General features: G+C 57.2%; 53 protein-coding genes, 1 tRNA gene, 1 pseudogene and 1 riboswitch (2 of these 56 running past the window's edge). Of the genes and pseudogenes, 29 read left to right on the top strand and 26 right to left on the bottom strand.

What is annotated here, in order from left to right; genetic code table 11:
- Window positions 1-85 carry the beginning of an ArsC/Spx/MgsR family protein gene (locus tag DHN12_RS11180; RefSeq protein WP_108860273.1) on the bottom strand. Its footprint begins 233 nt before the window's first position, so only the first 85 of its 318 coding nucleotides appear in the window; the start codon lies at window positions 83-85; its stop codon lies off the left edge, out of view.
- A gap of 215 nt (window positions 86-300) precedes the next feature.
- Between DHN12_RS11180 and DHN12_RS11175 the strand changes: the two genes are divergently transcribed.
- The gene (locus DHN12_RS11175) at window positions 301-507 is read left to right on the top strand and encodes a cold-shock protein (protein ID WP_010439113.1); all 207 of its coding nucleotides are present in this window, start codon (window positions 301-303) and stop codon (window positions 505-507) included.
- Window positions 508-735: 228 nt separating this feature from the next.
- On the opposite strand, the gene thyX is transcribed toward DHN12_RS11175, so the two are convergent.
- Window positions 736-1647 carry an FAD-dependent thymidylate synthase gene (thyX, locus tag DHN12_RS11170; RefSeq protein ID WP_108860272.1) on the bottom strand — a complete coding sequence of 304 codons (912 nt, stop codon included), beginning with the start codon at window positions 1645-1647 and terminating at the stop codon, window positions 736-738.
- 175 nt (window positions 1648-1822) lie between these two features.
- On the opposite strand from thyX, the gene DHN12_RS11165 reads away from it, so the two are divergent.
- Genes DHN12_RS11165 through DHN12_RS11155 form a run of 3 tightly spaced genes read left to right on the top strand, consistent with a single transcriptional unit; the run spans window position 1823 to window position 3671 of the window.
- Complete coding sequence (locus DHN12_RS11165; protein ID WP_108860271.1) at window positions 1823-2251, top strand: VOC family protein; 429 nt, start codon at window positions 1823-1825, stop codon at window positions 2249-2251.
- Window positions 2248-2952 (top strand): DUF1194 domain-containing protein, encoded by a 705-nt coding sequence (locus tag DHN12_RS11160; RefSeq protein WP_108860270.1) that lies wholly within the window; start codon window positions 2248-2250, stop codon window positions 2950-2952. The genes DHN12_RS11165 and DHN12_RS11160 overlap by 4 nt, the downstream gene beginning before the upstream one ends.
- Entirely contained in the window at window positions 2949-3671 is a 723-nt protein-coding gene (locus tag DHN12_RS11155; protein WP_108860269.1) for a DUF1194 domain-containing protein, read from the top strand. The genes DHN12_RS11160 and DHN12_RS11155 overlap by 4 nt, the downstream gene beginning before the upstream one ends.
- Here DHN12_RS11155 and DHN12_RS11150 read toward each other — a convergent pair whose 3' ends face one another.
- From DHN12_RS11150 to DHN12_RS11140, 3 genes are all read right to left on the bottom strand, one after another.
- Window positions 3672-4169 carry a MarR family winged helix-turn-helix transcriptional regulator gene (locus DHN12_RS11150; RefSeq protein WP_199913498.1) on the bottom strand — a complete coding sequence of 166 codons (498 nt, stop codon included), beginning with the start codon at window positions 4167-4169 and terminating at the stop codon, window positions 3672-3674. It abuts the gene before it with no gap.
- Window positions 4170-4246: 77 nt separating this feature from the next.
- Window positions 4247-4465: a succinate dehydrogenase assembly factor 2 gene (locus DHN12_RS11145; RefSeq protein ID WP_108860430.1), complete on the bottom strand. Its 219-nt coding sequence runs from the start codon at window positions 4463-4465 to the stop codon at window positions 4247-4249.
- A 35-nt stretch (window positions 4466-4500) separates the two neighbouring features.
- On the bottom strand, window positions 4501-4893 hold the full coding sequence (locus tag DHN12_RS11140) for a helix-turn-helix domain-containing protein (protein ID WP_058274142.1): 393 nt from the start codon (window positions 4891-4893) through the stop codon (window positions 4501-4503).
- A gap of 91 nt (window positions 4894-4984) precedes the next feature.
- On the opposite strand from DHN12_RS11140, the gene DHN12_RS11135 reads away from it, so the two are divergent.
- Window positions 4985-6187, top strand: coding sequence for a pyridoxal phosphate-dependent aminotransferase (locus tag DHN12_RS11135; protein ID WP_108860267.1), 1203 nt, complete (start codon window positions 4985-4987; stop codon window positions 6185-6187).
- Between the two features lie 10 nt (window positions 6188-6197).
- Entirely contained in the window at window positions 6198-6599 is a 402-nt protein-coding gene (locus DHN12_RS11130; RefSeq protein WP_108860266.1) for a hypothetical protein, read from the top strand.
- 11 nt (window positions 6600-6610) lie between these two features.
- Here the strand turns inward: DHN12_RS11130 and DHN12_RS11125 are convergent, their stop codons facing one another.
- Window positions 6611-7975 (bottom strand): MATE family efflux transporter, encoded by a 1365-nt coding sequence (locus DHN12_RS11125; RefSeq protein ID WP_108860265.1) that lies wholly within the window; start codon window positions 7973-7975, stop codon window positions 6611-6613.
- Between the two features lie 105 nt (window positions 7976-8080).
- Complete coding sequence (ppk2, locus tag DHN12_RS11120) at window positions 8081-9004, bottom strand: polyphosphate kinase 2 (RefSeq protein WP_108860264.1); 924 nt, start codon at window positions 9002-9004, stop codon at window positions 8081-8083.
- 126 nt (window positions 9005-9130) lie between these two features.
- Between ppk2 and DHN12_RS11115 the strand changes: the two genes are divergently transcribed.
- Window positions 9131-10006 (top strand): alpha/beta fold hydrolase, encoded by an 876-nt coding sequence (locus DHN12_RS11115; RefSeq protein WP_108860263.1) that lies wholly within the window; start codon window positions 9131-9133, stop codon window positions 10004-10006.
- A 6-nt stretch (window positions 10007-10012) separates the two neighbouring features.
- Here the strand turns inward: DHN12_RS11115 and DHN12_RS11110 are convergent, their stop codons facing one another.
- On the bottom strand, window positions 10013-10621 hold the full coding sequence (locus DHN12_RS11110) for a carboxymuconolactone decarboxylase family protein (protein ID WP_108860429.1): 609 nt from the start codon (window positions 10619-10621) through the stop codon (window positions 10013-10015).
- Window positions 10622-10811: 190 nt separating this feature from the next.
- Here DHN12_RS11110 and DHN12_RS11105 point away from each other — a divergent pair, with 190 nt between their 5' ends.
- From DHN12_RS11105 to DHN12_RS11090, 4 genes are all read left to right on the top strand, one after another.
- Entirely contained in the window at window positions 10812-11366 is a 555-nt protein-coding gene (locus DHN12_RS11105) for a hypothetical protein (RefSeq protein ID WP_108860262.1), read from the top strand.
- 159 nt (window positions 11367-11525) lie between these two features.
- Window positions 11526-13484 (top strand): DNA topoisomerase IV subunit B, encoded by a 1959-nt coding sequence (gene parE / locus DHN12_RS11100; RefSeq protein ID WP_108860261.1) that lies wholly within the window; start codon window positions 11526-11528, stop codon window positions 13482-13484.
- Entirely contained in the window at window positions 13481-14269 is a 789-nt protein-coding gene (locus DHN12_RS11095) for an NYN domain-containing protein (protein ID WP_108860260.1), read from the top strand. The genes parE and DHN12_RS11095 overlap by 4 nt, the downstream gene beginning before the upstream one ends.
- Window positions 14270-14513: 244 nt before the next feature.
- Window positions 14514-14795: a hypothetical protein gene (locus DHN12_RS11090; protein WP_108860259.1), complete on the top strand. Its 282-nt coding sequence runs from the start codon at window positions 14514-14516 to the stop codon at window positions 14793-14795.
- A gap of 18 nt (window positions 14796-14813) precedes the next feature.
- Here the strand turns inward: DHN12_RS11090 and DHN12_RS11085 are convergent, their stop codons facing one another.
- From DHN12_RS11085 to DHN12_RS11040, 10 genes are all read right to left on the bottom strand, one after another.
- Window positions 14814-15584 (bottom strand): alpha/beta hydrolase, encoded by a 771-nt coding sequence (locus tag DHN12_RS11085; protein ID WP_108860258.1) that lies wholly within the window; start codon window positions 15582-15584, stop codon window positions 14814-14816.
- Between the two features lie 68 nt (window positions 15585-15652).
- Window positions 15653-16492 (bottom strand): DMT family transporter, encoded by an 840-nt coding sequence (locus DHN12_RS11080; protein ID WP_108860257.1) that lies wholly within the window; start codon window positions 16490-16492, stop codon window positions 15653-15655.
- A gap of 74 nt (window positions 16493-16566) precedes the next feature.
- On the bottom strand, window positions 16567-17712 hold the full coding sequence (locus DHN12_RS11075; RefSeq protein WP_108860256.1) for an iron-containing alcohol dehydrogenase: 1146 nt from the start codon (window positions 17710-17712) through the stop codon (window positions 16567-16569).
- Between the two features lie 67 nt (window positions 17713-17779).
- Entirely contained in the window at window positions 17780-19162 is a 1383-nt protein-coding gene (locus DHN12_RS11070; RefSeq protein ID WP_108860255.1) for an aldehyde dehydrogenase family protein, read from the bottom strand.
- 131 nt (window positions 19163-19293) lie between these two features.
- Complete coding sequence (locus DHN12_RS11065) at window positions 19294-20655, bottom strand: glutamine synthetase family protein (protein WP_199913497.1); 1362 nt, start codon at window positions 20653-20655, stop codon at window positions 19294-19296.
- Between the two features lie 50 nt (window positions 20656-20705).
- Window positions 20706-22391: a Na/Pi cotransporter family protein gene (locus tag DHN12_RS11060; protein ID WP_108860254.1), complete on the bottom strand. Its 1686-nt coding sequence runs from the start codon at window positions 22389-22391 to the stop codon at window positions 20706-20708.
- Window positions 22392-22539: 148 nt separating this feature from the next.
- On the bottom strand, window positions 22540-23574 hold the full coding sequence (locus DHN12_RS11055; RefSeq protein WP_058274157.1) for a TRAP transporter substrate-binding protein: 1035 nt from the start codon (window positions 23572-23574) through the stop codon (window positions 22540-22542).
- Between the two features lie 50 nt (window positions 23575-23624).
- Entirely contained in the window at window positions 23625-24944 is a 1320-nt protein-coding gene (locus tag DHN12_RS11050) for a TRAP transporter large permease subunit (RefSeq protein WP_108860253.1), read from the bottom strand.
- On the bottom strand, window positions 24941-25525 hold the full coding sequence (locus DHN12_RS11045) for a TRAP transporter small permease subunit (protein ID WP_108860252.1): 585 nt from the start codon (window positions 25523-25525) through the stop codon (window positions 24941-24943). The genes DHN12_RS11050 and DHN12_RS11045 overlap by 4 nt, the downstream gene beginning before the upstream one ends.
- Complete coding sequence (locus DHN12_RS11040; protein WP_234416625.1) at window positions 25522-26244, bottom strand: N-formylglutamate amidohydrolase; 723 nt, start codon at window positions 26242-26244, stop codon at window positions 25522-25524. Before DHN12_RS11040 ends, DHN12_RS11045 begins: the two co-directional genes overlap by 4 nt.
- Before the next feature lie 169 nt (window positions 26245-26413).
- Here DHN12_RS11040 and DHN12_RS11035 point away from each other — a divergent pair, with 169 nt between their 5' ends.
- Both DHN12_RS11035 and DHN12_RS11030 read left to right on the top strand, forming a co-directional pair.
- Complete coding sequence (locus tag DHN12_RS11035; RefSeq protein WP_108860251.1) at window positions 26414-27301, top strand: MurR/RpiR family transcriptional regulator; 888 nt, start codon at window positions 26414-26416, stop codon at window positions 27299-27301.
- A gap of 78 nt (window positions 27302-27379) precedes the next feature.
- Window positions 27380-28135, top strand: a pseudogene (locus DHN12_RS11030) (hypothetical protein); the annotation flags it as partial.
- A 7-nt stretch (window positions 28136-28142) separates the two neighbouring features.
- Here the strand turns inward: DHN12_RS11030 and DHN12_RS11025 are convergent.
- Window positions 28143-28817, bottom strand: coding sequence for a TIGR04283 family arsenosugar biosynthesis glycosyltransferase (locus tag DHN12_RS11025; RefSeq protein WP_108860250.1), 675 nt, complete (start codon window positions 28815-28817; stop codon window positions 28143-28145).
- A gap of 74 nt (window positions 28818-28891) precedes the next feature.
- Here DHN12_RS11025 and DHN12_RS11020 point away from each other — a divergent pair, with 74 nt between their 5' ends.
- Together DHN12_RS11020 and DHN12_RS11015 are read left to right on the top strand one after the other, a co-directional pair.
- On the top strand, window positions 28892-29629 hold the full coding sequence (locus tag DHN12_RS11020; protein ID WP_108860249.1) for a folate-binding protein YgfZ: 738 nt from the start codon (window positions 28892-28894) through the stop codon (window positions 29627-29629).
- A 106-nt stretch (window positions 29630-29735) separates the two neighbouring features.
- Window positions 29736-30680 carry an ABC transporter transmembrane domain-containing protein gene (locus DHN12_RS11015; protein ID WP_108860248.1) on the top strand — a complete coding sequence of 315 codons (945 nt, stop codon included), beginning with the start codon at window positions 29736-29738 and terminating at the stop codon, window positions 30678-30680.
- Window positions 30681-30738: 58 nt separating this feature from the next.
- Here DHN12_RS11015 and efp read toward each other — a convergent pair whose 3' ends face one another.
- On the bottom strand, window positions 30739-31302 hold the full coding sequence (gene efp / locus DHN12_RS11010) for an elongation factor P (protein ID WP_108860247.1): 564 nt from the start codon (window positions 31300-31302) through the stop codon (window positions 30739-30741).
- A gap of 218 nt (window positions 31303-31520) precedes the next feature.
- Between efp and DHN12_RS11005 the strand changes: the two genes are divergently transcribed.
- Complete coding sequence (locus tag DHN12_RS11005) at window positions 31521-31841, top strand: DUF6280 family protein (RefSeq protein ID WP_008757056.1); 321 nt, start codon at window positions 31521-31523, stop codon at window positions 31839-31841.
- 67 nt (window positions 31842-31908) lie between these two features.
- Here DHN12_RS11005 and DHN12_RS25155 read toward each other — a convergent pair whose 3' ends face one another.
- Window positions 31909-32217: a hypothetical protein gene (locus tag DHN12_RS25155; RefSeq protein WP_306418403.1), complete on the bottom strand. Its 309-nt coding sequence runs from the start codon at window positions 32215-32217 to the stop codon at window positions 31909-31911.
- A gap of 320 nt (window positions 32218-32537) precedes the next feature.
- On the opposite strand from DHN12_RS25155, the gene DHN12_RS10995 reads away from it, so the two are divergent.
- Window positions 32538-33995, top strand: a complete 1458-nt coding sequence (locus tag DHN12_RS10995; RefSeq protein WP_108860246.1) for a cobyric acid synthase — start codon at window positions 32538-32540, stop codon at window positions 33993-33995.
- A gap of 3 nt (window positions 33996-33998) precedes the next feature.
- On the opposite strand, the gene DHN12_RS10990 is transcribed toward DHN12_RS10995, so the two are convergent.
- From DHN12_RS10990 to DHN12_RS10980, 3 genes are all read right to left on the bottom strand, one after another.
- Window positions 33999-34763, bottom strand: coding sequence for a hypothetical protein (locus DHN12_RS10990; protein WP_108860245.1), 765 nt, complete (start codon window positions 34761-34763; stop codon window positions 33999-34001).
- A 74-nt stretch (window positions 34764-34837) separates the two neighbouring features.
- Window positions 34838-36256 carry a TolC family outer membrane protein gene (locus DHN12_RS10985; protein WP_108860244.1) on the bottom strand — a complete coding sequence of 473 codons (1419 nt, stop codon included), beginning with the start codon at window positions 36254-36256 and terminating at the stop codon, window positions 34838-34840.
- A gap of 95 nt (window positions 36257-36351) precedes the next feature.
- Window positions 36352-37005, bottom strand: a complete 654-nt coding sequence (locus DHN12_RS10980; protein ID WP_108860426.1) for a protein-L-isoaspartate O-methyltransferase — start codon at window positions 37003-37005, stop codon at window positions 36352-36354.
- Window positions 37006-37232: 227 nt separating this feature from the next.
- On the opposite strand from DHN12_RS10980, the gene DHN12_RS10975 reads away from it, so the two are divergent.
- A tRNA-Cys gene (locus tag DHN12_RS10975) sits at window positions 37233-37306 on the top strand.
- Window positions 37307-37373: 67 nt separating this feature from the next.
- Window positions 37374-38960, top strand: a complete 1587-nt coding sequence (locus DHN12_RS10970) for a site-specific integrase (protein WP_108860243.1) — start codon at window positions 37374-37376, stop codon at window positions 38958-38960.
- A gap of 170 nt (window positions 38961-39130) precedes the next feature.
- Here DHN12_RS10970 and DHN12_RS10965 read toward each other — a convergent pair whose 3' ends face one another.
- The gene (locus tag DHN12_RS10965) at window positions 39131-40297 is read right to left on the bottom strand and encodes a hypothetical protein (protein WP_108860242.1); all 1167 of its coding nucleotides are present in this window, start codon (window positions 40295-40297) and stop codon (window positions 39131-39133) included.
- A 434-nt stretch (window positions 40298-40731) separates the two neighbouring features.
- Between DHN12_RS10965 and DHN12_RS10960 the strand changes: the two genes are divergently transcribed.
- From DHN12_RS10960 to cobJ, 9 genes are all read left to right on the top strand, one after another.
- Complete coding sequence (locus tag DHN12_RS10960; protein ID WP_108860241.1) at window positions 40732-46059, top strand: type ISP restriction/modification enzyme; 5328 nt, start codon at window positions 40732-40734, stop codon at window positions 46057-46059.
- Window positions 46056-46685, top strand: a complete 630-nt coding sequence (locus tag DHN12_RS10955; protein ID WP_108860240.1) for a hypothetical protein — start codon at window positions 46056-46058, stop codon at window positions 46683-46685. Before DHN12_RS10960 ends, DHN12_RS10955 begins: the two co-directional genes overlap by 4 nt.
- Window positions 46686-47613: 928 nt before the next feature.
- Window positions 47614-47824: riboswitch (cobalamin riboswitch) on the top strand.
- A 94-nt stretch (window positions 47825-47918) separates the two neighbouring features.
- Window positions 47919-48299 (top strand): DUF1636 domain-containing protein, encoded by a 381-nt coding sequence (locus DHN12_RS10945; RefSeq protein WP_108860238.1) that lies wholly within the window; start codon window positions 47919-47921, stop codon window positions 48297-48299.
- The gene (gene cobW / locus DHN12_RS10940; protein WP_108860237.1) at window positions 48296-49351 is read left to right on the top strand and encodes a cobalamin biosynthesis protein CobW; all 1056 of its coding nucleotides are present in this window, start codon (window positions 48296-48298) and stop codon (window positions 49349-49351) included. The genes DHN12_RS10945 and cobW overlap by 4 nt, the downstream gene beginning before the upstream one ends.
- Before the next feature lie 3 nt (window positions 49352-49354).
- Window positions 49355-52648: a cobaltochelatase subunit CobN gene (gene cobN / locus DHN12_RS10935; RefSeq protein WP_108860236.1), complete on the top strand. Its 3294-nt coding sequence runs from the start codon at window positions 49355-49357 to the stop codon at window positions 52646-52648.
- Window positions 52645-53772 carry a precorrin-3B synthase gene (gene cobG / locus DHN12_RS10930; RefSeq protein ID WP_108860235.1) on the top strand — a complete coding sequence of 376 codons (1128 nt, stop codon included), beginning with the start codon at window positions 52645-52647 and terminating at the stop codon, window positions 53770-53772. Before cobN ends, cobG begins: the two co-directional genes overlap by 4 nt.
- Window positions 53772-54401, top strand: a complete 630-nt coding sequence (locus DHN12_RS10925) for a precorrin-8X methylmutase (RefSeq protein WP_108860234.1) — start codon at window positions 53772-53774, stop codon at window positions 54399-54401. Before cobG ends, DHN12_RS10925 begins: the two co-directional genes overlap by 1 nt.
- Window positions 54398-55126, top strand: a complete 729-nt coding sequence (locus tag DHN12_RS10920; RefSeq protein WP_108860233.1) for a precorrin-2 C(20)-methyltransferase — start codon at window positions 54398-54400, stop codon at window positions 55124-55126. The genes DHN12_RS10925 and DHN12_RS10920 overlap by 4 nt, the downstream gene beginning before the upstream one ends.
- Window positions 55123-55875 (top strand): precorrin-3B C(17)-methyltransferase, encoded by a 753-nt coding sequence (gene cobJ, locus DHN12_RS10915; RefSeq protein ID WP_108860232.1) that lies wholly within the window; start codon window positions 55123-55125, stop codon window positions 55873-55875. The genes DHN12_RS10920 and cobJ overlap by 4 nt, the downstream gene beginning before the upstream one ends.
- Here the strand turns inward: cobJ and DHN12_RS10910 are convergent.
- On the bottom strand, window positions 55848-56597 hold the full coding sequence (locus tag DHN12_RS10910; protein WP_108860231.1) for a cobalt-precorrin-6A reductase: 750 nt from the start codon (window positions 56595-56597) through the stop codon (window positions 55848-55850). The genes cobJ and DHN12_RS10910 overlap by 28 nt on opposite strands.
- Here DHN12_RS10910 and cbiE point away from each other — a divergent pair.
- Window positions 56596-56782 carry the 5' portion of a precorrin-6y C5,15-methyltransferase (decarboxylating) subunit CbiE gene (gene cbiE, locus DHN12_RS10905; protein ID WP_108860230.1) on the top strand. It continues 1013 nt past the right edge of the window, so the window shows 187 of its 1200 coding nt (coding positions 1-187); the start codon lies at window positions 56596-56598; its stop codon lies beyond the right edge, outside the window. The genes DHN12_RS10910 and cbiE overlap by 2 nt on opposite strands.

The following is a 56782-nucleotide window of genomic DNA, read 5'->3' as shown; positions in this document are numbered from 1 at the left end:
ACCGAACGTCTACAAATTCAATATTTTCAATTTCTTTCAGTGCCTTACGGCAAGTATCACAGTTTTTCAGGCCATATAGACGCATTTTGGGACCGTTCCTGTACTTGTATGAATTTTTGGCATTTTTGCCTGCTACATCCAGTTATTCTTGATTTTTTACTTCACCGTGCAATGTTGAAAAAGACGAAACACACAATTCGGGCTGCGTCGTGTGGGCGAAGCGGTGACGCGTTGTGGTTGCGTCAACCACTGCCCCCACCAATTTGTGGGACAACGTGTAAGTAGAAGGAGACACGGGAAATGCCAACTGGCACCGTGAAATGGTTTAATACCACGAAAGGCTATGGGTTTATTGCCCCTGACGAAGGTGGCAAGGACGTTTTTGTTCATATCTCGGCCGTAGAACGGTCCGGTCTGACCGGGCTCGCTGACAATCAGAAAGTCTCGTATGAGTTGGAAGACGGACGCGACGGCCGACAAATGGCCTCTGATTTGAAGCCGTTATAAAACACCCCGTCATCTGCGGGTACTAAAAGCAGGCCAACGGCCAATTTCCGGCCGTTGTCCATTATCGAAGGTTGGAAACCTTACCCTCGTGCTGGTTTGATATCGGCATGAACTTTTCTGTTTTCGCCGAACTCTTCGACTATCGGGTATTCCCAAGTCATACTAAACATCGATGCCATGCGACCTTTGAAGGGCCTCATGACATCAGAGGTAAGGGCTTTGTTGGCGTTAACCCTTGCGGATCACCGCCTCGAACTCGCGCCATTCCCGTGCCGTCATGCCCGAATTTTCCTGCGTCACAGTTTCACCGGCCAACATGCGTCGCAGGCTATCAACCATCTGCGCCGAAAGGTTGACCGCACCCAAACGGTAATCTTCGAACGCTCTATACGCGAAGGGCACCCAGTCGGCGACGATCTTGCACATCATGTCGGCGTAAACGCGGATTTCGTACTGAGCATGTGGATCGGCCCGCAGGCGCAGGAAATGGAACAGGTTGTGCAGGTCCACTTTCCAGTACCACTGCGTGTAGATATTCGCAGGCAGGTTCATGCGCGCCAGTTCTCGCGCCAACCCCTGTTGGCCATTCTGGTTGATCATGGCTTCGTAATTGTCATAGCACCGCGCGCTGTCGGCCTTGAGCATTTCTAGAACGCGGGCTGCCTCTTCGCCTTGCAGGGCGTCGCCGCGGCCTTGATTGTTCACTTCGGACTGCGCGGCCACGTGGTCCGGTGCGGGGATATAGAACTCGCGGTCCAGAATCGAATAGCGGGCCGAGTATTCGTTCACGTTGGCAGTGCGGTGACGAATCCACTGACGGGCCACAAAGACCGGAAGTTTGACGTGCAGCTTGATTTCGCACATCTCGAACGGGGTCGAGTGCCAGTGCCGCATCAGGTAGCGGATCAGCCCCTCGTCATTCTGCACCGACTTGGTGCCCTTGCCGTAAGATACGCGTGCTGCCTGACAAATTGCTGCGTCATCCCCCATGTAGTCAATGACGCGCACAAATCCGTGGTCCAGCACTTGATGCGCGGTATAGAGGTGGTCTTCCATCCCCTCAGCCACAACGCGGCGTGTTGGATGCGATTGCGCCCGTTGCGCTTCGATCTCGGCCAGTTGGTCAGAGGACAGCGGCATGAAAGTTCCTTTCCAGCAATGAGTCGCCCACCACTATATATCGGCAATTCCCAGACCGGAACCGCGACATGTACACCAATCGTCGCAATTTCCAAATTGTGTCCACCCTGCCCCTCGACACGCTTGGCCCGCGCGCTAAGCTGCAGCCCATCACCTGAATAGAAAGGAAGCCACAATGGGGCTGACATATCTTCACACCATGGTTCGCGTGAAGGATCTGGAGAAGTCGATGGAGTTCTACGAACTGCTGGGCCTTAAGGAAACCCGCCGCTATGACAGCGAACAGGGTCGGTTTTCGCTGATCTTCATGGCCCCTCCGGGACAAGAGGATCGGCCGATCGAGCTGACGCATAACTGGGATGGGGATGACACCCTGCCCAGCGACAGCCGTCATTTCGGACATCTCGCTTATGGGGTCGACAACATTTATGAGGTTTGCCAGCACCTGAAGGACAACGGCGTCGTGATCAACCGCCCACCGCGTGACGGGCGTATGGCGTTTGTGCGCTCACCCGACAATATCTCGGTCGAGCTGCTGCAAAATGGTGACGCGTTGGAACCGGCCGAGCCCTGGGCCAGCATGGAAAGTGCCGGTCACTGGTGATCCGCTGGCTGATAGCATTGGGTCTGGCCGCTTTGGCCAGCCCCGTTCGGGCCGAGACCTGTCGCCTTGCGCTGGCGCTAGCCATGGATATCTCGACCTCGGTGGATGAGAATGAAGACGTTTTGCAGCGGCAGGGCCTGGCGGCTGCATTGATCGCACCAGAAGTGGTTGAGGCGTTTTTTTCCTCGCCCGCACCGGTCGCGCTGGCCGTGTATGAGTGGAGCGGCCGCACCACCCAACGCGTTATTCTGAACTGGACCATGATCAACACCGAGGCCGACCTGCTGGTTGCCGCCTCAACGGTGCAGCAATCTGTTCGTTCGGATAGCGGTTCGGCCACGGCAATGGGCTATGCCTTGGCATTTGGCGCAACCTTGATGCAGCAAGCGCCGCCCTGCCTGTTCAACACCATTGATCTGTCAGGGGATGGCTCAAACAATGACGGCTATGGTCCGGACTCGGCATACCGGCACTTTCCCTTTCAAAACGTCGTGGTCAACGGGTTGGTGATCAACGCTGCGGACTTTGAAGGAGAGCTGTTTCTCATACCGTTCTTCGAGAACAACGTTCTGCACGGTCCTGGCGCGTTTCTTGAAATCGCACAAGGGTTCGAGGATTTTGAGCGTGCGATGCGCCGCAAGCTTGAGCGTGAGCTGAAAGGGTTGCAGATCGGTGCGTTGAAGGAGGGTGCACATCAATGATCCGCCTCCTGGCCGCGATATTTGCCATGTTCGCCAGCGCCGCTGCGTCGGAATGCAGGCAAGCACTGGCGTTGGGGCTGGACGTGTCCGGTTCGGTCGACAGCGCCGAGTATAGGATGCAAACCGGCGGTCTGGCTGCGGCCTTGCAACGCCCTGAAGTTGTTCAACTGATCCTGTCCGACATCGGCGCGCCTGTGCGATTGGCAATCTACGAATGGAGCGAGACCCGCCATCAACGCATGTTGGTAAACTGGACTGAGATCCGCACGGCACAAGATCTTGCACGGATCAGCGACCAATTGAAGACCGTCGCGCGTGGTAACGCACCACAGGGCACGGCTGTTGGGTCGGCAATGCGGTTCGGAGCCAATCTACTGTCACAGCAACCGAATTGCTGGAAACGCACATTGGATCTGTCAGGGGACGGCAAGCACAATCTGGGCCCTCATCCACGCAGCGTGAAATCCGAACTGGAAAACACCGGCATCACGATCAACGGGCTCGTGATCGGCGCAGACGATCCCAGTCATGGCGACAAACGCTATGTCCAGGTCGGTGAGCTTTCCGCCTATTACAACACATGGGTTATTCTGGGGCCCGGAGCCTTCGTCGAAGTCGCTTTGGGCTTTGAGACCTATGAGGACGCGATGACCCGAAAACTGATACGCGAACTGGAGGGGCTAACCCTGTCCGACGCCACAGATTCCCTGCGCCCCTGATCAATAGATGTACCGGATTTGGTCCGTCCAATACCGCTCGACCCGACGCAGGGATGTGGCGATGTCGTCGATGCCTTCCAGCCCCAACACGCCCCGATTTTGCAGCCCCTCAGCGTGGCGCGAAAACAGCTCGGATACGACATCGCGTATTTCGCGACCGCGTGGGGTCAATCGAACCCTTACGGAACGGCGGTCGATCTCGCATCTTTGATGGTGCATGTACCCCATTTCGACCAGTTTCTTCAGGTTGTAGCTGACGTTGCTGCCCTGATAATACCCACGACTTTTCAGTTCGCCCGCGGTGACTTCATGGTCGCCGATATTGAATAAAAGCAAGGCCTGCACGGCGTTGATTTCCAACACGCCAACACGCTCAAACTCATCCTTGATGACGTCCAATAGCAACCGGTGCAACCGTTCCACCAAGGCAAGTGCCTCAAGATAGCTGGTCATGAACCCTTTGGTTCCCGGCGCGGAGACCTGCATTTCCATACTCATCCGATCCTCCGATTCAGTCGCGCTGTTTAAGGCAGGATGAATGGAAATCCCGAGAATCGGTTAAGCCGGGTTTTCTTTTATTTTTGAAAGGTCTGCGCGATGTCCGATATCAATTCGGAATAGGTTTCGGGCGGCTGCACCTGCCCTGTGACCCACTGATAAAGATCCTGATCGTTTTCGTGCAGCAACGCATCATAATTATCCAGATCCGACGGCTCCATGGCCGTCAGATTTCGGTCAGCATAGGCCGACAGGATCAGATCCATTTCCTTGATCCCACGCCGCATGGATCGCATCTTCAGCCGCTTTATACGAACGTCCCGTGGTTCGTTCACCGACCCTGCTCCAGCATCAGACGCACCCTTTTCTCCAGCTTCGCGGCCCGCTCGGCGCTGGCGCGCATTTCACCGCGAATGGAACGCAGCTCAGCCACGACATCCGCAAGCTCGGGTGCGCCCTCTTCCGCTTCGACGGGGGCATCCATGCCTTCGCCTTCACCGGTCAGCAACCACATGATCGACACGTTGACCATGCCTGCCATCATGGAAAGACGGTTCGCGCGCGGCTCGGACAGATCATTTTCCCAGGCTGCAATTGTTGTCTTTTTCACGCCCAGCCTGCGGGCCATCTGGGCCTGGGTCATACCAGCCGCTTCGCGTGCCCCTGCCAGCCTGTCCCCGAATGTCGCAGAGTCCGGTCCGTACCAGTCATTCTCGTCGTTCATCGGGCTCTCCAATTCCATTATTCATATCGCTTGATCGTCATTCGAGCGCACCCTATGACAGTCAAGCTGAACATACAAATCGAGGCCGACCATGAGTTTCCTTTCTGCGACACTGTCACGCGTGAAGCCATCGCCCACCATTGCGATAACCGCTAAAGCGGCCGAATTGAAAGCTGCAGGGCGCGATGTCATCGGCCTAAGCGCGGGCGAGCCCGATTTCGACACTCCGCAGAACATCAAGGACGCAGCAGTAGCGGCCATCGCAGCCGGGAAGACCAAATATACTGCGCCTGACGGCATCCCAGAATTGAAACAAGCGGCGTGCGCCAAGATGAAGCGTGACCACGGCTTGGATTACACGCCCGCGCAGATTTCGGTCGGCACCGGCGGCAAGCAAACCTTGTACAATGCCCTGATGGCCACGATGAACGAGGGCGATGAGGTTGTGATCCCTGCACCCTATTGGGTTAGCTATCCCGACATGGTGCTTTTGGCCGGAGGCACTCCGGTAATCGCGGAAACTTCGATCCAGACCAACTTCAAACTGACTGCAGATCAGCTTGAGGCTGCGATCACGCCGAAGACCAAGTGGCTTATCTTCAACTCACCGTCGAACCCGACCGGTGCAGGCTACAGCCGTGAAGAGCTGAAAGAACTAACCGACGTCCTGATGCGCCATCCGCATGTTTGGGTCATGTCCGACGACATGTATGAACATCTGGCGTATGACGGGTTCGAATTCTGCACACCGGCGGAAGTTGAACCCCGCTTGTATGACCGGACGCTGACCTGCAACGGTGTTTCCAAGGCCTACGCCATGACTGGGTGGCGCATAGGTTACGCGGCAGGACCGGTCGAGGTCATCGCCGCCATGCGCAAGATCCAATCGCAATCAACTTCGAACCCCTGCTCGGTCAGCCAATGGGCGGCGGTTGAAGCACTGAACGGCACTCAGTCCTTCCTGGCCCCCAACAACGAAACGTTCAAACGCCGCCGTGATCTGGTTGTTCGCATGCTGAACGAAATCGACGGCATCAGCTGCCCAACCCCAGAGGGCGCGTTTTACGTCTATCCATCCATTGCCGGGCTAATTGGCAAAACTACCCCCGCAGGCACTGTGATCGACTCGGATGAGGCTTTTGCGACCGCATTGCTGGAAGAGGTAGACGTGGCCGTCGTGTTCGGTGCGGCCTTTGGCCTGTCGCCAAACTTTCGGGTCAGCTATGCGACCTCGGACGAGGCGCTGACCGAAGCTTGCACCCGCATCCAGCGCTTTTGCGCATCGTTGACTTGAGTAAGCGCAAATGACGTCGGAACTGCCCGAATATTATTTCCGCGTTCGCGAGAATGGTGCGGCGGTTTTCAGGATCGACACTGAAAACCGCCAGCGCCGGATCGAGATGGATCAGATCGCGGTCATCAACATCCGCAATGGCGAGGTGAAACCGCAAGGCCAACGCACGTTGTCCGACGCCGACAAGGCCGAGATTGCCCGTTGGATGGAGGCGCGAAAAGCGTTGCTGGCCCAGCGCGACATCGACGACATTCACCGCGCGGTTGATTATCTGAACCTCACCACGCAATGGGCGCAATCCAAGGCGACACCAGAGCAGCTTGAGGACGTAACCGACCGGTTGCTGCTGGCCATGCATGATCTACGCTCTGTCCTGGTGCGAAAAAAGGCAGACCGCTTCGGCAAAGACTGACCCGCCGAATCTTACTCGGCGGGCACACCGACCTCGCGGACGGACCGCATCCAGAACCGCGCCATCAGCATAACCGCTGCGCAGGCCAGGCCCAGAACAAGGCCCAGCCAGACTCCGATTCCATCCATGCCCAACACGAAGCCAAAGTAATACGACGACGTGATCCCCACGCCCCAATAGCTGAGCGCGGCCATGACCATCGGGATCTTTGCATCCTGCAAACCACGCAGGAGGCCAAGCGCAATGACCTGTGCCCCGTCCACCAATTGGAACAAAGCCGCCATGGCCAGCAGACCTGTACCGATCTTCAGGATTTCCGGACGCTGCGGGTCATCCGGTTCCATGAACAGGGAAATCAAAGGCTCGGCATAGACTAGAAACAGGATGACAGTCAGGACCGAGATCACCAAAGACATCCCCGTCACCGCAATCGCGCCGCGTTCCAGATGTGGCCTATCTTTCCGGCCCAACGCGTTCCCTGCCCGGATCGTCGCAGCGTTTGACAGCCCCAGATGCACCATGAACGTCGCGGATGCCAAATTAAGTGCAATGCCATGTGCCGCCAGTGGAACCTGACCCAGCCAGCCCATCATGATCGCTGACATTGCGAACAGGCTGACCTCGGACAGGGTCGTCAGGCCAATCGGGACGCCCAGGCGGAGAACGCTCAGAAACATCTCCCAGTCCGGACGCCAGAACCTTTGGAACAGGCTATGTTCGGGCAAAACGCGCATGGCGTAGATCACCACGCAAACCAACGATACGACCTGAGTGACAACCGACGCGATGGCGGCGCCCATCACACCCAGCTCAGGGGCTCCCCAATTCCCGAAGATCAAGGCATAGTTGGTAAACGCGTTAACCACCGCCGCCGCCACAGTGATCCAGAGCACGATCTGGGTCCGCTCTAACGCGGCCAGATAAGATTTCAACACCATGACCAAAAGCGCCGGAATCAGGCCCCACCCGGCGACCCTTAGGTACTGGGACGCAGTCTCGGCGACCTGCGGGTCCTGCTTCAACGCGAGAAAAATTGGGTAGGACCACCAGAGCATTGGCATCATGACGGCCGCATAGATCAACGACAACCACAACCCCATGCGCGTTGTACGGCGAATACTTGTTTCGTCTTCTTCAGCCGCAGCCGTCGCCACCATTGGCATAACGGCCAAACCGAATCCGGCCCCAAACAGGAACAGCACAAAGAAATAGCTGCTGGCCAGGGTCACGGCGGCCAGCGCCTCGACACCGTACCAACCCAGCATGACCGTATCCGTCAGCCCAATTGCAAATTGGGCCAGGTGCCCGCCGATCAGCGGCAGGCCCAGCACAGAAATGGCCCGAAAGTGGCCACCATATGTCATCACCTTACTCATCCGAACAGCCTTATGCCCGGCCCGAGGCCGGGACAAGAGGCGAACGGCGAAATTTCAGCTTGAGACTACATCCGCAGGTTCAAATGTTACCTGAGAGGACTACTGTCACACCGTTTCAGGATGCAGTGAATTGCCCAGAATATGTTCCGAATGCTGGATCACGTGATGCGCCTGCCCGACGATCAAAGGATCGGGGCTGTCGACGATTTCATGGTTCTTGTCCGGATAATCCAGAGTGGACAGGAAGTGGCGCATGCAATTCAGGCGCGCGCGCTTTTTGTCGTTCGATTTCACGATGGTCCACGGGGCATCGGCTGTGTCGGTGTAGAAAAACATCGCCTCCTTGGCCTCGGTATAATCGTCCCATTTATCAAGGCTGGCCTTGTCGATCGGCGACAGCTTCCACTGTTTCAGAGGATCGGTTTCGCGGCTTTTGAACCGGCGTTGCTGTTCGGGTTGCGTGACCGAAAACCAGTATTTGTAAAGTTGGATGCCCGAGCGCACCAGCATCCGCTCCAGCTCGGGCGTTTGACGCATGAACTCGAGATACTCGTTGGGTGAGCAAAATCCCATCACCCGTTCAACCCCGGCGCGGTTGTACCAGGACCGGTCGTAGAAAACCATTTCGCCGACCGTGGGCAATTCCTGAACATAGCGCTGATAGTACCACTGCCCCTTCTCTTCCCAGGTGGGCTTGTTCAGGGCAACTACACGCGCTTGGCGTGGGTTCAGGTGCTCCATGAATCGTTTGATCGTTCCACCTTTGCCTGCGGCATCCCTGCCCTCGAACAGCAGGACAAACCGCTGGCCGGTTTCCTGTGCCCAATGTTGTACTTTTAGCAATTCTGCCTGCAGTTGCGCCTTCTCCGCCTCATAAGCTTTGCGCGCCATCTTGCGATCATAAGGATATTTGCCGCTTTCAAAGGCCTGACGAATTCTCTCGGGGCTTGGCTCGGTCGGTGAGGTTTTGGCTATCGCCGACAGGTTGGCAGGGTCTTGCACATTATCGATCTGCGTCACTACTTCCATCCAAATTCTCCTTGTCTCACTGTCCGGGAAAACGCCTAGCAGTCGGGTTAAAAACACGCTTTGATTGGTGTCAAACTTTTACATCTTTCTGGGCGTGTGCTTCAGGTACAACAAAGGGCTTCGGCTATGGAAAACAAGTTCATTGATCTTAACGGCCAGAGGTTCCTACTGCGCAGCTGGGGCGCCCCCGACCTTCCGCCCTTGTTGATGCTTCACGGGTTTCCCGAATATGGCGGCGCGTGGCAGGACCTGGCCCCGCATCTGTCTTCCCACTTCTATTGCATCGCCCCCGATCAACGCGGTTACGGGCAAAGCTGGGCGCCAGAGGGCGTCGGCCATTATGCCCTGTCGCGACTGGTCTCGGACATGGTGACGCTGATCGAGGGGCTCGCCCGTCCGGTTTGTGTTCTTGGCCACGATTGGGGAGCGTCCGTGGCCTATGGTTTGGCCATGTTCCGCCCGGATCTGGTGGACCGGTTGATCATCGCCAACGGCGTGCATCCGGCGCCCTTCCAACGGGCCATGGCCGCAGGAGGGGCGCAATCCGAGGCTTCGCAATACATCAATGCCCTGCGCGCACCTGACGCGGCAGAGCGTTTGTCGGCGGACAATTTTGCCAAGCTCGAACAGTTTTTTCGTTTTGGGATGGGTACAGACTGGCTGACGGACCAGAAAATGCATGTCTATCGTACAGAATGGGCCCGGCCCGGGCGGCTGGAGACTATGCTGAACTGGTACCGCGCGTCACCGCTGGTGGTTGCGAAACCCGGCGCACCGCGCACGGATCTGCCAAAGTTGCCAAAGGACCGGTTGATGGTTGGCTGCCCCCACCTGTTGCTGTGGGGGCGTGAAGACAAGGCGTTGCTACCAGAATCGACTGAGGGGTTGGAAGACTACGCACCCGATCTGGCGCGCATCGACATTCCGAACGCTGATCACTGGCTGCACCATCAACAGCCCGAAGCGGTGGCGCAGGCAATCATGGGCTGGATTGCGCGCTAAATCCGGTTACCGGTGCCCCCAATCCGCCGGGTCATCCGAGTTGTTGGGCGACAGGCCCAATATGTCACCATCTGTGGAACACCCCAGCCCCAAAACGGTCCGGTTCGCATAAGAGAAATACGCGCAGACCTGATTGATTTCGAGGGTCTCACCATCGTCCCATCCGGCAGTGCGCAGGGCTTCCACGTCTTGCAGTTTCAAGTCCGCCGGGGTCTCGGTCAGTTTGCGCGCGTAACGCATGGCCTCAATCTGAGCCGCATCCAACGGGGCCTCCTCTGGCGTGTCAGCCTCAATCGCCGCACGAATTGCCTGACTACGCTCCGGATCGCCCAACAAGCGCTGCAGGCCACTGTAATGGTGCTCGACACAATAACTGCATTTGTTCAGCGCGCTGACCCACACGCCCAGCACCTCAAGAAACCATTTCGGGATCGTGTTGGACGAATGGTGCAGCACGTTCTTGTACATGGCCATGTGGCCTTCCATCGAATGTGGCCGCAAGGAATGCACCATCATGATGTTGTCGACATTGTTGCCGGGGCCAGTAACACGGTCGTACAGTTTCCTGAGTTTTCCTGTTGCTTCATCAAAAGGGATAGTTCTGATCCAGCTCATCTCTTTGCCTCCCGTATCCATTTGCTTTTGCAGCCAAACCTAAACAGAATGCAGAAACAATGCGAGACCTTGACGGGCACGTTTACCTGGAACATTTCACGTGACTGCAATGAGAACGCTCTGGGCATCCTCCACCGCCACCTGATAAAGAACTACCGACACCCCGTTTCACTATATATATTTTCCAGCGATGCGCCTTCCTCTGCTCTTGTTTGTCCTGTCAATCTGCGGCCTGTTCGCGGCACTGTTCCAACCTGCTCTTTCTGATTGGGTAATGGTCGCAGGGCTTTGCACCGTCGCAAGCGCGATATTGCTGCTTGGAAAATGGTTGCGCAGATCGAAAGCCCCGAAGAACTGGGCCGTGGTTGATGGATCAAATGTTTTACACTGGCGAGAGGGCGTTCCGGACATTGCCACCGTGCGCGAAGTTGTCGACGCTTTGACCGCCTCCGGCCTAACCCCTGGCGTCGTGTTCGATGCAAATGTCGGCTACAAAATCTCAGATCGCTACATGAAGGACAAAACTCTTGCCTCACTGCTTGGGTTGCCCGTTGACCACGTTATGGTCGCACCCAAAGGAACGCCAGCCGACCCGCTTGTTCTACAGGTCGCTCGTGACCTAGGGGCTACCATTGTCACAAACGACCGTTTTCGCGACTGGGTTGACGATTATCCGGATGTGCTACAGGCCAAAGAGCTTGTGCAGGGTGGCTATCGGAATGGGGCTCTCTGGCTGGCGTTGTGACCGTGGGTCCCGCCAAGTCAAACATGTAGCGTGTCAACTTCAGTTCCCCATCGGGGCGCATCAAAGCCGACAAACCGCACACAACACTTCGCGCGCCCCTTCCCCCGGACCACATCCCCTGCCATAATGGGACCAAACCCAAAAACAAGAGCAGCACCCATGCCCGACGATCTGTTGACGCCAGAAGCGACCAATACCTATGACGCCTCCTCGATCGAGGTGCTTGAAGGTCTGGAACCGGTCCGCAAACGCCCCGGCATGTATATCGGCGGCACGGACGAACGCGCGCTGCACCATATGGTCGCCGAAATCCTCGACAACTCGATGGACGAAGCGGTCGCAGGTCACGCCAACCGGATTGAGGTTGAGCTGCACGCAGATTACGCCCTGACTGTGCGCGATAACGGGCGCGGTATTCCGATCGATCCGCACCCCAAGTTTCCGGACAAATCCGCGCTTGAGGTGATCCTCTGCACTCTGCACGCAGGCGGTAAGTTCTCGGGCAAGGCCTATCAGACCTCGGGCGGTCTGCACGGTGTGGGTGCATCGGTTGTTAATGCGTTGTCAGATTCCATGGTTGTACAGGTGGCGCGGGATAAGCAACTTTATGAACAACGCTTTTCGCGTGGTGTACCACTGGGTCCGGTCGAAAAGGTTGGCGCAGCCCCAAACCGGCGCGGCACCACCGTGACATTCCACGCGGACGAAGAGATCTTCGGCCACCACAAGTTCAAACCGGCGCGGCTGTTTAAATCCATCCGCTCCAAGGCCTATCTGTTCTCGGGCGTCGAAATTCGCTGGAAGTCCCATATCGACGACGGCGAAACGCCAACCGAGGCCAGCTTCCACTTTCCCGGCGGGCTGTCGGACTACCTGAAGGAAACGATGAACGGCTCGTCCACCTATGCCGAACAACCTTTCGCAGGCACCGTGGACTTTCGTGAAAAGTTCGGCGCCGCCGGCAAGGTCGAGTGGGCGATCAACTGGACACCCTCGCGCGACGGGTTCATTCAGTCCTACTGTAACACCGTCCCCACCCCCGAAGGTGGCACTCATGTCGCCGGGTTCTGGGCAGCGGTCCTCAAGGGTATCAAGGCGTACGGCGAACTGATCAACAACAAGAAGGCCGCGCAGATCACCCGCGACGACCTGATCACCGGCGGCTGCGCACTGGTGTCTTGCTTTATCAGTGAACCGGAATTCGTCGGCCAGACCAAAGACCGCCTCGCCACGGTCGAAGCACAGCGGTTGGTAGAGAATTCGGTCCGCGACCATTTCGATAACTGGCTGGCCGCGGACACGAAATCCGCCGGTGCAATTCTTGATTTCCTCATTCTGAGGTCCGAAGAACGTCTGCGCCGACGCGCCGAGAAAGAAACACAACGTAAGTCCGCCACTAAAAAACTGCGTCTTCCCGGCAAGTTGGTGGACTGTTCTAGTTCAACACGCGATGGCACAGAATTATTCATCGTCGAAGGGGATTCTGCGGGCGGCTCGGCCAAGATGGGTCGCAACCGCAAAACGCAAGCCCTTTTGCCCCTGCGCGGCAAGATCCTGAACGTGCTGGGCGCGGCCAGTTCCAAGCTGGGCACCAATGCCGAGATCAACGATCTGACGCAAGCGCTGGGTGTCGGTCTTGGCACCAAGTTCAATGTCGACGACCTGCGCTATGACAAGATCATCATCATGACCGACGCGGATGTGGACGGGGCGCATATCGCGGCGCTGTTGATGACGTTCTTCTTCACTCAGATGCGCCCGATGATCGACACGGGCCACCTGTACCTGGCCTGCCCGCCCCTGTATCGCCTGACCCAAGGCGCCAAACGCGTCTATTGCCTGGACGAGGCTGAGCGGGATGAGTGGCTTGAAAAAGGTCTGGGCGGCAAAGGCAAGATCGACGTCTCACGCTTCAAGGGTCTGGGTGAGATGGACGCCAAGGACCTGAAAGAAACCACGATGGACCCGGCATCCCGCAAACTGATCCGCGTCACCATCGACGAGGACGAACCCGGCGAGACCGGCGATCTGGTCGAGCGCCTGATGGGTAAAAAACCCGAACTGCGGTTCCAGTACATTCAGGAGAACGCGCGGTTTGTGGAGGAGTTGGATGTTTGATTCTAGAAAAAAAGGGGGCTTTGAATCATATCCCAGTTGATACCCCCCACAGGACCCCTCATTTTGCGTTTGTCGATGCCGACAATATGCAAAAGAGTTTTGAAAGAAAGCTGAAGGATTTCGGCGTAGACGAAGAACATCTTTCACAGTTTAGTTTCGTAAGTCTTTTCAAACAACTATTGCACGATAGAATCTACTTTTACTCTGCCGCAAAAAATCCCGAAGAGCTCCCTGAGTGGTTGAAAGAGATTCGGGCCCAAGAAGGGTTTGTTCTAAAACTCGGTGTCCTTACTCAAAAAGGTAGGTCAAAAAAACAAGAAGGCGTGGATGTCAAACTTGCAATTGATGCCACTAAGCTGGCTTTTACATCAACAATGAAAACCTGCACACTCTATGGTGCAGATGGCGATTTTATTCCTCTGGTGGAAGCACTAAGCGATGCGGGGTGCATTGTTAACGTTGTCTCTTTTAATGACCCTTCACAAGGAAGGGTCGCACCGAGGCTACAAGCCGAAGCGGACAGCTATAAACGAATCGATGGACCTTGGCTCTACAAAACTGGCGGGTTTCGATTTGCGGTTTCGGAGTCAGGAAACTTAATCCACGGGCAGATGGGTGTCGAAGCCATAGATATTCATGGAGAACATGTCTCACTTCAAAAGCGAGCTGGAAATTGGTTAGCACTAGTCAATGATAAATTAGCGCCCATAGTCTATAGCTGTGCCAGTCGTGAGCAGCTCATTTTCTGGTTGAAGATGCACACTGAAAGACTAGGAGGTCTATAAGTTAACAGCCAATTGAGAGTTATTCCTTCCCAATACCGGACTTGGAGCGCGTTTATGGTGCTAAATCTCATGGGTTAAGTAACTTAAGCGATACGCTTCCACAACGACTCCCCAAACACCCCCCTTGCCTAACCCGTTGATCCCGTTCACACTTGCGCGCAATTGTCATCCAAGAACAAATTCTGAGGATCCGAGCGTCCAAGACCCAATTTGAACGAACAAATTTTTCGAACGGGAGGACGACATGAAATCACTAACCCTCGGGCTGGCCTTTGCCTTGTTGGCCAGTCAGGTAAGCGCGCAGCAGTCGCTGATCGGCGCGTCACCGGTTCCGGTCGGGGCAGAGTTACGGTTCTGCTATTACAACGGCCTCGCTTATTCGGTGGACGCCTTTGTTGTGATCTCTGGCAACAACACCGTGACCGAAACGTCCAGTACGCGCGAAGAACACCTTCTGCGTTGTATCAAAAGCGGCGACGGTGTCATGAAGTGGAAACCGGAGAGCGGTATTCAGGTCAATCGTTGAATTGAAAGGTCGGGCCGCCTAACCCACCTTACCCTTTAGCCAGTCCGCGATCTGGCCGGCGGGATGCTCCCAGCCGGGCTCCATGAACAGGAAATGCGCGTGGTTTTTCACGGGCATAAACGTCGCGCGATCCCCGTACAGATTGGCCAGAGCACGGCAGGTGTCGGGGTTGACGGCGCGATCCTCGGTGCCCGAGACGATCAGCACCGGGCAATCGACCTTGTCGATATCAACCTTCATCGCGTGGTGATCGTCGAACATCCAAAAGAACATCTCGAACATCACCCGCCCGCTCTCTGCACCCAGCTGGTCGAACACCTCATGCTGCTGCGCCTCGGGCATCTTGTTCAGCGCAAAAGGGGCCATCAGGTCGAACTCGACATGCATGGGTTGTTTCCAGAACGCCCCGCCCTCCATCAGCGCGCGCGGGATGGCGCGCTCATCGTCGGTTTCGGGCAAGGTGCCCCACGGCGCGTTCGGGTTGATCAGGACAATAGCACTGGCCAACTCGCGCGCGGCCACTTGCTGCGCCACAACGCCCGCGATGGCATGGCCGAGGATGACCGGCTTGCTGTCCAAGCCCTGCACGAGCTCGGCAATATCATTGGCATAATCCGCGACACTGGTATCCGTAAGTCCGGGTTCAGGTTCGGCCGTGGGGTCCCCACCATGAAAGCGCAGCGCAGGGGTGTGCACCGTCCAGCCGCGCGCGCGGAAGAAACCCGCGTAGTCCGCCATACACCAAGGTCCGGCAAAGGCCCCATGGATCAGAACAATCTCTTTGGTCATCAATACGCCCTCTCGTCACTTGCCCCCACTATGCGAGACGACAGGCGCGCGCGGCAAGGCCGCCGGGATCAGACCGACAAACCGATCAGGGCAACGCCAACGGCCATCAGTAGGGCCGCACCAAGGCGACGCATCCAGTTGCCTTCATGCAGGAAGATAAACCCTATCAACGCAGCGAAGATCACCGAAGTCTCGCGCAGTGCTGAAACCGCACCCAGTGGTGCGAAATTCTTGGCGTAAAGCACCAGACCATAGGCCGTCATCGACACCAGCCCGCCCAGGATGCCGATCATCCAGACCTTTGCAGGAAGGCTGGCCAGTGTGTCCCGCTTTTTGATGCCAACGAACCCGGCGATGAACAGGTGCAGAAACGCGCCCCAGGCCCAGTAGCTAAGCGTATTGCCCGACAACCGCACGCCGATGCCGTCCACAACTGAATAGATCGAGATGCAAAACCCCGTACCCAGTGCAAACCACAGCGCCCAGCGCCCGACGCCGGACCGCAAGGCACTCCAACTGCTGAGCTGAATACCAAGCGCGATCAACGCAATCCCGCCCCATGCCTGCAGCGGCAGAACCTCGCCCACCAGGATCATCGCCCAGAGCGAGACCAACGCAGGCACGATACCGCGGGCGATCGGATAGACGACGCTCAGATCCCCATGCTGATAGGCTTTTCCTAGCATGTAGTAGTACCCAAAATGCACGACGGTCGAGATCAGGATATAGGGAAAGCTTTCAGCACTGGGCAGAGGCAGCAGCAGGATCATCGCTGTCGCAGGGATGACATGCCCAAATGCGACAAGACCCAAAGTGGTCGTTCGGTCGGCGGCTGTTTTGACGATGGCGTTCCACACCGCATGCAGCAACGCAGCCGTCAAAATGATGGCGATGACAAACAGAGTCACGTCCGAACCTTTCGCGCAGAGAGAACCGGCCCAAGATACGGGCCGGTTTCGTTACTTGCACAGAGCAAGACCGATCACAATGCAGCCTTGAACAGAGCGGTCAGATTGTCCTCTGTCAATTCGATTGGGTTACCACCACAAGACGGATCGATGATCGCGCCTTGCACCAGTTCCGGGATTGCAGCTTCGGTCACACCCAGTTCGGACAGCCTAGTTGGGATACCCAGCGAGTCGTTGAACGACTGGACAAAACCGCGGACGCCATCAAAGCCGCCATCAATTCCCAGATAGGCTGCCGCCGACTGAAACCGATCAGCAATAGCTGGCGCATTGAACTCCAGCACTGTCGGCATGCAAACCGCGTTGGTGGTGCCGTGGTGAGTGTTGAAAACCGCGCCAATCGGATGGCTCATGGCGTGGATCGCGCCTAGGCCTTTCTGAAAGGCGGTAGCCCCCATGGCTGCCGCGCTCATCATCTGCGCGCGGGCCTCGATATCCGTGCCATCTGCATAAGCGCGTGGCAGGTACTCCTTGACCAGCCGCATACCTTCCAACGCAATGCCGTGGCTCATCGGATGATAATGCGGGCTGGAATACGCCTCGACACAATGCGCAAATGCATCCAGACCTGTGCCCGCCGTGATGAACTTGGGCATGCCAACTGTCAGCTCGGGGTCGCAGATCACCACGGTCGGCAGAACCTTGGGATGGAAAATAATCTTTTTTGCGTGGGTTTCGGAATTCGTGATGACACTGGCGCGCCCGACCTCGGACCCGGTCCCGGCTGTGGTCGGCACAGCGATAATCGGCGCGATGACATCGGCATCGGCGCGAGTCCACCAATCGCCGATATCCTCGAAATCCCAAACCGGGCGCGTCTGCCCTGCCATAAAGGCAACCATCTTGCCCAGATCCAACCCGGAACCGCCGCCAAAAGCGATCACGCCATCATGGCCGCCCGCATTGTAGGCCGCGACCCCTGCCTCAAGATTTTTTTCGTTCGGGTTCGGATCCACATCGCTGAACAGCCCGCGCCCCAGCCCTGCGGCCTCCATGATATCCAGCGTCGCCGCGGTGATCGGTAGATCGGCCAACCCTTTGTCGGTGACCAACAACGGCATTTTCATACCAGCGGCAGCACATGCCTCGGGCAGTTCCTTGATGCGGCCTGCGCCGAATTTGATAGCGGTCGGATAGGACCAGTTTCCAACAAGTGACATGTCAGGTTTCCTTTGTGATTTGCGACCTGCCCGGCCGAGGGGGTCTGAACCGGGCAGGCCGTTGCCCTTAGCCCGTGACCTTTTTCAGGTGGTAGGATTTAGGACGTGTCAGGTTGTGATAGCCAATGACGGACAAACCGCCGCCGCGGCCGGTATTCTTGCAGCCAGTCCAACAAAGACCCGGATCCAGATAATCGGCGCGGTTCATGAACACGGTTCCGGTTTCGATCGCATCGCCCACGCGTGCGGCCCGGTCTACATCGCGGGTCCATAGGCTGGCGGTCAGACCAAATTCACTGTCATTCATCAAGGCGATGGCTTCGTCGTCCGAGGACACTTTCATAATGCCGACCACGGGGCCGAAACTCTCGTCCTGCATCACCCGCATGTCATGGGTGACGTTGGTCAGGATCTGCGGTGTCAGATAGGCCCCGCCATCGTCTTCGGGGAACGTGCCGATATGAGCCACCGCCCCGACCCCAACGGCCTCAGCAATCTGCGCGCGCACTTCTTTGGCAAAGCGCACATTGGCCATCGGGCCAATCGTTGTATCGCTGTCCAGAGGATTGCCCAGCTTATAGCCTTTCACTACATCGACTGCCTTGGCGACGAAGTCGTCATAAAGGCTTTCGTGAACATAAATCCGTTCAATCCCACAACAGCACTGGCCCGAGTTGAACATGGCACCATCGATCAGCGTTTCGACCGCTGCATCCAGATCAGCGTCATCCATGACATAGCCCGGATCCTTGCCACCCAGCTCGGTACCAACACCGGTGAATGTCCCAGCAGCCGCGCGCTCCATCGCTTGGCCACCACCTACTGACCCGGTGAAGTTCACAAAGTCGAACGCATTGCCTGCGATCAGGTCATTGGTCGTGTTATGGCTCAGGAAGACATTCTGAAACACATCTTCGGGTATACCCACGGAATGAAACGCTTGCGCCATGCGCTCGCCCACCAGCAGCGTCTGCGTGGCATGTTTCAGGATCACTGTGTTCCCCGCGATTAGCGCCGGGGCCACTGTGTTGATTGCGGTCATGTAGGGATAGTTCCAGGGCGCCACCACAAAGACCACGCCATGCGGAGTGCGCTTGATATAGCGTTTGAAGGTTTCATCTTCGCCCACTGCGATATCAGCCAGAGACGCCTCGGCAATCTGAGCCATATGGCTCGCACGCTCGTCAAAGCCGCCAAACTCACCGCCATAACGTACCGGACGCCCCATCATATGCGCCAACTCGGGCACAATCTCGTCATTCATCGCCCCAACCGCAGCCACGCCTGCCATGACAAGATCAATACGTTCCTGCAACGGTCGCGCCGCCCATTCTGCCTGTGCCGCCCGCGATCGCGCTGCCGCTTCAAACGCTGCATCCCGTGATAGCACTTCACGTTCAGCAAAAACCGATCCATCAATCGGCGAGACACATTTCAACATCTGCCCCATATCCACTCCAATTCCGAAAGAAACAGGATCCCTGCTTCATCTGGCCACAAATATCCTTTGGGGGCTGCCATTGGTGCGCCATTGGTTCGAGCGCCAATGGCGGCGGGCAAAGCCCCCAGCCGGACCCAATCTCAAGCCCGCTCAAACCCCCGGGCAATTTCCCAATCCGTCACAACCCGCTCGAATTCCTCGATCTCGACTTCCGCCGCGCGGGTATAGTGTTCGACCACCTCATCGCCCATGGCAGCCCGCAGCATCGACGACCCGTGCAACGCATCCCGTGCTGCGCGCAAATTGCCGGGGATCATGCCGGTGTCACCCTGATAGACATCACCGGTGGTGGGCGATTGCAGTTCCAGGCCTTCTTCAATACCGGCAATCCCGGCGGCCAACATGCCAGCCATCGCCAGATACGGGTTCATATCTGATCCCGGAATACGACACTCAACCCTTACGGCCTTCGTCCCATCGCCGCAAAGACGGAAGCCAGCCGTACGGTTGTCCACCGACCAGATAATCCGTGTCGGCGCAAAGGTACCCTTCATGAACCGCTTGTAGCTGTTGATGTAGGGGGCCATGAAATAGGTATAGTCAGCGGCATATTTGAGCAGACCCGCCATATAGCTTTTCATCAGCGCCGACATACCCAACGCGTCATCCGCATCATAAAACGCTGGCTTGCCATCCGCCCAAAGCGACTGATGCACGTGGGACGAGCTGCCCACCTTGTCACGGTGCCACTTCGGCAGGAATGTCGCCGCGTGACCGTGTTGCCAGGCGATCTCTTTCACCGCGTTCTTGGCGATCGAGTGGTATTCGGCCGTGTCCATCGCCGGTGCATATTTGATGTTCAGCTCTTCCTGCCCGGTCTCGGCTTCGCCCTTTGAGTTCTCAACCGGAATCCCCGCGTTCCACAGATGGTTGCGGATTGGGCGCATCACATGTTCTTCCTTGGTGGTCTGAAGGATGTGATAATCTTCGTTATAGCCCGAGATCGGCTGCAGATCGCGGAAGCCTTCCTTGCGGATCGCATCGAAGCTCTTCTCAAAGAGGAAAAACTCCAGCTCGGTGGCGCACATCGCGTCATAGCCCATGGCCTTCAGCCGGTTGACCTGCTTCTTCAAAATAGACCGAGGCGCGTGTGGAACCTCATCATGGGTGTGGTGATCCAGCACATCGCACATCACCATTGCGGTGCCTTCCAGCCACGGCACCGGGCGCAAAGTGCTGAGATCCGGCTTCATGACATAATCGCCATAACCCCGCTCCCAACTGGTCGAGGCATAGCCGTCGGGTGTCGCCATCTCCAGATCTGTGGCCAGCAGGTAGTTGCAGCAATGTGTCTCTTCCCATGCGCCCGCCACGAAATGGCCTGCGTGAAACCGCTTACCCATCAGGCGGCCCTGCATGTCCACCATGCAGACCAGCACCGTGTCGACCTCGCCCGCCTCGAATTTGGCTTTCAGATCAGCCAAAATCGCTTCATTGCCCATCATTGGTATCCTTTGTCACTTACAGAGACCCCGGTTTCGCTTACCCGCCATCACTCATCGTTGGCTTCTTTTTCCATTTCCATCACCAGGCGCGTTTCCAGAACCTGACCACTTTTGTAGAGGATCGGATAGGCGATGGCGGCGATATGCCCATGCAGATCACGCATTGAACGTAGCGTTTCCAGATGCAGATCGGAGGACTGGAAGCTCTCAGTCTGACCGCGTTCCAATCGTTTGAGGTGCGCCTTGCGGCTATTGCGGGACATCCGCTTGACCTCGGCCTTGTCCAACACCAGCCGGCGGGCACAATCCATGTCGTCCACCAACAGCACGTGACGCGCCAGCGAGAAACTTTCCAGAATCGCCGCGTGCAAATCCTTCAGCTCTTTCCAGCCCTGCGCCGAGAATTCAGAACGTTCGGTATGCTTGATTTGCGCTGTCCGGGTCATCCGGTTCGAGACGACATCGCCCGCAGCTTCAAGACGGATGGCATATTCGACCAACCCTCGTGCGGCTTTGATCTGCCCTTTGCTCATATTCTGCCGCGGCATGCGCGCGACGAAACGGCGGATCTCGGTCAGTTGCGTATTCACCCGCTCATCCTGCTGCCAAAGCGCGGAAATCGCGTCGCTGTCATCCTGTTCGTAGATATCCAAAACGGGGCGGAACATACGCTCAACCTGCGTGATCATCTGCAACAGCTCGTGACGCACCGAGGACATCGCAACGCTCGCCCTTTCGCCGCTGGGGTCCCCCAGCGGTGTCAGCGCATCCGAGAACTGATCCAGCGCATTGGCTTCGGCTTTTGGCTCCGCCATCAGAACGGCCATCGGCTGTTCCATCCTGTTCACGAAGCCTGTGGCTAGCAAGAACACCGCCAAATTGAATCCGATATGTGCAAAAATCAGAGACTGCGCCGGGCTCGTCACCAATAGCGCCTCGTGCAACCCGCCAACGTTCACGACGATCAGCATTACCAGCGCCGCGCTTCCCCGCAATAAGAGGTTGGCCAGCGGGATACGCCGGGCCGAGACGGTCATATCGCGCGTCAGCCACATTGGAATAAAGGCCGAACCCAGATTTGCTCCCAGCACCAGCGACAACCCGGCGGCAAAGGGAATTGCACCGATCTGAACCAAGGCCACGCACATCAGGATCGTCGCGACCGAGCTGTGCATGACAAAGGCCAGCACCGCACCAACGATAAAGGCGCTGAAATAGTCGGTCTCAAGATACCCTGCGATTGCGGGCAAAAACGCGCTTTCGCGGATCGGCTCAACTGCTTCGCGCAGGAACTGAAGCGAAATCAGGATGAAGGCGACGCCCAGAACGATCCGCCCCATTAGCCGAACATTCGACCGTTCGGATTTCAGATACAGCCAGCCGCCCAAGGCCAGCAATGCGGGTTGAAGCCAGCCCAGGTCATAGGACAGAACCTGAATGACCAGCGCGGCGCCCAGATCGGCACCCAGCACACCTGCCAGCGCCATCCCAAACGTCACCATTCCCGCCGCAGCGAAACCTGTCAGCAAGACCGTTACCGCGGCCGAGCTTTGCAGGATGGTGGCCAGAACCATGCCTGCCCCACCTGCAACAAAGCTGTTGGAGTGGCGCGTCAGGATCGACTGGAACAGCGCACCAAAACGCCGTTCGATACCGGTACGAACCAAACGCACGGCAAATAGCAGCAACATGGTTGCGGCAAAAATCTCAATCAAAAAGCTCGCGATAGCCATATGTTCACACCTCGTCTGACCGGTGCGCACAAATGTGCTTCCGGTTTTGTTTTTCTATTCTTGGAACAGACGAGAGCATAAATGGTGTCGCTTATTGATGTCCAATCCCGACGCACGGGGTGCCCCACGCGTCGGGAAGAAGGGTTTCTTAGGTGTAACGATAGGGCCGACCAGCCTTTAGCATCTCGGCGTTGTAACGCTTGAAGATGTCGACAACTTTCGCTTTGGTCTCGGACTCGGCTGCAACTTCGTCCCAGAACTTCACGGCGGCTTCCTCAACGGTTACCCATTCTTCGTCCGGGATAGAGGTCAATTGCATCTTCGTGCCGTTGACGCGCAGGTTGGCCTCACCCCCCCAATACCACCACTGACGGTAGTAATGTGACTGATCACAGCAGACCTTGAACAGGGTCTGCAGGTCTTCGGGCAGCTCATTCCAGCGATCCATGTTGGCAAAGAAGTGACCCGCCCAGGCGCCCGACACGTTGTTGGTCAGGAAATAGTTGGTCACATCGGCCCAGCCGACGGTGTAGTCTTCGGTGATGCCCGACCAAGCGATGCCATCCAGTTCACCGGTCTGAACCGCGACCTCGATGTCTTCCCATGGCAGGGTAACCGGCACGACGCCAAACTGCGACAGGAAGCGACCCGCCGTTGGGAATGTGAAGATGCGTTTGCCCTTCATATCCGCCAGCGAGTTGATCGGGTCCTTGGTCGCAAAGTGGCACGGGTCCCATGCGCCAGCGCTGATGTGTTTGACCCCGACTTTTGAGTACTCCTCATCCCAGATCTCGTTCAGACCCCACTGGTTGAACAACACGGGCACGTCCAGTGAATACCGCGAGGCGAACGGGAAATAGCCACCGAAAACAGTTACTTCGGTAGGCGATGCCATCGAGTCGTCGTCCGACTGAACCGCGTCGATGGTGCCTTTCTGCATCGCCCGGAACAGCTCTCCCGTGGGAACCAACTGATCAGCATAGAACAGCTCGATCTGCATCCGGTCACCGGCGATCTGGTTAAACATCTTGATCGCGGGATCAATCACATGCTCAGCCAGCGCAGGACCTGCATAAGTCTGCATCCGCCATGTGATCGTGTTCTGCGCCAAGGCAGGCGTCGCCAGTGGTGCGGCAGCAACGCCAACCCCAGCGGTTTTCAGAAACTTACGTCTTGTCGTCATGTCAATTCCTCTCCGTTAAAGTTTCTGTGCCCGTTCACCGAGCATTCTTGTTAATTTCCATAGACATACCCGGGCAACCACAGAGCGATTTCCGGGAAAATCATGATGATTGTCAGCGCCATCACCATCACCGCGACAAAAGGAAAGATCGAACCATAGATGTCCCGTAGGGTGATCTCGGGCGGGGCCATCGCGCGCATCAGGAACAGGTTATAGCCGAAGGGCGGCGTCATATAGGCGATCTGCGTCGTGATCGTATAAAGCACCCCGTACCAGATCAGATCAAAGCCCAACTCGCCGACCAGCGGGACATAAAGTGGTGCGACGATGACCAGCATTGCCGTGTCATCGAGGAACGTGCCCATGACGATAAAGCTTAGCTGCATCAAAATCAGGATCATCCAGGGCGACAAGCCCAGTTGATCAGTGAACAGATTGTCGATGGCTTTCACCGCGCCGAGACCGTCAAATACGGCCCCAAAGCCCAGCGCGGCCAGAATGATCCACATGAACATGCAGGAAATGGCCAACGTCTGCTTGGTGCAGTCTTCGAAAATCTTCCAGGTCATGCGGCGCTTGATGACGGACACAGCCAGAGCGGTCAGCGCTCCGATGGCCGAGCTTTCGACCAGCGAGGTCCAACCATTCACAAACGGTACCATCATCGCCGCGAAGATGATCAGCGGCAGCGCCCCTGCCCCCAGCAGCCGGATTTTCTCGGCCCACGGCACCTCATGCGCGTCTTCCATTGCGGGTCCCAGCTCGGGCTGAATGCGGCAGCGGATCCAAATATACAGGATAAACATCGCGGCCATCAGCAGGCCTGGGATGATACCGGCCAGCCACAATTGCCCAACAGGCTGGCGCGCGATCATCGCATAGAGGACCAGAACCACCGAAGGTGGCACCAAAATGCCAAGACTAGAACCCGCCTGAATGACCCCGGTCACCATCGTCTTGTCGTAACCGCGCCGAAGCAGCTCCGGCAGCGCAATGGTCGCACCAATGGCCATACCCGCAACGCTGAGGCCGTTCATGGCCGAGACAAGCACCATCAACCCGATGGTGCCGATAGCCAGACCGCCATTGATGGGGCCCATCCAGACGTGGAACATCTTGTACAGGTCATCCGCCAGCCGGCTTTCGCTGAGCACATAGCCCATGAAGATAAACATCGGCAGCGTCAGCAGCGGATACCATTTCATCAGCTTCATCGCGGCCGAGAACGTGATGTCCTGCCCGCCTGTGCCCCAAAGCGCCAGCGCTGCAATGGTAGCCACCGCGCCAATCGCGCCAAAGACCCGCTGACCTGTGAACAGCATCAGCATCATCAATGCGAACATGAAGATGGCGATATATTCCTGGCTCATGCCCGCACGACCCCGATTTCCTGCCCGTTGATCCGGGCTATGTCTTTGAAGAATTCCGATATCGCCTGCAGCAGCATCAGGAAGAAGCCGAACACCATGATGGTTTTTACCGGCCAAATATACGGCCGCCACGCTGTTGATGAGCGTTCAAGCCGGCCAATTTCCTCACTGCCTGTCAACAGTCCGAAAAAGTAGAAGACCGGTTCATCGCCCCAATAGCCAAGGCTGTAGGCCGTCGACCCAAGCCCGCCATAAAACAATACCCCTAGGTAGAAGATCAGCAGCAGAACGGTGAAGGCATCGAACCAGGCTTTCCGGTGCGGGCTCCAGTTGTGATAAAACAGGTCCATGCGGACGTTCGATCCCAACTGGATCGAATACGGTCCGCCCATAATGTAATAGGTCACCATCGCGAACTGCGCCATTTCCAGCGTCCAATGCGATGGCACGAAAAACGTCTTCGAGATCGAGGACCACAGCAGGATGCCCATCATCACGAACAGGCCCCACATCATGACCCGTCCGATCCGGTAGTTGACCGCATCGACGATCCGGACATATGACGCCATCGCCTTGATCACGCCGCGCCCCCTTTTTGAAACTCTGCAAGGGTCCGCGCGGTCCATGACGCCAGGCAATCGGCCATCGCCTCTTGCTGCTCGGACGTTTGTATCAGGTCATTGCGGATCTCGATCATGACGTTCAACAGCCCTTTCGGCAGGGCTTGCGCGTCAAGGGTATGGGCGACCCCGTCCGCCGCCGAATACGGCTCATTCAAGCGAGTCTCATAGGTTTGGTCGGCGGGTACTGTCGTCATCATTGCCTGGGCGAACCGGTCATCCACCCCGTGTAATATACCCAGTTCCACCTCACGCGTCTGACCATGGTAGACTGGTGTAAAGCTGTGGACCGTCACCATAAGTTCAAGCGTATCACCGTTTTGAGAGATCAGTTCAGACAGCGCCCTGCTGAAGGGCCGGTAGATGCTCTCAATCCTGCTTTCGCGCTCTTCCTCGGACAGATCGACATTCGCTGGGATTTGATAGTCCTCGCTGCGCGCCGGCATGGCCCCGGCAGCTTCGGGCGGGCGATTGCAGTCATAGACCAGCCGGGACACCCCGCCATACACCAGCGTTGCCGACAGGCGTGCTGCCATCAGCTTGGCCACAGCCAATGCCCCCGGATCCCACGCGATGTGGCTTTGAAGCGCGCCCACGGGCAATCCCATATCCCCCAAAAACGCGGGAATGCGACTGGACGCGTGTTCGCAGACCAGCATTACCGAAAGGGGACCATCCACTGTGTCCGTGAGAACGACTGTTCCGAAGTCCAAAATACCGCCTTGCGATTCCAATTAAGATGCGTGTGGAAAAATTTCCACAAGAGACCTTAACCTGTCAATATTTTTCCTGAATAAATTTCACCACTCTTGATCTTGCCGAAAAATTATTCACACTAAGATCGAAAAGATGCAGGAGGAACGCCGCGTGCGGGTGACGGACAGGCTGCTGGCCCACAAAGACAAGATGACCCCATCCGAGCGGCAACTGGTCAGTGTATTGCTGGACGACTACCCCATGGCTGGCCTTGGCAGCATCACCGAGCTGGCCAGCACCGCCTCAGTTTCGACCACGACCGTCGCGCGGATGCTGCAGAAAACCGGCTTTGACGGCTATCCGCAGTTTCAGGCCGCCCTGCGGGGTGAGGTGAAAGAGATGATCTCGGGGCCGGTCGCCAAGCGTGACCTATGGCAGAACGACCTGCCCGAAGAACACATCCTGAACCGGTATTCCCAACAGACTCTCGCCAATCAGAAACGCACGATTGATGAGGTCGACCCCGGTGAATTCGACAGCTTCTGCAATCTGTTATGTGACCCCAACAGGCGCATTTTCATTACCGGCGGCCGCATCACCGGTACGCTGGCACAATATCTGTACCTGCACCTGCAGATGATCCGCCCGGATGTCCGACTGCTGCCCGTTGCGGCATCGTGGACGCATGACTTGCTGGACATACGCAAAGATGATGTGCTGGTGACGCTGGATGTTCGCCGATATGAGAACGCATCCCTGCTGATTGGCCAGCTGTGCCATGAACGCGAGGCTGAAATTGTTCTGTTCACCGATCAGTGGCGCTCACCCATTCATCGGCTGGCCAAACACACATTTGCTGCACGCATTGCCGTGCCGTCCGCGTGGGACTCCATGGCGGCCATTCTGGTTCTGATGGAATGCGTCATCGCCGAAGTACAGGAACGGCTGTGGGATTCGGTTAAAGAGCGCACGGATGAGCTGGAACAAGCTTTTGACCGCACCAAACTGTTCCGGAAATTCGGTCAAAGCTCGGGCTCATAACGGCTTTTTCCCACCCAAACAGAACAACTGAGCGTGAGGAGTGTTGCCAGCCGCATGGCAGGCCGTCACTTTGAAGGCATGAGTTTCGTGACCCAAAACCAACTGCCGCTTTTGATCCTGTTCTTTCTGATTGGATTAATTGGCACTGCCTTTCTTTTCCGTAAACCCGCCGGGCATCGCGCCTGGAAACTCGCGGACCTCGTCTGGGTTGTACTGGGTGGCGTTGGCGCGCTGGTCGCGGTTTTGGCCGGGCTTTATACTTCGGATAGCTCGCGACTGGACCGCCAGATAGACGTCGCTTATGCCGCCGGGCTAGCCTTTGACCGTGATGCCGCGCGGTTCCGGCTGCGGTTCTGCGACCCGGCCTTCGACCCGGATACCGAAGTGTTGTGCGAAAAGGTCGAATTCCTGTCGGCCTCAACCGCCAGCAATGCCGACCTGCCATTGTTCATCGCAGTCACAAATGAGGTCGCGCCGCTACAGGGGTTGCATTTTTTGTTTGGCAGTCAGGCAAAAGACGAACAGGACGAAATGCGCGCAATGGCCGACAAGGCTGATGCGTTCAACATCGATCAGTTCCTAGTCTTTACCACGTTGGACGACGTAACACAGGCCGCGATCGACAACATGCGCCGCAAAGTCCCCGCGATTGCCGGAGATTATCTGATCCTGGCGCAAAGCTATGATGATCTGGTGGAACAGGTCGGCAAGTTGAAGGACGAATGGGAATATCTGCAAGACAATGCGCACATACTAGTGCTGCAGATCATCGCGCTATGTCTGGTCAGTTTCGCGGCGCCTTTCCGGCTGGGCAAATCCGTGGTCGAGCTGCGCGCGTCGCTCAGAGCCGATAGTCCTGTGCCAACTTCGCAGGATCTGCCCCCAGAAAATACCGCGTCAGAGTCCACAGGTTCCGCCCTCCCCGACGCAACCAGCCCGCACGCTCATAGCGATCCGCGCTCGTAACTGCCCGGCTGGGCAGCAAAGTGATGCCACGCAGGCTGCGGACCAAAGCGACGTCCTCCATCAAGGGTTGATCAGGAAAGCCCCCCGCCTTTCGATACATCTCACTCGGGACCAACAGGCCCTGATCGCCATAAGGCAGGCCAAAAAGACGACTGCGCAGATTGGCCCAGCCCGCCACCCATGTCGGCGCAAAGCCTGACGCCCGAAACGCCAGACGAAACGCCGCCGGGGTTCCGGTGCCAAGGTGGTCGCCTACGGCCTTGCTCCACCCCGCTTGCAATACAGTGTCGGCATGCAGGACCAACAGCCAGTCCCCTTTGGCTGCGGCGCATCCTCGGGCCAATTGCCCCCCGCGCGAAGGCGGCCCGGCCACGATCTCAGCCCCGGCCTCATCTGCAATCTTTATCGTCTGATCAGCCGACCCCCCGTCCGAGACGATCAATTCGCGGATCAGCCCCGCATGCAGGCCTTCCATCAAGGCCGCAAGGGTCGCGGGAAGGTTCCCGTCCGAATTCAGGGTCGGGATAACGATGCTAATCGGCGCAGTCACGGCGGAAACCCTCTGGTCATGGCAGCGGAAACCCCTATATCACGAGGTCCGAGGAAAAGACGAGGACAAACCAGATGCCCAACCGCCGTATATTGCGCCTGAGCGGCTCGGACACCGACAGCTTTCTTCAAGGGTTGATCACCAACGATATTGCCGGGTTGGACAATGGGCTGGTCTACGCGGCCCTGCTGACCCCCCAAGGTAAGTATCTGGCGGACTTCTTCCTTAAGCGCGAGGGTGACGCGGTTTTGCTGGATGTTGCCGAAGTCCTTGCCGATGGATTTGCCAAACGGTTGGGCATGTACAAGCTACGCGCAGATGTCAGCATCGAAGATAGCGGCCTGAACCTGCAGCGCGGTACTGGCCCTGCCACCGAGGGTGCCCTGCCCGACCCAAGGCACCCGGATATGGGCTGGCGGACCTATACAACGGACTCGGAAAGCGAAGACGGCACCGATTGGGATGCTATCCGCGTGCGACACTGCATTCCGGAAACCGGAATCGAACTGACCCCCGACAGCTATATCCTTGAGGCCGGGTTCGAGGCGCTGAACGGCGTGGACTTCAAAAAAGGCTGTTATGTCGGGCAAGAAGTCACCGCGCGGATGAAACACAAGACCGAGCTGCGCAAAGGCTTGCGTGGCGTCAACGTCAGCGGCTCAGCAGCGGTTGGAACCCCGATTATGTCGGGCGGAAAAGCGGCAGGTACATTGTTTACCCAATCCAATGGCCGCGGGATCGCCTATTTGCGATTGGACCGCGTGGGTAACGACATGCAGGCCGGTGACGCCACCATACAGTTGGACACTTAACGTGTTGCCGAACCGGCACGGCTGAGCAACCGACTGAATTGGTGTGGTTTGAACATAGCCAACCGCGCTGTCACACTGGTTTGAATTCAGCAATCCGGATGCACGTATGTTCCAGCTATACAGGGCAATCTGGCGCGCCAGCGCCGGACGGCAGATCATCCTCATCGTTCTGTCCATTGCGATCGCGGGTCTGGCTGCAGTTCCGCTGGAGTTTCAGCGCGACATCATCAACCACCTAACCTCAGCCGACGTAAGCACGGACAGGCTGATCTATCTGGGTGCCGGAATGATGTCCGTCATCCTGCTCAGCCTCTCCCTAAAGTGGCTTTTGAGCTATCGCGCGGGAACGTTGGGCGAAGATCTGATCCGCATGATCCGCCAAAGGCTGCTGCTGCGCGCCTCGGATATCAATGTCTCGGGCGAAACGATGCGCAAGGGCACGATGACCACGGCGATTTCAGCCGAGGCAGAAGAGTTGGGGAAATTCGCGGGCGGCGCTTTCTCGGACCCGGTCGTTCAGATCGGCACGTTGATCAGTGTGATCGGCTATATCTCGTCAACGCAACCGGGGCTGGGCATGATCGCCTTTTCGATGATCGTGCCGCAGATCATCATCGTGCTGGTATCCCAACGCAAGGTGAACGTGTTTGTCGCCGAACGTGTCCGGATATTACGCGGAGCCAACGATAAGCTGAATGTCGAGCGGATCAACGAAATCGCGCGCGAGGTTGAGGCGCAGTTCGACGAGATCTACGAAACACGGCGCAAGATGTTCATCTGGAAGCTTTCGGCCAAGTTTCTGCTCAGCATCATAAACGGAGCCGGAACGGTCGGCGTCCTGATGTTGGGCGGCTATTTGGTTTTGAACGGGAAAACAGATGTCGGCACTGTGGTCGCCGCCACAAGCGGCCTCAGCCGCATTCAAGGCCCCACGGCATTCCTGATCGCCTTCTACCGGCAGGTCAGCGCCAATCGCATCAAGTATGAACTGATGCTTGAACTGTTTGGCCCCAACCCCGAACGGTATCGCCAAATCAGACGGGGCAGCTGACAAATAAACCGCGCGGCACGGGTCCACGCGGTTTTTCTCTACTCTGGCAAACGCGTGGTTAGGCGCGTTCGGAATAATCCATGGTTTCGGTGTTCACCACGATCATTTCATCCTGACCGACAAATGGCGGCACCATGACTTTGACACCGTTGTCCAGAATGGCCGGCTTGAACGAATTCGCCGCGGTCTGACCTTTGACTACAGGCTCAGTCTCAACGATCTTGCAGGTCACTTTCTGAGGCACTGTGGCGTTCAGAGCCTCGCTTTCATAAAATTCGACGACAATTGTCATGCCGTCCTGCAGAAACGGGCGGCGTTCGCCTAGCAGTTCTGCAGGCAGTTCGATCTGCTCATACGTCTCGGAATCCATGAAAACCAGCATGCCATCAGATTCGTACAGAAACTGCTGATCTTTCTGCTCAAGACGCACGCGTTCCACTTTGTCAGCCGAGCGGAACCGCTCGTTCAGCTTCGAGCCATTGCGCAGATTGCGCAGTTCGACCTGCGCAAAAGCGCCGCCTTTACCTGGCTTTACGTGGTCAACTTTGATTGCGGCCCATAGCCCGCCGTTATGCTCAAGCACATTTCCGGGGCGAATTTCGTTCCCATTTATCTTGGGCATGACTTAAATCCTTCACAAACGGTTGATGCGTCAGTTCCCGCTCCTATATCTGGCGGGAACACACCTGACAAGATGACGAGACCTAGTGCTGCACCTGCAGCAAGCTATGCAAATGACGCAACGCAACTATGCATTTTAAGTGTATCCGAATCGCACTTAATCGGTCATAAGAACCGTCACGCCGAAAATGCAAGAGCAAGAACAACAAGGAAGACGAGATGAGAGATTTCGTTGACGGCACTGCCTTTAACAACGAGCAAGGCAATCGTGCACGCAAACTTTTCGCGGCTGTCGTACTGGCTGCGCTGGATGACGCTATTGCCGATGACAAAAAATATGGCAATGGCCCGGAACAAATCGCCCGGTGGGCGCGCTCTCGTGATGGTCGCGAGGTCCTGTCCTGCGCGGGTATCGACCCGAATGAGCGCGTTGTTGGCGGACTGATGGAGTTCGTTGGACGTGGTGTCCGCACCTCGGTTGCGCTGTCGCGTGAAGAAAGCGAACGTCGCAACGCGGCCCAACAAGCAGAAGCCGCCTGATCCAAGGCGACTTTCGCATGAAAAAGCGCGCTCCCTAGCTGGGAGCGCGCTTTTCTTATGCCATCAGTCAAAAGAACAACAACCACTGCCGCGCGACCCATAGCTCGGCCATCAGCAGCACGGCAAAGAACGCTTTCGCCCAGATGGGCATGCCGCGACGCCACAAAATGGCGTAACACGCGACACAAAGCACGGCTGAAACGGGCGCCACCCATAAGGCGTGATGCGTGCTGTCCCAATAACTGACGGGGCTGTGAAACACCCAATTGCTGAATGGCCAGAACTGCGGCCGCCCATCTCCGGCATGCAGCAGAAAATCCATCGAAAGATGCAGCAAACCCGCGGACACCCCAACGGTCCAGACTTTCCAGTGCATCCATACCCCGAAAAGCACGGCACCCCCCCAAAGGACAAAGGAATTGTCGATCGCAAACACGGTCTGCCAAACGTCGGAAAAAAAAGTTGGTTGAAGACCACGCTCGGGGGAATCCCAAGCACGTAAAGGGACGTGCCCGCCATCAGGTAAAGCGACAGGTCCGGCAATAGCGAACCCAACAGAGCGGCCCACAGGATACGTCCCTGGGCTGGGCGGGCAAAGGCGGCAGCTCCGATCAAAAGATGCGCTGGCGTGTTCAACTTTGGCTTTTCCTTTGCCCGCAAATCAGGTCATCTGCGCGTCAACATAGGAGACAGGCCATGGTTCGGTCCATCATGATTCAGGGCACCGGCAGCAATGTCGGGAAATCGGTTCTAGTGGCCGGTCTGGCGCGGGCCTTCACCCGGCGTGGGTTACGTGTTGCACCCTTCAAACCACAGAACATGTCGAACAATGCCGCCGTCACCGAAAATGGCGGCGAGATCGGGCGCGCGCAGGCCCTGCAAGCGCTGGCGGCGCGGCGTGCGACGCATACGGACATGAACCCGATTCTGCTGAAACCGGAAACCGACACTGGCGCTCAGATCATCGTTCAGGGCCAACGTGCCGGCACGATGAAAGCAGGCGATTACCGCAAGGATAAATCTAAACTGCTGGGCGCAGCGCTTGAAAGTTTTGACCGCTTGTGCAGCGACGCAGATCTGGTCCTGATCGAAGGTGCGGGCAGCCCGGCTGAAACCAACCTGCGCAAGGGTGACATCGCCAATATGGGATTTGCGCGCGCTGCAGGCGTACCCGTTATTCTGGTAGGTGACATTCACCGCGGGGGGGTCATTGCCCAGATCGTGGGCACCCAGGCGGTATTGGATACAGGCGATCTTGAGATGATCCGAGGCTTTGCGGTCAATCGCTTCAAAGGCGACGTATCCCTTTTCGACGAAGGTCGCGATGAAATCGCTGCACGTACCGGATGGCCCTGTCTGGGCGTCGTTCCCTGGTTCCATGATGCGTGGAAACTGCCAGCCGAGGATATGATGGATATCCGGTCCCACTCTGGCGGGGCCTGCAAGGTGGTTGTTCCGCAGTTGGAACGCATGGCAAATTTTGACGACCTCGACCCTTTGTCTGCCGAACCCGGTGTCTCGGTCGAGATTGTGCCGGCAGGACGCCCCCTGCCCGGTGATGCCGATTTGGTACTGCTGCCCGGCAGCAAATCCACCATCGGCGATCTGGCTTACTTCCGGGCGCAGGGCTGGGACATCGACCTATATGCCCACGTCCGCCGGGGAGGCCATGTTCTGGGCCTGTGCGGCGGCTATCAAATGCTGGGCAAGACAATCGCTGATCCGGATGGCGTCGACGGACAACCAGGGACTGTCGAAGGGTTGGGCCTGCTGGATGTTGAAACCGTGATGGCAGGGAAGAAACAGGTAACACTCACTTCGGCCCGCGCCCTTGGCGGAGGAGAACCGGTTTCAGGCTACGAAATCCACATGGGCCGTACCGAAGGCCCTGATTGCGCCCGCGCTTGGCTAGAGGTCGAGGGGCGGCCAGAAGGTGCCGCAAACGCCTCCGGTAGAATCCGCGGCAGTTACCTGCACGGTATCTTCAGTTCGGATGCATTCCGCGCGTCTTACCTGTCGCAGCTGGGCGTGACCTCGGACTTGACCTATGAAGACGGGGTCGAAGAGACGCTGGACGCGCTGGCGGATCACCTTGAACAGAATATGGATCTGGACCGCCTGCTGGCGCTTGCAGAAACGCCCCAAAGGGCCTGAGCGCTACTCGAGGTCCTGCTCGGCCAGGGCCTTGTAGATTTCGCGCCGAACCATCTTGCGGACGTTGCGGGTGATGCGTTCACCCAAAACACCCTGCAATTCTTCACGAACAACTTCGGCGATCATTTTGCGCAATGCGTCTTCGCTTATGCCAGCTATCGCAGAATCTTCCGCTGCTGCTTCGACAGGGTGAGCAGGTGGTGCTGTGATCACCTCGGGGTCGCGAATGAAAGTTGCCTTGGTCGTTGCCACAGCTTCTTTAGCCTTTGCCTGAGTGGGTTCGGCTTTCTTTCCCCCGGTATCCGAAAATTCTTTGCGTGCGCTGAATTCGAGGGCTTTCGCCGGAGTACCGGAGTACTCGTCTTCGCTGTCGCCGTCCGGCTCCCACTGGTCCTCAGTGCGTGCAATCGCCGCCTCTAGGGCTTCGATCTTTGCGCTCAGGCTGTTGGTCGGGTTTTTGGGCGGCTCTGGCGCGGCTTGTTCTTTGTTGGCGGGATCTTCACGATTTACGATGTCGCACGCGCGCAAAAGCATCGGCTTGACCGACGCGTCGGCCGTGTAGCCTGCTTTGGCTTCGGCTTCAATCTCCGGGCTGTCTTGAATGCTGGACGTTCCGCCGACTCGCAATGCATCAGTAAGCACCAATCGCCCGGGCTTGCGGGCGATTGAAGGCGTCGGCTCTGAGGTTTGTTCACCTCTTTCACTGACCAGCCGTTTGATCGAGGACAGCACGTCCTCTACTCTGCCGTTCACGACTTTTTCCGTCATTGTTCTCTACCGCTCTATCCTCAGGATTGAGTGTAGCCAAACAAGCCGGGCGTCACAACAGATAGTATTGGCCCTTAGTCGCGGCGCAGTGCCTTGAGAACGCGATCCAGGTCCTTGCTTTGTCTGCTGACCTGAGCCGGCGCTTTCTTGACTAGGTTGTAATACAGCGTCGGATCATAGATCTGCACCGCCAGTCCCAGACGTTCGGCGGTCAACAGGCCCTGTGCTTGCAACAGCTGGTAAGCCGCACGCGAACGCTCGATACGCGATGCGACCTCGGCTAGCTGCGCATCCAGCAAATCCTGCTGGGCGTTCAAAACGTCCAGCGTGGTCCGTGCACCCAGAGTGGCCTCTTCGCGGATACCGTCAAACGCCACTTTCGATGCGCGAACCCGTTCGCTCGACGCCCGCAAACTTGCAGATGCCGCTTGGAAACGGGCATAGGCTTCGGTCACACCCTGAGTGATATCTTTTTGCACATTCAAGAGGTTGGCACGCGATGCATCCCGTGTGGCCATGGCGCGGCGCACGCTTGCGGCCAATCGGCCACCGGCATAAATCGGCTGGTTGAAATTCAACGAAACAGTGCCGTCTCTGGTGTTGTCGTCGTTGTCATAGCTCTCGGTGATACCGGCATCGGCATTCAGGCTGACATTCGGACCCAGGTTGGCGCGCTGCTGCGCCACAATCAGGTCGAAGGCACGCACCTGGTGCTGAGCCGAAAGAATGGCCGGGTGATTACGCTGCGCAAGGCTGACGGCCTGCGGTTCCGAGTTTGGCAGATTTGGCAGGCTCGGTTGACCCGCCGTGCGTCCGGGCGATTTGCCAACGGCATTCACATATTCCGCCTGCGCCGTGTCGAGGTTACCGCGCGCAACAGCCAGATCAGCTTGAGAGCTTGCAAGCTGGGCTTGTGACAGCGCAACGTCCGTACGCGTGACTTCGCCTACATCGAACCGGTCCTGCGATGCGCGCAGTTCTTCGGCCGACACGTCGACGTTGTTCAGGCGGATCTGTACGGTTTCTTCCTGCAAAAGAACTTCGAGATAAGCATTGGCACCGCGGAACAGAACCTGTTGTTCGATATCAACTAGGGTCTGCCTGGTCGACAGCACCGTTTCTTGCGCCGATTGTTTGCCCAGAACGGCAGCCCCACCATCGTAGAGCAGTTGGCTGAGGGTCAGCCCTGTGAAGAAGTTGTTCGGGTCGGGTCTTGTCACCACATTGTTGATTTCGCGACGCGTGTAGTCGTGGCTAATTGCAACCGTCCAGTTGATGATCGGTCGAAGCGCCGACAACGCGATTGCCACGTCTTCGTCTGCTGCACGCAACAAGGCGCGGTTCTGTTCCAGCAAACCGCTGCTGTTGTAAGCGCCAATGAATGCGTCAGTTATATTGTCAGCCCAAACGGCCCGTCCCGGCGCAAAGCTAAGTACGACCCCCGCAGTCAGCGCCAGCGCTTTGACCAGCTTCCCTCCCGCCATAGAACCCATAACGAAATCCTCTCAAATCGAAATTACCCTGCTCTGCCTATAGTTTGCGCGTTTGCGTTAAACTAATCAAGGCGGCAGAAAAATCAGCTATCAAACTATAGCGAAAATACACGATTCTTGGAAAATGTCTGCAAAATCGGTGCATTGGCGTTAAACGCATCCCGCCAGGTCACACGATCCCCTGATTTATGACCGATACGGACGATCCCCAGCGCACCTTGGACAAAAAGGCAGGCAATTCGCCCATGATCCTTAAGCTGTGCGATCAAAGCAACCGGAACCTGTTCAACACCGCCCTGGATCATGATCACGTCATAAGGCCCATGTTCGGGGGCACCTAGCTCAAGCGGGCCGACATGGACAATCGCGTTGTCTGCCTCCGCCTCAATCAGGATGGACTGGGATTCGGTCGCAAGGCTCTCGTCTTCCTCTACGGCGACAACCAGCTGTGCCATGCGCGCAGCGACAGCGGTCGAATACCCCAAGGCCGGAGCAATATCCAAAACCGACTCGTCGTTGGAGATGTTCAATATGTCCAGCATCTTAGCCAGGGTCCGCGGCTCTAGCATGCAGCGCCCGTCACCCAGCTCGATCAATCCCTCGACATAGGCGGCCTCGCGCTGCGCATCCGGCACGAAATTCTCGCGCTTGACGGTCAGCATCGCGTCTATGATGGGAAACTTAGTGACATCAGAAGGACGTATCTGCGTATCGACCATCGTCCGGCGGCGGGCTGCGAAATCTGTCATTGGATCGCTCATCTTGCTCCCTTGGGTGATTGAGTTCTGCCACATCCTTGAAAAACCGGCAACGGCTCAGACACGGAAACTTTCCAATCTTCACAAGATACAACGTCGCAACCGAAGACTAAGTTTGCACCCGGCCCTGAAATTTGCGCTCCCCCCTCTGGACGCTCCTGTCGAAAGCTGCTAAAACGCCGGTCACACCACGGCAAGTATTTGATTTTACTTGAAAAGGCGAGTTGGCGGAGTGGTGACGCAGCGGATTGCAAATCCGTGTACACCGGTTCGATTCCGGTACTCGCCTCCATTTTATTCTAAATCATTGACTTAGCCGTGTGGTGCTCGGGTGTGACACAAAGTGGGACACACCTACGATGATGCTGTCATCTTATCTAAGCCTTTCAAGACATGGCGTTTACTACTTCCGCTGGCCTATCCCTCCCTCTACAGAGCAAAAGCGGGCGACCGTAAGAATATCGTTGCGTACCCGCTGCCCGCGCAGGGCTGGTGATCTGGCGCGATTTCTATCATCTTGCGGCCGATTAATACCGGATCAAGAAAACGTGGCACGGCTAAGACAAGACCAAATCAGATCAATGGTGCAACGGTACTTTAAGGCTTCGCTGGACAAGTACTTGGAGCGGCTGAACGACAAAGGCTTTCCAGAAAAAGCCGTCAGTGCAATGCAGCAAGAGATTGAAATCCATGAGAACGCGGCTGAGGGCGAGGACCTACTGTCCGACCTCTATCTCGACAGCGATGCGTTTTGCAAAGCCTCTGACATAGATTCTCAGGACTGGGAGGACAACGCGCTGGACCTTCGCCGCGAAATGCGAAAAGGGCGTAGGGACATGCTGAGACGCGTTCTGGAGGCGGTAGAACGCCTTGAACACTATTCTTATGATGATGCCCCAGCCGTGGCTATCTCGCAGCCTGCAAAGGTCCTCCCCGCCTCTTCGCCAATAGGCACCGCGATAGATGACTTCATCGCGGAACATTCGCGTCAGTGGGCGGAAAAAACAGTCGGACAGAACCGAGCATACCTGAATATTCTTGTTGAGTACTTCGGGCCAGAAAGGTTGCTGAGCACGATAGCGAAGCAGGACGCGAACGAAGTCAAAAAGGTTCTGCAAGCCTTACCCTCCAGTCGGAATACTAAGCCTGCACTAAAAAACATGCCGTTGATGGAAGTCATCAAGCTACCGGGCCAGAAGAAGATCGCCCCCAAAACGATCAATAGCCACATACAAATGTTCAAGGGTTTTTTTGATTGGGCTGAACGGCACGGTTATTCACCGCACAGCCTCTTCGATGGCATGAAGGTGGCCAAAGAAAAAAACAGTACGAACCAGCGCAAACCCTTCTCACCTGAGCAAATCCGGTTTTTGTACACCGAACTCACCACAAACCCGTCCGGGCTGGTGCGTAAGGACAGCCACAAGTGGGGGATGCTGCTTGGCATATTCACTGGAGCCCGGCTGAATGAAATATGTCAACTCGGCATCAAGGATGTGCAGCAGGAATGCGGCACGTGGTTCCTCAACATCACAGACGAAGGTGACGACGACAACAAGAGCGTGAAGTCCACAGCAGCGCGACGGAAGGTCCCGGTACACCCAGATTTGATCCGCCTAGGCTTCCTCGACTTCGTGGACAGCCGCCGGAATGGCACCCGGCTATTCCCCGACTACAACTACAACGCCAACGGCGGCTATGGTCGCGCCTTAGGACGCTGGTGCAACGAGAGTTTCCTACCTAAACTGGGCCTCAAGGAGCCCGGATTGGTGTTTCACAGCCTGCGACATACGGTCGTGACGCGACTTGGTCAGGCAAACGTGGCAGAACCAATCATCCAGTGCATTGTGGGACACGCTCGTTCCGGTGTCACACAGGAGGTGTATCTGCGTGAGGGCTATACACTTGATCAGCTTGGCGAGGCCATTAGGCGTCTAAAGGTTTAACCAATCCCGGCGCTCCTTATCGTTACTAGTAATGAGGGAGCGCCGTAGGGCGTGACCGAACAGGTTAATATCCAGATAAATTTTATTAGCCATGAAATAGCGGTGCTATAGCCCAGAAAATTCAATTGCTACATCTATACAGAAAAGATAAAAAATGGCACTGGACCAGCTTATCTGTCTCCCTTGTTAGACCAGAACTTGGACAACCTTCCCTCATGGCCTGTTGGGTGCAGTAAGTCGTTGATGTTCAAACCAATCGGTGTGCTACTCCCTTCAACTGTTTCACCGACACCCACTTCCACTCCGACCTTTCCATCTATGCCGAACTCTGCGTGGAATGCCCTGTTCATCGCGTTGGCCAAATCGTGCTCCAGCCCATGGTGGACGATGAAGCTGTCGTGGACAGGAAGGCAGGCATAACCCATTGCTGCGAACTGCAGCATGACTGCCTCTGCCAGATCACTATCCTTCCGCTGCAACCTAAGTCCCACCCCTGAGCCGAAGTGATGAGAGAACTCTGGGTATTGTGCTACTATGTACTGCTTGAACTCTGGCCAGTCTCGCCCGGTCAGGTCTGATGTGTAGCCCTCAATCTCACTCACACGGCTTACCTTGTCGGCGTTCAGGAGCGCATTGAAAGTGCGTTTCACCAGTTTGCGTTCTGCCTTGTCACCTGCCCTGGACAAACACCGTGCATAGGGGTCGTTAGGTACGTCTAAGTCCGCTTCGGCGTAGAGCATAGCAGCATGTAACCCTGAGTAGTCCACTTCAACTGTGCGCTTGCCATCTATCAGGATGTGCTGCCTCAACCTGCTAGGGCAACTGATCCACCACGCACCATAGAAACGCCCGCCTTGTTGCCAGTCGCTGTTATTGAAGACGCGGTACACGGTGCGTGCGGCAAAGTCGAAGGACTGTGTTGCCTCCTCGTCTCGTGTCCCTCTTAGGTGCGCCATCTCCTCAGCAAGTTGTTCATCACTCAGCGCCAAGTCTGCCCAATGGTTCGTCAACATATCGTTGATGATGCGCAGACGGTCCCGCGCGCCCGTGGCAAAGGCATTGTCGCCGTACTCGACAAGGGCTTTATCATTATCCTTTAAGCGTATGCCTTCCGCGCTCTGGTGCCTGCGTAGGTCCACTACGTTGGTCCCTGTCTGCACAAGGCCCATCAATAGTCCCGGTGTCGGCACATACCGCGCTGTTCGACTGCTATTACCTGCAGGATCATGCCAATATGCGGTACTCTGCTCCACAAGCCCTGCCCCCTGTAGTGCGTTCATCGCGTCAATGAACGTGCGGGCCGAGATGAAGCTGGCACCATATCGGGACGTGCTCATGTTCTGCAGGTACGTTGTACCCGCCCCTATACCGACTTCAAGCGTCGGGTCGCTTAGGTGTGCCCTATACAGGTCAATGACGATGGACTTAATGGAAGCTTCATAACGCGCCTGTGCTTCTCGCCTCCGTCGACGTTGACCTTCCTTTCTGACAGATAGGCCTGCGCATAGGCTGTTTAGATACGTATTGAGTGTTGGGTTGTCTGTCGTCCACTGTGGGTCAAAAGGTCGAGCATTCACGGCTATGTATCTATCTTCTTTAAATTGAGCTTCACTTCGGTTGAGGGTTCCGTGTATTTGATCATGCGCCTAAGGTGCAATTAACTAAGAACGAGGGCAGACCTACGATCATGGCCGGAAGTTCCGACGGTGCCTCCCATGCTAAAACGTACAGGACCCCAAACAGCAACAATCTTAGAATGGGGTAACGGCAAGTGCTTCTTAATGACATTTTGAAAGAGTATCGGGCTTCCGCGCGAACCGAACGCGAAAAAGGCGACTATTTTGAGCGCCTTGTACGCGTCTTCTTGGAAAACGACGACACGCAACGCCAGTACTACTCCAAAGTTGAGACGTTTGCTGATTGGGCCACCTCCCAAGGCTGGAGCAACGCAGATACCGGAATCGACCTCGTAGGGACTCTATCGGATGGGTCCGGCTACGCAGCTATCCAGTGCAAATTCTATGCGCCCAGTCAGAGTATTCAAAAACCGGATATCGACAGCTTCATATCCGCAGCGTCCAATGATCTGTTTACGCGGCTGGTCATTGCGGACACGACACACAAAGAACTAGGTCGTAACGCGCAGGAAACACTGGATAAGCTCTCCAAAGCATGGAACCGGATCAGTGTCGCCGAACTTGAAGCAAGCCGGATTGATTGGTCTCGGTTCATCCGCACAGGAACTGTCAGCCTTGCGCCGAAGAAACAGCTCCGCGACCACCAAAGGGACGCGCTCCGAGAAGTCGTGGCAGGTCTCGAAACCGCTGATCGCGGCAAACTAATCATGGCTTGCGGGACAGGCAAGACGTTCACAGGGCTGCGTATAGCCGAAACTCTGGCCGGTAAGGGAAAGCGGGTCCTGTTCATGGTCCCCTCGCTAGCATTGATGTCCCAAACCGTCAGAGAATGGAAAAACGACAGTAAGGAAGAGTTAACGGCTTTTTCCGCCTGCTCTGATACCAAGGTTGGGCGTAGAGCTGATGCAGACAGTCTTGATCTAAATGTGCATGATCTGGCATTCCCTGCGACGACTGACCCGGAGAAAATCGCCCGTCAGGTCCTGTCAGCGCCGTCAGATCTGATGACGGTGGTCTTCTCCACTTACCATTCGATTGACGTTCTAACACGCGCCCAGAAAAACTACGATTTGCCTGAGTTCGATCTGGTGATTTGTGATGAGGCACATCGGACGACGGGCGTAACGCTAAAAGACGAAGACGACAGCAACTTCGTCCGGATTCATGACAACGCCTATGTCGCGGCAAAGAAGCGTCTCTACATGACCGCGACACCGCGCATCTTCGCAGACACTGCGAAACGCAAAGCAGACGATTATGAAGCAAAAATTGCATCGATGGATGACGAAGCCGATTTCGGAAAGGACCTGTTCCACCGTGGCTTTGGTTGGGCTGTCGAGAACCAACTCCTGACCGATTACAAAGTCGTCGTGCTTGCCGTTGATCAGCAATTGGTATCGGACACGATCCAGAACCGTCTCAAAGACGGTGCTGAGCTAACGATGGATGACGCGACGAAGATCATCGGGTGTTACAAGGCCCTGACGAAAAGCGACCTTGTCAAGGACTTGGAGTTTGACCCGCGCCCCATGAAACGCGCACTGGCCTTCTGCCAGAGCATTAGGAAATCCGAGATCATCGAAGACGAATTCACGCAGGTGGTCGACGAATACGTTGGCAATGACCTGATCGACGACGACCACCATCTAAGCACCGAAGTCCGCCACATCGACGGCAGCTACAACGCCAGCTCGCGTGAGGAAATGCTGAACTGGCTCAAGGCCGACGCAGGCGACAACACATGTCGCATCCTAACCAACGCTAAGGTACTCTCTGAGGGAGTCGACGTGCCCGCTCTGGATGCCATTATGTTCATGCACCCCCGCAAGAGCCAAATCGACGTTGTACAGTCCGTAGGCCGCGTCATGCGGCGCGCAGAGGGCAAGAAGCTGGGCTACGTCATTCTGCCCGTCGCCATACCGCCCAATACGAAGCCTGAGGAGGCTTTGAACGACAATGAGCGATACAAGGTCGTCTGGCAGATCCTCAACGCTCTACGCGCCCACGACGAACGTCTGGACGCCCGAATCAATCAAGCGGAGCTGGGCGAAGATATCAGCGACAAGATTGAGCTGGTCAGCATTTCATCAGAGAGCGAGTTGCGAGAACTGACAGCTGTTGTCGACGACTTCGACACCAACAAGCAAAAACGCAGCAAGCCCGGTTCCGAGATCGGCAAGGAAGGCTCAGCGCCGCAAAGAACTGACGACGTTGACGCGCAGGGCGCATTCGTCTTCGATGAGTTCACACGCGCCATCATGGCGAAGATCGTCGAGAAATGCGGTACCCGCGAATATTGGGACAAATGGGCCAAGGACATCGCGGAGATCGCCCAGACCCACATCACGCGCATCAAGACCATCGTCGCGCAAGAGGGACCGGAGCGCACCGCCTTCCTCGCCTTCCTCGCTGAACTCCAAGACGACCTGAACCCCGAGATCACCGAAGACGAAGCGATTGAGATGCTCGCCCAGCATCTCATCACGAAACCCGTCTTCGACGCGCTTTTCAAAAGCAGTGATTTTACCAAGGAAAACCCAGTCTCCCGCGCAATGGAAATTGTGCTGGATCAGCTTCATCAGCATAACCTGTCCAAGGAATCCGAGAGCCTCGCAAAGTTCTATGCCAGCGTGGAACGGCGCGCGGAGGGGATCGTGACCGCTACCGGGCGACAAGAGTTAATCCTAAAGCTATACGAGAGCTTCTTTAAGGGAGCTTTTGAGAAACTGACGCAGCGCCTTGGCATCGTCTACACCCCCGTCGAAGTGGTCGACTTCATCCTGCATTCGGTCAACGACGTGTTGAGGGCCCAGTTCGGGCAAACGCTGGGGTCTCGAGGCGTCCACATCCTTGACCCGTTCACCGGAACCGGCACCTTCATCACCCGCTTGCTACAATCCGGCCTGATCGCGCCCGAAGAGCTAGAGCACAAATACCAGCATGAGATTCACGCCAATGAGATCGTGCTTCTGGCCTATTACATCGCCGCAGTGAATATTGAGACGGTCTATCACGAACTGGCACAGGGCGCGTTGAGCGACGATGCCTCATATGAGCCGTTCAAGGGCATCCTGCTGACGGATACGTTCCAAATGTACGAGCAGGACCGCGATATGATCGCCAACCTGCTGCCTGACAACTCCGAACGCCGGACTAAACAAAAGGCTCTGGATATCCGCGTGATCGTTGGGAATCCGCCGTATTCCGCGGGGCAGAAAAGCGAAAATGAGAACGCCAAAAACATCGGCTATCCTGCATTAGATGAGCGCATAAGGGAAACCTATGCAGCCGCTTCCAATGCCCAGCTACAGAAGAATCTGTACGACAGTTACATCCGCGCCTTCCGCTGGGCGTCTGATCGGATCGGCGATGCAGGGATCATGGCTTTCGTTTCAGGCAGTGCTTGGATCGAAAGATCGTTCGCTGACGGTATGCGCAAGTGTTTGGCCGAAGAATATACGGACCTGCATGTATTCCACCTGCGAGGTGATATTAGAAAGAACATGCTCTCGAAGGGCGCGGCAAGGGAAGGTCAAAACGTTTTCGGTTCGGGAAGCATGACCGGTATCTCCATCGCACTTTTGGTTAAGAACCCGAATGCGTCGGCACATGGACACATTCATTTTCACGATGTTGGCCCGGACCTGACTACTAGCGAGAAACTGGGGATCATCCGCAATTTCCGATCCATTGATGGCATCACACAGGCCAAGGGCTGGCGACGGATCACGCCGGACGCCAAGAACGATTGGCTAGATCAGGTGGACCCGAGCTTCGACGAGTTTCCAGTGCTGGGCGCGAAGCGTGGCGAAGAAGAGGGACTGTTCGACAATTATTCACAAGGTGTGCTGAGCGCCCGCGATGCGTGGACCTACAACTCCAGCCGCCGCAAATTAGCAAGCGACATGCGCCGCATGATCGACTTCTACAACGCCGAAGTGGGCCGCTACGAAAAGGAAGGGCAGCCCAAGGACGTCGGCAGGTTCGCGGACGATGATGCGCGGAAGATCAGTTGGACGGGCAACTTGAAAGCCGATCTAGGGCGGATGAAGGCGCTGGAGTATCTCGACGGCGCCGTTCGGCCCGCGATCTATCGACCATTCATGCTGCAATGGCAGTATTTTGATCGTCGGCTCAACGAGCGCGTCTATCAAATGCCGCGAATCTTTCCGCAGTCGGAAACGAAGAATTTAGCAATTCAGGTTGCAGGAACAGGGGCGCGGGCCGGGTTCTCAGTGTTAATGTCCGACGCACTGCCCAGCTATGATTTGGTGGAAAAAGGACAGTGTTTCCCGCTCTATCTCTACGAAGAAAACCAACCCGCTGACGGACTCTTCGCCGCTTCGAGCGATCAGGCCAGCGGCCTTACCCGCCACGATGCGATCACCGATAACGGGCTTGCGCATTTCCAAGCTGCCTATCCGGGGCAGGAGATCAGCAAAGAGGATCTGTTCTATTACATCTATGGCCTGTTGCACTCGCCCGACTATCGCGAGCGGTTCAAAAACAACCTTGCCAAACAACTCCCCCGTATTCCGGCGGTTAAAACCTATGATGACTTCGCCGCCTTCGTTGAAGCAGGCCGCGCCCTCGGTGATCTGCACGTGAATTTTGAAAGCGCAGAACCTTACATGGTTACGTTCAAAGAAGGCGACCACCGCCTTATCCCGGAGGCGCAGGACGACCCTGTCGCATTCTACCGGGTCAAGCACACCAAAAAATGGAAGTGGGGCAGCAAAGGCAAGGAAAAGGACCTGACGACGGTCATCTACAACGAGAACATCACGCTCCAGAACATCCCGCAGGAGGCGTATGACTACGTCGTCAATGGCAAGCCCGCTCTGGAATGGGTGATGGAACGGCAGATCGTCAAAACTGACAAAAAGAGCGGCATCGTCAACGATGCTAACGATTACGCGAACGAGACGGTCGGCGACCCCAAGTACCTGCTAGAGCTGTTCCAGCGCGTGATCACCGTTAGCCTAGAGACGATGAAGATCGTGAATAGCCTTCCACCGCTGGACATCGATACCGGCGAGCAAAAAGGCGTGCGCTCAGTGACTGACCTCAAGTCCGCCATAAACAAACATTGGGCAGGCACACCGGCCGCAGAGACGGCTCTACAGATCGTTGAGGCCGTGTCTTGGGGCAAGGTGGTCGCCGGAGAAACTCTGCGCGTCAGCGGCCTTCTCAAGCTCTTGGGACGCAACGAGCTGGAAGAGGACATTGTCGCAGCACTGGCGATCTTGGTTCAATCGGAATACGCGATCTTCAGCGCCTCAGCCGAGTTTGTGGACGACGACGCTGTACGTCACCAACTCAGCTCAGAAGAGTTCCAACGCGCGCTGGATGTCGACACCGTCTTGCATCCAATAACGAACAAGAAAGTCAAGAACGCATCAAAACATGTCATCCCGTTCTTCCAATTAGACAGTGACTTATTTGAGGTGCCCGAAGCATGACCGCCGAACTTGATGCTCTGGCTGTTCTCCGCGCGAAAGTTGCGGGCACGGAAATGGAGTCCGGAATAGACTTTCTGATGGCACAGGATCATGACGCCAGATTGCGTTCTGTGCGAAAATGCGTGGACTTCGCCTGTAATAAGTTGGTCAAACATCGCGAAAAAAAGCAGAAAAAGGACGAAGACGAAGACAGTTTGACGATTCAAGTATGTGATATGCTGACCCATTCTGGGATCAAGGCGACACACAACGCGTCAGTCGGCGGGCATTGTGACATTGTCGTCGAAGAGCGCGACGATTTTCTATGGCTGGCAGAAGCAAAGATTCACAGCAAGTATTCATGGCTGGACAAAGGATTTCAACAATTGTCGACAAGGTACTCGACAGGCAACCCCGGCCAAGACAATGGCGACGTATTGATCTACTGCTTTGTAAAAGACGCGGTGGAGAAACTATCCAAATGGCGCAAAGCGCTTGAAGATAAAAACCCAAACGTCACAACAAGCGAAGGGGAAGTCGGCAACCCTCTGACATTCGAGTCTACACACAAACACGAGTGCTCAGGGTTAAATTTCCACGTTCGCCACAAGGTTGTTTCGCTCTACTGGCGGCCCAAAGACAAGTAGTCAACGACATGAACGCCCAACAACAAATGCCCTTTGAAAGGGGTGTTGAATACACGGATGCTTAAGGTGCCTGATTAGAGATGTAAATTTTCACCACATTTTTTTGGGCCCATATCTAATGTGTTTGGCGTGAAGAATGCCCCCATACCCCCCGCCCCGATGACGGAACTGCTTCAAAGCTCACATTCGGCTTCGTTAGTAGCCTCCGTGCTGACGGAAATTCCAGCGTCGGTCGCGCCTATGGAAGTCGCTGACCCGTCCGCAAGGTAACTTTTGGCTGAGTCTAGTTGACAGTCGTGTGCACGATTTGCAATGTGTGCAACACAAAGTGCGACACAAACCTCAACCTCGCACTCGATTACTCAAGCCTTCCAATGGCTTAGAAAAATGGTAGCGGGTCCGGTACTCGCCTCCATTTATTTCCAAGCAATCCGCTTTCTGCTCTGCTTTCACAAATTTGGGCGTTTACAGTTTGGTATCAGGAGTTTCCTGGCCTCCGGAACAGCGCAACCGTCGGCGTTGATGTCTGGAGCTACATGCCTAAGTGGTTTGAAAGTATGACCAAAGGTTCAAACCCGCCTGCTTTGAACAAGCGACGTAGCGTATAGTGCGCAGGGTGGTTGAGGGAATTGTTTTGCCTCTGCCCAGTCCGTTCCAGTTTGCTATGTATTTAGCCCAAAGGTTCGCACCAAACGCGATTGCCCTAGGCGTGCCTGTTGTGATTGCGGGTCCAGCGATTCCATTTACACAACCGCACTACCTGATTGCCAAACCCGGAAGCGCTCAATCATCAGCGACGGCCGGGCTGAATTGCGCCTCGCTGCGTGATCGGATCGCATCGGATGCCGCTGACTGACTTCGGCAAGTCGCTTTTCTGACGTTGCGGGTTTTCAATCCCCAGTCGTGCTTGACAAGCCCCCTGCCCGTGCCGCATGTCGCATGCGTTGGTGTCCATCCCCGGATGGATGAAAAGGGAATGTGCCAGCGGTTATTCCGCCAAGCACAGCCGCCCCCGCGACCGTGACCGGAGAGGGTGCCCAAAGCCACTGGCCCAATAGGCCGGGAAGGCGGGACATCCGACAGAGGCTCGCCTCTGACATCCGCAAGCCGGGAGACCTGCCAGCACCCGAAGTTGAAACCGGGCGGGGTGTTCCGGTGTCGGGTCCATGTGCAGACGCGTGGCCCGCATGAAACCCCGTCCCCCGTATAAAAGGATTTAGGGGGATGAGAGACATGACCGAGACCGCACCAGTCGAGTTGCTGGTCTGCACGACATGCCGCCGTGGGTTACCCATCGAAGATGACGCCCAGCGACCCGGCACTTTGCTGCATAAAGCACTTGAACAGGCTGGCTTGCCGGACGGCGTCGACCTGAAACCGGTGGAATGTCTGTCGAACTGTGATCAGGGATGCTCGATCGCTTTGCGTGGCGGCCCGTCACGATGGACCTTCGTTTATGAAAACCTCGACGAAACCGACCATGTCGAGACCATCGTTGAAGGCGTCACCAAGTATCTGGCCGCTGAAGACGGTCTGGTGAAATGGCGCGAACGCCCCGAACATTTCCGCAAAAACTGTGCGGCCCGCATTCCCCCGATTGGAGCCCTGAAATGAGCAACCTTGAAAAACTCCCCGTCACTGTGATCACCGGCTTTCTGGGCTCAGGCAAAACCACGCTTGTCAAACACCTGATGCAGAACCCGCAGGGCAAGCGCCTGGCCGTTATCGTCAACGAGTTTGGCGATGTGGGTGTGGATGGCGATATCCTGAAATCCTGCGCCATTCCGGATTGCCCGGCGGAAAACATCATGGAACTTGCCAATGGCTGCATCTGCTGCACCGTAGCCGATGATTTCATCCCGACCATTGAGGCGCTGATGGCGCTGGAGCCGCGCCCCGATCACATACTGATCGAAACGTCCGGTCTCGCCCTGCCCAAGCCGCTGCTAAAAGCGTTTGATTGGCCGGATATCCGCTCGAAAATCACCGTCGATGGCGTGATCGCTCTGGCCGATGCCGAGGCCGTCGCCGCCGGGCGTTTCGCCCCTAACGTCGAAGCCGTGGAGGCCCAGCGCCTGGCCGATGACTCGATCGACCACGAAACGCCTCTGTCCGAGGTCTTCGAGGACCAGATCTCGTGCGCCGACATCATCCTGCTGACAAAACCCGATCTGGCCGGTCCGGAAGGCGTTGCCAAAGCCAAAGAGGTCATCGCGGCTGAGGCTCCGCGCCCGCTGCCCGTGGTTGAGGTTGCCGAAGGCGCCGTTGACGTGCGTGTCGTGCTGGGCCTCGAAGCCGCCGCCGAGGATGACATGGACGCGCGCCCGTCGCATCACGACGGCCACCACGACCACGAACACGACGATTTCGAAAGCATCATCGTCGAATTGCCCGAACAGACCGATTCGGCCCAGCTGGTCGCCAACATTGAACGTCTGGCCAATGAGCTGAACATTCTGCGCGTCAAAGGCTATGCCGCCGTTCAGGGCAAACCCATGCGTCTGCTGGTGCAGGCCGTTGGTGCCCGCGTGCGTCATCAGTACGACCGCCCGTGGGAGCCCGGCGAAGAGCGCCGCTCGCGTCTGGTGGTCATTGCCGAGCATGACGACATCAAAGAGGCCGCAATCCGCGATATCCTCGTGGGTGTGACCGAGGCCGCCGAGTAAGCCATGCACGTCGTCTTCCGCGAAAGCCACGGGTTAGAAGAAACCGAGACCCCGACCGATCTGGGCCAGAGCCCGGCGGATCTGGTGGTGCTGTCCTTTTCGGACAGCGACCTTGGCGCTTTCGCGGCAGGCTGGCATCGCGGTGGTGGTGCCGAAGGGCGGATGCCGACGATGCGGTTGGCCAATCTGACTGCGTTAAAACACCCGCTGTCCGTCGACACCTACGTCGAACAAACGCTCGAGGGCGCCAAGGGCATCCTGATCCGCCTCATCGGCGGTGTCCCTTACTGGTCCTACGGATTGCAGCAAGTTCTGGCGCTGGCACAGGCCAAGGGCATCGCGCTGGCCGTCCTACCCGCCGACGGGCGCGAGGACACGCGTCTGGATGACTACTCCACCCTGCCCGTCTCGACCCTGCGGCGGTTAGCGCATCTGTGTGACACTGGCGGCGAAGTCGCGGCGCAAGCGGCTTTGGCACAAATGGCGCTTGCGGCGGGGCTTTATGCCGGGCCGGTGATGGGCGCAAAGACCTTGCCAGAGTGCGGCGCTTGGTGCCCGGATCGTGGCGTAATCCCGATCGAAACAACGTTCACGAGCGACGCGAAGTGTATTCTGGTAACCTTCTATCGTGCTTATCTGACATCGGCAGACACTGCCCCGGTCGCAGCCCTGATCCGCCGTTTGCGAGAGCGAGGCATCGAAGCTGTAGGCATGTTCGCCCCCTCGCTAAAAGCACCTGCAGCCGCCGATTGGCTGCGCGAGAATATCGCCTCCATTGAACCGGCGGCCATCATCAACGCAACCTCGTTCTCGGGCAAAGGCGCATCCGGCACCTCGCCACTAGACGCCGCCAATGTGCCGGTGTTTCAGGTTGCTCTGGCCACCTCACGCCGCCAGGCTTGGGCGGAGGCAGAGCGCGGTCTTTCGCCCGCTGATCTAGCGATGCATGTCGTATTGCCCGAAGTGGACGGTCGGATCTCGGCTGGCATTGCCTCGTTCAAGGAACCGGGCAAACGCGACCCCCATCTGGAGTATTCCCGCTTTGCTCACCGGGCTGAACCGGAACGGATCGAGGCCATCATCGACAGGGTCACCGGCTGGCTGAACCTGAACGACAAACCCAAAGAGGATCAGGTACCCGCCTTGGTGCTGTCCACTTATCCCGGCAAAGATTGGCAGATGGCACATGCGGTAGGCCTCGACGCACTGGCATCAGCCGAGGCGATGCTGGCCGACGTGCAGGGCGAAGGGTATGACACTGCGCCTGCAGAGCCGATTTCTGATACGTTGTTGGACGCGCGGATTACGTGGTCGCTTGGCGAATATCTGACTGCGCTGGCAGAATTGCCGGAACAACTGCGCGAAGACCTCGAAACCGTCTGGGGCAAGACCGAAGATGATCCCGCCTTTGCAGATGGCGCGTTCCACTTCACTGCTCTGCGCCGCGGCAAAGCGCTGGTCGCGTTGCAACCTGAACGCGGCACGCCCGAGTTGCGTGATGACGACTACCATGACCTGTCGCGTACCCCGCGCCACAGCTACGTGGCCTTCTACCTTTGGGTGCGCAAAGGTCTTGGTGCAGATGCACTGATCCATATCGGCGCGCACGGTACGCTGGAATGGCTGCCAGGCAAATCTGTGGCGCTGTCCAACGAATGCTGGCCCGAGGTATTGATCGGCGATCTACCTGTCATCTACCCCTTCATCGTCAACGACCCCGGCGAGGCCGCGCAGGCCAAGCGCCGGATCGGGGCGGTCACGCTCGGCCATATCCCACCGCCAATGAAGGAAAGCGGTACCCCGGATCGGATGGTTCGGCTGGAATCGCTGCTGGATGAGTTTTCGAATGCCGACGGGCTGGACCCCAAGCGCCGCGATCGCCTGCAAGAAGATATTCGGGACGAAGCGCAAGCCATCGGGCTGGAGAACGACCTCGGTCTCGATCAGGCCACCTGCATCGCCGAGGCGATCACCCGGATCGATCGTTTCGTCTGTGACATCAAGGAAAGCCAGTTCGGAGACGGGCTGCATATCTTTGGACGTGTGCCCGAAGCCACCGCCAATTTTGACACGGCTCCTTCTGCCCATGCCGAACGCATGGCATTGATCGACGCGCTAGCAGGAAAACGGATTGAAGCAGGCCCGTCCGGGTCTCCCTACCGCGGACGGTCAGACGTCCTGCCCACCGGGCGCAATCTGTATACCACCGATCCGCGCTCAGTCCCCACCCGTGCAGCCTATACCCAAGGCGTGAAGCTGGCCGAAGAATTGGTGCGGCGACACCTGCAGGAAGAGGGTGATTATCCCAAGGGGCTGATCGTTGATCTCTGGGGTTCAGCCACGATGCGCACAGCGGGCGAAGAGTTTGCCATGGCGCTGCACTTGCTGGGCGTCAAACCCGTTTGGGACAAAGGGTCCGAGCGGGTGTCGGGCATCGAAGTGCTACCTATCACTGACCTCAGTCGCCCACGTCTGGACGTGACCTTGCGCGTCTCAGGCTTGTTCCGCGATGTGTTCCCGACCCTTTCAGCGCTTTATGGTCAAGCTGTTCGCGCGTTGTCGGATCGCGATGAAGCCCCGGACTGGAACCCTTATGCCGGACAGGCCCCGGCGGCGCGCGTCTTTGGCCCGGCCCCGGGCAGCTATGGCGTGAACATGACCCAGCTGTCCGAAATCTATACGGATGAGGCCCGCGCGCAGGCGGGTGAGGCATGGCTTGAGGCCAGCTCTTTCGCTTTGGAAGGCGAACACATCACACAGGATATGGACGGCATCACCCAACGGGTCACGAATGCCGACAGTTTCGTGCACCTGCAGGATCTGACCGAAACCGATCTGCTGTTGGCCAACGACTATGCCACGCACGAGGCTGGTTTCGCCGCTGCCAAGACAGTCACCGGTGGTACGGCGCAGCTATACCATCTGGACAACACCAACCCGGATAACCCGCGCGCCCGAACGCTGCCTGAAGAAATCAGCCGTGTGGTTCATGCCCGTGCCGCCAACCCGAACTGGATTGCAGGCATGCAAAGGCATGGCTTCCGGGGCGCTGCCGAAATTGCGGCGACACTGGATCACATGGCCTCTTTCGCCCATCTGTCAGGCACGGTCGCGCCGCATCTGTTCGACCTCTATCACGACGCCACTTTGGGCGACGCCGAGGTCGAGGCGTTTTTGCAAGAGGCCAACCCGCGCGCGTATCAGGCGATGCAGGACAGGTTCCGCGCGTTGTTGGACGCGGGCCTTTGGAACACCCGCCGCAACTCGATCCGGGCCGATCTGGAGGGGCTGGGATGAGCGCCCCGGTCGTTCAGGGTTGGTGCCCCGGCGCGCATCGGCCGATGATGTCGGGCGATGGTCTGGTGGTTCGGGTGCGCCCGCGTCTGGCCCGTTTGAGCGCCGAACAAACACGTGGTCTTTGTGAGTTGGCCGAGCGATTTGGCAATGGCACAATCGACCTGACCAACCGCGCCAATATACAGCTGCGCGGGGTAAAAGAAGACGATCATCAAGCATTGCTGACCGAGCTGGCCGCGCTGAACCTTTTGGATGCTGAGCCCGGTATTGAAGTGCGCCGCAATATCCTGGTGTCGCCCCTATACAGATCAGGTGATCGAACCGCACAGCTGACACAGGAACTGATCGATCGGTTGGAGGAATTGCCGACTCTGCCCGCCAAATTCGGCTTTGCCATCGACACTGGCCCGAAACGCCTGTTGGCGGCGGATTCGGCCGATATCCGGGTCGAGGCAGGCACTGATGGCCTCATCTTGCGCGCCGACGGGGCCAAGACTGGCTGCCGGGTCACAGAAACCAACGCAATTGACCGGCTTATCGCTCTGGCCGGATGGTTTTCCGAACGTTTCACGCCGGAAACCCGCCGCATGGCGCGGGTGGCCGCGACGCAGGATTTCCCTGCGGAGTGGCAAGGCAGCGCGCCCGGTGACATCGGCACACCGCCGCAGCCCGGCGTCTGCGATCTGGGGGTGTTGTATGGCGCGGCGTTCGGACAATTGCCGGCGCGACAGCTCTCTGACCTCATTGCAGAAAGCGGGGCGTCTGCCTTGCGGGTCACCCCATGGCGGCTGATCCTGCTGGAAGGCGGGGCGGCGATACAAGCACCGGACTTTGTCATAGATGGCACAGACCCGCTGATGACAACCGACGCCTGCCCCGGCGCGCCGTTCTGCCCGCAAGCTCAGGTGGAAACCCGCGAAGTTGCCCGCATCTTGGCCGCCCAAATCCCTGGAAGTTTGCACGTATCCGGTTGCGCCAAAGGCTGCGCGCGCATGGGTCCGGCAAATGTCACACTGGTCGGCAACGACGGACGATTTGATCTTGTCAAAAACGGTCGCGCGGGGGATGAGCCGTCCCAACGCGGGCTGACACCCGAAACACTTATGACTATGGACCTCACCTGATGCCCTATGAATACGAAACCGACGGCGCAGCGATCTATAAGCAAAGCTTTGCCACAATCCGGTCCGAGGCCGATCTGGCGCGTTTTGACGCTGATGAAGAGCAGGTTGCGGTTCGCATGATCCACGCCGCCGGAATGGTCGGTCTGGAAGAATTCGTACATTTTTCGCCCGGTTTCGTGCCAGCCGCACGGACAGCACTAGAGAACGGCGCGCCGATCCTATGCGACGCGCGAATGGTCAGCGAAGGTGTGACCCGGTTCCGCCTGCCAGCGAATAATGAGGTAATCTGCACTTTGCACGACGAACGTGTGCGCCCGCTGGCGGCCAAGATGAGCAATACCCGCTCTGCCGCCGCGCTGGAACTGTGGCGTCCGCATCTTGAGGGCGCTTTGGTTGCTATCGGGAATGCGCCCACCGCTCTGTTCCACTTGCTGAATATGCTGGAAGACCCCGACTGCCCACGCCCGGCCGCTATCATCGGGTGCCCGGTGGGCTTTGTCGGTGCCGTCGAATCCAAGGACGCATTGTGGGAGGCGCAGCCAGTACCCTCTTGCATCGTCAAAGGCCGTCTGGGCGGCAGCGCCATCACCGTGGCCGCAATCAACGCCATTGCGAGCCGCACCGAATGAGCGGCGGCAAGATATACGGCGTGGGCCTTGGTCCCGGTGATCCGGACCTGATGAGCGTGCGGGCCGACCGCCTGCTCCGCAATGCGCGCCACGTCGCGTTCTTTCGCAAGCCCGGTCGCAGCGGTCAGGCGCGCAAGATCGTCAATGGGATGATCCCGGACGGCGCTGTTGAGTTTCCCATGGAATACCCTGTCACTACGGAAATTCCACTGGATGATCCGCGCTATAACGAATTGCTCTCGGCCTTTTACAAGGACTGCGCCGGGCACTTGAAGGCTCTGTCGGATCAGGGCGAGGACGTGGTGGTTTTGTGCGAGGGCGATCCGTTTTTCTATGGGTCTTTCATGCACCTTTACAGCCGCTTGCGCGATCAGGCTGATGTTGAGGTCGTGCCAGCCATCACCGGAATGTCCGGCGCGTGGACCGCAACGGGTAATCCGATCACTTGGGGCGATGATGTGCTGACAGTACTAGTCGGCACCTTGCCCGAAGAAGATCTGGCAATTCGCATGGCGCAGACTGACGCTTTGGTTGTCATGAAAATCGGGCGCAATATCGACAAGGTGAAGCGCGCGCTGAAAACAGCCGGTTTGTATGACCGCGCATGGATTGTCGAGTTTGCTCAGATGCCGAACCAGGTGGTGACGAAACTGTCCGAGGCATGCGAAAAGGTGACGCCCTATTTCTCGATCATCATCGTGCATGGTCAGGGACGGCGGCCATGAGTGGTTGGATCAAGATTGCGGGCCTGGGGCCTGGTAACGAAGATCTCGTAACCCCCGAGGTTTCAGCCGCGTTGACGGATGCCACGGACGTGGTCGGGTACATCCCCTATGTCGCGCGCGTGGCCGAGCGCCCTGGTCTGACGTTGCACGCCAGCGACAACCGGGTCGAGATCGACCGATCCCAACACGCGTTGCAGATGGCGGCTGAGGGCAAACGCGTGGTCGTTGTCTCCTCGGGCGATCCCGGTGTGTTCGCCATGGCGGCTGCGGTGTTCGAAGCCTTGGAAAACGGTCCCGCCGAGTGGCGTAACATCCACATAGACGTCCTTCCCGGCATAACCGCGATGCTGGCGGCATCCGCGCGGGCCGGGGCACCGCTGGGTCATGATTTCTGTGCCATCAACCTCAGCGACAATCTGAAACCCTGGTCGCTGGTTGAAAAACGTCTTCGCCTAGCAGCGCAGGCGGATTTCGCGATGGCGTTTTACAACCCGCGCTCAAAATCCCGCCCGGAAGGCTTTGTAAAAACACTGGAAATCCTACGCGAAGAATGCGAGCCCGAGCGCCTAATCCTGTTCGCGCGTGCCGTATCCCGCGCGGATGAGGCGATCCGGATTTCAACACTGGCCGAGGCGACGCCTGACATGGCTGACATGCAAACCGTCGTCATTGTTGGGTCATCCCTGACGCGCGTCATCAACCGTGACAGCGCGCCGATCGTCTATACCCCGAGGTTCACCCCGGAATGAACCAACCAGTCCAGAACCTGCGTCACGTTCGACAATTCGGTCCTTTGCGGAAGGGTCGGCCTGTCAATCATCAGCACCGGTACGCCCAGAGCGCGCGCGGCATCCAGCTTGGCGCGTGCACCGGTGCCGCCAGAGTTCTTGGACACAACCAGTTCAATGCCATGCTGCAGCATCAGCGCCCGGTCCCCTGCTTCGGTGAAAGGTCCGCGCGACACGATCGCCTCGCAATCGGGCAGCGGCAGTGCATCCGGTTCATCCACCAGCCTCAGCAAGAAGTGATGTTGGGGCTGAGCCGCGAAATCTTCAAGATGCAGGCGGCCAACGGCCAGAAAAACGCGCCGTTTTGGACCGCTCAAGGCGGTAACCGCCGCGCCTATATCAGAAACGTGCTGCCAACGATCTTCGTCCTGCGCGCGCCATGCCGGGCGCGTCAAAGCGGCCAGGGGCACCTCGGCCTCGCGACACGCAGAAATGGCGTTTGTGCTCATTTGCGCGGCAAAGGGATGGGTGGCATCGACTACATGAGTGATCGCGTGGTCCGTCAGGTAACGGGTCAGGCCTTCGACGCCGCCGAACCCTCCAACACGCACCGGCAGGGGCTGCGGTCTTGGATTGTCTACCCGACCGGCATAGGAATAGGTTGCCGGGATGCCCTGATCGGCCAAGGTTTTGGCCAGTGCATTTGCCTCGGTCGTGCCACCAAGGATCAGGAGGTTGGTCATGCATGAAGCTCCGTGGCTAAGCGTTTTGGGCTTGGGCGAAGATGGACTGGATGGCCTGTCACCCGCAAGTCGTCAAGTGCTGGAGCGTGCCGAAATCATCATGGGCCCGCCGCGCCATTTGTCACTGATCCCCGACACAGGCGCACAGCGCGTAGATTGGCCCGTGCCTTTTTCCAACGGCCTGC

The organism is Ruegeria sp. Alg231-54, from assembly GCF_900143525.1.
Taxonomy (GTDB): domain Bacteria; phylum Pseudomonadota; class Alphaproteobacteria; order Rhodobacterales; family Rhodobacteraceae; genus Ruegeria.
The sequence above is the reverse complement of the archived record's forward strand: the minus strand, read 5'-3'. Positions and strand labels throughout refer to the sequence as shown.

Bases quoted from the DNA above. Each gene is read 5' to 3' on its own strand.
- DHN12_RS11050 (WP_108860253.1), bottom strand. From the start codon at position 24,944: ATGAGCCAGGAATATATCGCCATCTTCATGTTCGCATTGATGATGCTG.
- DHN12_RS11115 (WP_108860263.1), top strand. From the start codon at position 9,131: ATGGAAAACAAGTTCATTGATCTTAACGGCCAGAGGTTCCTACTGCGC.
- DHN12_RS10985 (WP_108860244.1), bottom strand. From the start codon at position 36,256: ATGGGTTCTATGGCGGGAGGGAAGCTGGTCAAAGCGCTGGCGCTGACT.
- DHN12_RS10965 (WP_108860242.1), bottom strand. From the start codon at position 40,297: ATGAGCACGTCCCGATATGGTGCCAGCTTCATCTCGGCCCGCACGTTC.
- DHN12_RS11140 (WP_058274142.1), bottom strand. From the start codon at position 4,893: ATGAACGACGAGAATGACTGGTACGGACCGGACTCTGCGACATTCGGG.
- DHN12_RS11145 (WP_108860430.1), bottom strand. From the start codon at position 4,465: ATGCGATCCATGCGGCGTGGGATCAAGGAAATGGATCTGATCCTGTCG.
- cobN (WP_108860236.1), top strand. From the start codon at position 49,355: ATGCACGTCGTCTTCCGCGAAAGCCACGGGTTAGAAGAAACCGAGACC.
- DHN12_RS10990 (WP_108860245.1), bottom strand. From the start codon at position 34,763: ATGACGGAAAAAGTCGTGAACGGCAGAGTAGAGGACGTGCTGTCCTCG.
- DHN12_RS11005 (WP_008757056.1), top strand. From the start codon at position 31,521: ATGAGAGATTTCGTTGACGGCACTGCCTTTAACAACGAGCAAGGCAAT.
- DHN12_RS25155 (WP_306418403.1), bottom strand. From the start codon at position 32,217: ATGCACTGGAAAGTCTGGACCGTTGGGGTGTCCGCGGGTTTGCTGCAT.
- DHN12_RS10920 (WP_108860233.1), top strand. From the start codon at position 54,398: ATGAGCGGCGGCAAGATATACGGCGTGGGCCTTGGTCCCGGTGATCCG.
- ppk2 (WP_108860264.1), bottom strand. From the start codon at position 9,004: ATGGAAGTAGTGACGCAGATCGATAATGTGCAAGACCCTGCCAACCTG.
- DHN12_RS11135 (WP_108860267.1), top strand. From the start codon at position 4,985: ATGAGTTTCCTTTCTGCGACACTGTCACGCGTGAAGCCATCGCCCACC.
- DHN12_RS11060 (WP_108860254.1), bottom strand. From the start codon at position 22,391: ATGGCTATCGCGAGCTTTTTGATTGAGATTTTTGCCGCAACCATGTTG.
- DHN12_RS10970 (WP_108860243.1), top strand. From the start codon at position 37,374: ATGATGCTGTCATCTTATCTAAGCCTTTCAAGACATGGCGTTTACTAC.
- DHN12_RS10995 (WP_108860246.1), top strand. From the start codon at position 32,538: ATGGTTCGGTCCATCATGATTCAGGGCACCGGCAGCAATGTCGGGAAA.
- efp (WP_108860247.1), bottom strand. From the start codon at position 31,302: ATGCCCAAGATAAATGGGAACGAAATTCGCCCCGGAAATGTGCTTGAG.
- DHN12_RS10945 (WP_108860238.1), top strand. From the start codon at position 47,919: ATGACCGAGACCGCACCAGTCGAGTTGCTGGTCTGCACGACATGCCGC.
- cobG (WP_108860235.1), top strand. From the start codon at position 52,645: ATGAGCGCCCCGGTCGTTCAGGGTTGGTGCCCCGGCGCGCATCGGCCG.
- DHN12_RS11105 (WP_108860262.1), top strand. From the start codon at position 10,812: ATGCGCCTTCCTCTGCTCTTGTTTGTCCTGTCAATCTGCGGCCTGTTC.
- DHN12_RS11065 (WP_199913497.1), bottom strand. From the start codon at position 20,655: ATGGGCAATGAAGCGATTTTGGCTGATCTGAAAGCCAAATTCGAGGCG.
- cobJ (WP_108860232.1), top strand. From the start codon at position 55,123: ATGAGTGGTTGGATCAAGATTGCGGGCCTGGGGCCTGGTAACGAAGAT.
- DHN12_RS11070 (WP_108860255.1), bottom strand. From the start codon at position 19,162: ATGGGGCAGATGTTGAAATGTGTCTCGCCGATTGATGGATCGGTTTTT.
- parE (WP_108860261.1), top strand. From the start codon at position 11,526: ATGCCCGACGATCTGTTGACGCCAGAAGCGACCAATACCTATGACGCC.
- DHN12_RS10980 (WP_108860426.1), bottom strand. From the start codon at position 37,005: ATGACAGATTTCGCAGCCCGCCGCCGGACGATGGTCGATACGCAGATA.
- cobW (WP_108860237.1), top strand. From the start codon at position 48,296: ATGAGCAACCTTGAAAAACTCCCCGTCACTGTGATCACCGGCTTTCTG.
- DHN12_RS11020 (WP_108860249.1), top strand. From the start codon at position 28,892: ATGCCCAACCGCCGTATATTGCGCCTGAGCGGCTCGGACACCGACAGC.
- DHN12_RS11055 (WP_058274157.1), bottom strand. From the start codon at position 23,574: ATGACGACAAGACGTAAGTTTCTGAAAACCGCTGGGGTTGGCGTTGCT.
- DHN12_RS11155 (WP_108860269.1), top strand. From the start codon at position 2,949: ATGATCCGCCTCCTGGCCGCGATATTTGCCATGTTCGCCAGCGCCGCT.
- DHN12_RS10955 (WP_108860240.1), top strand. From the start codon at position 46,056: ATGACCGCCGAACTTGATGCTCTGGCTGTTCTCCGCGCGAAAGTTGCG.
- DHN12_RS11075 (WP_108860256.1), bottom strand. From the start codon at position 17,712: ATGTCACTTGTTGGAAACTGGTCCTATCCGACCGCTATCAAATTCGGC.
- DHN12_RS11090 (WP_108860259.1), top strand. From the start codon at position 14,514: ATGAAATCACTAACCCTCGGGCTGGCCTTTGCCTTGTTGGCCAGTCAG.
- DHN12_RS11125 (WP_108860265.1), bottom strand. From the start codon at position 7,975: ATGAGTAAGGTGATGACATATGGTGGCCACTTTCGGGCCATTTCTGTG.
- DHN12_RS11110 (WP_108860429.1), bottom strand. From the start codon at position 10,621: ATGAGCTGGATCAGAACTATCCCTTTTGATGAAGCAACAGGAAAACTC.
- DHN12_RS11150 (WP_199913498.1), bottom strand. From the start codon at position 4,169: ATGAGTATGGAAATGCAGGTCTCCGCGCCGGGAACCAAAGGGTTCATG.
- DHN12_RS11165 (WP_108860271.1), top strand. From the start codon at position 1,823: ATGGGGCTGACATATCTTCACACCATGGTTCGCGTGAAGGATCTGGAG.
- thyX (WP_108860272.1), bottom strand. From the start codon at position 1,647: ATGCCGCTGTCCTCTGACCAACTGGCCGAGATCGAAGCGCAACGGGCG.
- DHN12_RS11175 (WP_010439113.1), top strand. From the start codon at position 301: ATGCCAACTGGCACCGTGAAATGGTTTAATACCACGAAAGGCTATGGG.
- DHN12_RS10925 (WP_108860234.1), top strand. From the start codon at position 53,772: ATGCCCTATGAATACGAAACCGACGGCGCAGCGATCTATAAGCAAAGC.
- DHN12_RS10910 (WP_108860231.1), bottom strand. From the start codon at position 56,597: ATGACCAACCTCCTGATCCTTGGTGGCACGACCGAGGCAAATGCACTG.
- DHN12_RS11085 (WP_108860258.1), bottom strand. From the start codon at position 15,584: ATGACCAAAGAGATTGTTCTGATCCATGGGGCCTTTGCCGGACCTTGG.
- DHN12_RS11015 (WP_108860248.1), top strand. From the start codon at position 29,736: ATGTTCCAGCTATACAGGGCAATCTGGCGCGCCAGCGCCGGACGGCAG.
- DHN12_RS11035 (WP_108860251.1), top strand. From the start codon at position 26,414: ATGCAGGAGGAACGCCGCGTGCGGGTGACGGACAGGCTGCTGGCCCAC.
- DHN12_RS11130 (WP_108860266.1), top strand. From the start codon at position 6,198: ATGACGTCGGAACTGCCCGAATATTATTTCCGCGTTCGCGAGAATGGT.